Source organism: Streptomyces sp. NPDC085481, from assembly GCF_044541845.1.
In the GTDB taxonomy this organism is placed as follows: domain Bacteria; phylum Actinomycetota; class Actinomycetes; order Streptomycetales; family Streptomycetaceae; genus Streptomyces.
Map to the genome: position 1 here is coordinate 1 of NZ_JBITTJ010000023.1, position 52984 is coordinate 52984.

General features: G+C 70.6%; 56 protein-coding genes, 6 pseudogenes and 1 riboswitch (1 of these 63 cut by a window edge). Of the genes and pseudogenes, 28 read left to right on the forward strand and 34 right to left on the reverse strand.

The genetic code is table 11. The features are described from left to right. Positions 1-130 precede the first annotated feature (130 nt). From ACIGEZ_RS32850 to ACIGEZ_RS32875, 6 genes are all read right to left on the reverse strand, one after another. Positions 131-1147, reverse strand: coding sequence for a ribonucleotide-diphosphate reductase subunit beta (locus ACIGEZ_RS32850; RefSeq protein ID WP_399838638.1), 1017 nt, complete (start codon positions 1145-1147; stop codon positions 131-133). After that, a complete protein-coding gene (locus ACIGEZ_RS32855; RefSeq protein WP_399838641.1) occupies positions 1147-3498 on the reverse strand; it encodes a ribonucleoside-diphosphate reductase subunit alpha in 2352 nt (783 codons plus the stop codon). The genes ACIGEZ_RS32850 and ACIGEZ_RS32855 overlap by 1 nt, the downstream gene beginning before the upstream one ends. Positions 3499-3651: 153 nt before the next feature. Continuing rightward, positions 3652-3739, reverse strand: a riboswitch (cobalamin riboswitch). Positions 3740-3822: 83 nt separating this feature from the next. Further along, positions 3823-4332, reverse strand: a complete 510-nt coding sequence (locus ACIGEZ_RS32860; RefSeq protein WP_399838644.1) for a GNAT family N-acetyltransferase — start codon at positions 4330-4332, stop codon at positions 3823-3825. 78 nt (positions 4333-4410) lie between these two features. Next, on the reverse strand, positions 4411-6036 hold the full coding sequence (gene mctP, locus ACIGEZ_RS32865; RefSeq protein WP_399838647.1) for a monocarboxylate uptake permease MctP: 1626 nt from the start codon (positions 6034-6036) through the stop codon (positions 4411-4413). After that, complete coding sequence (locus ACIGEZ_RS32870) at positions 6033-6287, reverse strand: DUF3311 domain-containing protein (protein ID WP_399838650.1); 255 nt, start codon at positions 6285-6287, stop codon at positions 6033-6035. Before ACIGEZ_RS32870 ends, mctP begins: the two co-directional genes overlap by 4 nt. A gap of 115 nt (positions 6288-6402) precedes the next feature. After that, positions 6403-7167, reverse strand: a complete 765-nt coding sequence (locus ACIGEZ_RS32875; protein ID WP_345492086.1) for a GntR family transcriptional regulator — start codon at positions 7165-7167, stop codon at positions 6403-6405. A gap of 283 nt (positions 7168-7450) precedes the next feature. Here ACIGEZ_RS32875 and ACIGEZ_RS32880 point away from each other — a divergent pair, with 283 nt between their 5' ends. From ACIGEZ_RS32880 to ACIGEZ_RS32895, 4 genes are all read left to right on the forward strand, one after another. Next, positions 7451-8731, forward strand: coding sequence for an extracellular solute-binding protein (locus ACIGEZ_RS32880; protein ID WP_399838653.1), 1281 nt, complete (start codon positions 7451-7453; stop codon positions 8729-8731). 77 nt (positions 8732-8808) lie between these two features. Further along, entirely contained in the window at positions 8809-9801 is a 993-nt protein-coding gene (locus ACIGEZ_RS32885; RefSeq protein WP_399838656.1) for a carbohydrate ABC transporter permease, read from the forward strand. Continuing rightward, on the forward strand, positions 9798-10655 hold the full coding sequence (locus ACIGEZ_RS32890) for a carbohydrate ABC transporter permease (protein WP_399838660.1): 858 nt from the start codon (positions 9798-9800) through the stop codon (positions 10653-10655). The genes ACIGEZ_RS32885 and ACIGEZ_RS32890 overlap by 4 nt, the downstream gene beginning before the upstream one ends. Before the next feature lie 10 nt (positions 10656-10665). Next, positions 10666-12183, forward strand: a complete 1518-nt coding sequence (locus tag ACIGEZ_RS32895) for a glycoside hydrolase family 3 protein (protein WP_399838663.1) — start codon at positions 10666-10668, stop codon at positions 12181-12183. A gap of 73 nt (positions 12184-12256) precedes the next feature. On the opposite strand, the gene nagB is transcribed toward ACIGEZ_RS32895, so the two are convergent. Both nagB and ACIGEZ_RS32905 read right to left on the reverse strand, forming a co-directional pair. Further along, positions 12257-13042, reverse strand: coding sequence for a glucosamine-6-phosphate deaminase (gene nagB, locus ACIGEZ_RS32900; RefSeq protein ID WP_399838666.1), 786 nt, complete (start codon positions 13040-13042; stop codon positions 12257-12259). A 182-nt stretch (positions 13043-13224) separates the two neighbouring features. Further along, on the reverse strand, positions 13225-13977 hold the full coding sequence (locus ACIGEZ_RS32905) for an SDR family oxidoreductase (protein ID WP_399838669.1): 753 nt from the start codon (positions 13975-13977) through the stop codon (positions 13225-13227). Positions 13978-14060: 83 nt separating this feature from the next. On the opposite strand from ACIGEZ_RS32905, the gene ACIGEZ_RS32910 reads away from it, so the two are divergent. Further along, on the forward strand, positions 14061-14660 hold the full coding sequence (locus ACIGEZ_RS32910; protein WP_399838672.1) for a TetR/AcrR family transcriptional regulator: 600 nt from the start codon (positions 14061-14063) through the stop codon (positions 14658-14660). Between the two features lie 356 nt (positions 14661-15016). Then, complete coding sequence (locus ACIGEZ_RS32915) at positions 15017-16483, forward strand: sensor histidine kinase (protein ID WP_399838827.1); 1467 nt, start codon at positions 15017-15019, stop codon at positions 16481-16483. A 173-nt stretch (positions 16484-16656) separates the two neighbouring features. Here the strand turns inward: ACIGEZ_RS32915 and ACIGEZ_RS32920 are convergent, their stop codons facing one another. Both ACIGEZ_RS32920 and ACIGEZ_RS32925 read right to left on the reverse strand, forming a co-directional pair. Next, positions 16657-16914 carry a WhiB family transcriptional regulator gene (locus tag ACIGEZ_RS32920; protein WP_003953983.1) on the reverse strand — a complete coding sequence of 86 codons (258 nt, stop codon included), beginning with the start codon at positions 16912-16914 and terminating at the stop codon, positions 16657-16659. Between the two features lie 317 nt (positions 16915-17231). After that, positions 17232-18200, reverse strand: coding sequence for a diacylglycerol/lipid kinase family protein (locus ACIGEZ_RS32925; RefSeq protein ID WP_399838676.1), 969 nt, complete (start codon positions 18198-18200; stop codon positions 17232-17234). A gap of 87 nt (positions 18201-18287) precedes the next feature. Here ACIGEZ_RS32925 and ACIGEZ_RS32930 point away from each other — a divergent pair, with 87 nt between their 5' ends. Then, positions 18288-18722 carry a hypothetical protein gene (locus tag ACIGEZ_RS32930; protein ID WP_399838679.1) on the forward strand — a complete coding sequence of 145 codons (435 nt, stop codon included), beginning with the start codon at positions 18288-18290 and terminating at the stop codon, positions 18720-18722. A gap of 99 nt (positions 18723-18821) precedes the next feature. Here ACIGEZ_RS32930 and ACIGEZ_RS32935 read toward each other — a convergent pair whose 3' ends face one another. The 3 genes from ACIGEZ_RS32935 to ACIGEZ_RS32945 form a co-directional block, all read right to left on the reverse strand. Then, complete coding sequence (locus ACIGEZ_RS32935) at positions 18822-19883, reverse strand: RNA polymerase sigma factor SigF (protein WP_399838683.1); 1062 nt, start codon at positions 19881-19883, stop codon at positions 18822-18824. Beyond that, positions 19880-20293 (reverse strand): anti-sigma regulatory factor, encoded by a 414-nt coding sequence (locus tag ACIGEZ_RS32940; protein ID WP_015036094.1) that lies wholly within the window; start codon positions 20291-20293, stop codon positions 19880-19882. Before ACIGEZ_RS32940 ends, ACIGEZ_RS32935 begins: the two co-directional genes overlap by 4 nt. A 193-nt stretch (positions 20294-20486) precedes the next feature. Beyond that, a complete protein-coding gene (locus ACIGEZ_RS32945; protein WP_399838686.1) occupies positions 20487-20747 on the reverse strand; it encodes a UBP-type zinc finger domain-containing protein in 261 nt (86 codons plus the stop codon). A gap of 57 nt (positions 20748-20804) precedes the next feature. On the opposite strand from ACIGEZ_RS32945, the gene ACIGEZ_RS32950 reads away from it, so the two are divergent. Then, entirely contained in the window at positions 20805-22400 is a 1596-nt protein-coding gene (locus ACIGEZ_RS32950; RefSeq protein ID WP_399838689.1) for a Na+/H+ antiporter, read from the forward strand. On the opposite strand, the gene ACIGEZ_RS32955 is transcribed toward ACIGEZ_RS32950, so the two are convergent. Continuing rightward, positions 22379-23311 carry a 1-aminocyclopropane-1-carboxylate deaminase/D-cysteine desulfhydrase gene (locus ACIGEZ_RS32955; protein WP_399838692.1) on the reverse strand — a complete coding sequence of 311 codons (933 nt, stop codon included), beginning with the start codon at positions 23309-23311 and terminating at the stop codon, positions 22379-22381. The two genes, ACIGEZ_RS32950 and ACIGEZ_RS32955, sit on opposite strands and share 22 nt — an antisense overlap. 72 nt (positions 23312-23383) lie before the next feature. Next, positions 23384-23974, reverse strand: coding sequence for an N-acetylmuramoyl-L-alanine amidase (locus tag ACIGEZ_RS32960; protein ID WP_399838695.1), 591 nt, complete (start codon positions 23972-23974; stop codon positions 23384-23386). A 255-nt stretch (positions 23975-24229) separates the two neighbouring features. On the opposite strand from ACIGEZ_RS32960, the gene ACIGEZ_RS32965 reads away from it, so the two are divergent. From ACIGEZ_RS32965 to ACIGEZ_RS32985, 5 genes are all read left to right on the forward strand, one after another. Further along, the gene (locus tag ACIGEZ_RS32965; protein ID WP_399838697.1) at positions 24230-25645 is read left to right on the forward strand and encodes a family 2B encapsulin nanocompartment shell protein; all 1416 of its coding nucleotides are present in this window, start codon (positions 24230-24232) and stop codon (positions 25643-25645) included. An 88-nt stretch (positions 25646-25733) separates the two neighbouring features. Continuing rightward, a complete protein-coding gene (locus tag ACIGEZ_RS32970; protein WP_399838700.1) occupies positions 25734-26783 on the forward strand; it encodes a family 2 encapsulin nanocompartment cargo protein polyprenyl transferase in 1050 nt (349 codons plus the stop codon). A 110-nt stretch (positions 26784-26893) separates the two neighbouring features. Then, positions 26894-27475 carry a dihydrofolate reductase family protein gene (locus ACIGEZ_RS32975; protein WP_399838703.1) on the forward strand — a complete coding sequence of 194 codons (582 nt, stop codon included), beginning with the start codon at positions 26894-26896 and terminating at the stop codon, positions 27473-27475. A gap of 26 nt (positions 27476-27501) precedes the next feature. Then, positions 27502-27795: a hypothetical protein gene (locus ACIGEZ_RS32980; protein WP_399838706.1), complete on the forward strand. Its 294-nt coding sequence runs from the start codon at positions 27502-27504 to the stop codon at positions 27793-27795. Positions 27796-27837: 42 nt separating this feature from the next. Beyond that, entirely contained in the window at positions 27838-28257 is a 420-nt protein-coding gene (locus tag ACIGEZ_RS32985; RefSeq protein WP_399838709.1) for a DUF6304 family protein, read from the forward strand. A 107-nt stretch (positions 28258-28364) separates the two neighbouring features. On the opposite strand, the gene ACIGEZ_RS32990 is transcribed toward ACIGEZ_RS32985, so the two are convergent. Next, on the reverse strand, positions 28365-28823 hold the full coding sequence (locus tag ACIGEZ_RS32990) for a group II truncated hemoglobin (protein WP_399838712.1): 459 nt from the start codon (positions 28821-28823) through the stop codon (positions 28365-28367). A 76-nt stretch (positions 28824-28899) separates the two neighbouring features. Continuing rightward, a complete protein-coding gene (snpA, locus tag ACIGEZ_RS32995; RefSeq protein WP_399838715.1) occupies positions 28900-29568 on the reverse strand; it encodes a snapalysin in 669 nt (222 codons plus the stop codon). Between the two features lie 289 nt (positions 29569-29857). On the opposite strand from snpA, the gene ACIGEZ_RS33000 reads away from it, so the two are divergent. The 3 genes from ACIGEZ_RS33000 to ACIGEZ_RS33010 are packed head-to-tail and all read left to right on the forward strand — an operon-like array spanning position 29858 to position 31772. Next, positions 29858-30817 (forward strand): LysR family transcriptional regulator, encoded by a 960-nt coding sequence (locus tag ACIGEZ_RS33000; RefSeq protein ID WP_399838718.1) that lies wholly within the window; start codon positions 29858-29860, stop codon positions 30815-30817. Then, the gene (locus ACIGEZ_RS33005) at positions 30814-31314 is read left to right on the forward strand and encodes a hypothetical protein (protein ID WP_399838721.1); all 501 of its coding nucleotides are present in this window, start codon (positions 30814-30816) and stop codon (positions 31312-31314) included. The genes ACIGEZ_RS33000 and ACIGEZ_RS33005 overlap by 4 nt, the downstream gene beginning before the upstream one ends. Further along, positions 31311-31772 carry a GNAT family N-acetyltransferase gene (locus ACIGEZ_RS33010; RefSeq protein ID WP_399838723.1) on the forward strand — a complete coding sequence of 154 codons (462 nt, stop codon included), beginning with the start codon at positions 31311-31313 and terminating at the stop codon, positions 31770-31772. Before ACIGEZ_RS33005 ends, ACIGEZ_RS33010 begins: the two co-directional genes overlap by 4 nt. A 236-nt stretch (positions 31773-32008) precedes the next feature. On the opposite strand, the pseudogene ACIGEZ_RS33015 reads toward ACIGEZ_RS33010, so the two are convergent. The 4 genes and pseudogenes from ACIGEZ_RS33015 to ACIGEZ_RS33030 form a co-directional block, all read right to left on the reverse strand. Beyond that, a pseudogene (locus tag ACIGEZ_RS33015) lies at positions 32009-32207 on the reverse strand (recombinase family protein); the annotation flags it as partial. A 187-nt stretch (positions 32208-32394) separates the two neighbouring features. Next, a complete protein-coding gene (locus tag ACIGEZ_RS33020; RefSeq protein WP_399838729.1) occupies positions 32395-32838 on the reverse strand; it encodes a DUF2267 domain-containing protein in 444 nt (147 codons plus the stop codon). A gap of 52 nt (positions 32839-32890) precedes the next feature. After that, positions 32891-33286, reverse strand: coding sequence for a DUF2267 domain-containing protein (locus ACIGEZ_RS33025; protein ID WP_399838736.1), 396 nt, complete (start codon positions 33284-33286; stop codon positions 32891-32893). Between the two features lie 100 nt (positions 33287-33386). Next, on the reverse strand, positions 33387-33818 hold the full coding sequence (locus tag ACIGEZ_RS33030; protein WP_059202743.1) for an Hsp20/alpha crystallin family protein: 432 nt from the start codon (positions 33816-33818) through the stop codon (positions 33387-33389). A 128-nt stretch (positions 33819-33946) separates the two neighbouring features. On the opposite strand from ACIGEZ_RS33030, the gene ACIGEZ_RS33035 reads away from it, so the two are divergent. The 4 genes and pseudogenes from ACIGEZ_RS33035 to ACIGEZ_RS33050 all read left to right on the forward strand — a co-directional run bounded on the left by ACIGEZ_RS33035 (position 33947) and on the right by ACIGEZ_RS33050 (position 36742). After that, positions 33947-34576 carry a type III effector protein gene (locus ACIGEZ_RS33035; protein ID WP_399838740.1) on the forward strand — a complete coding sequence of 210 codons (630 nt, stop codon included), beginning with the start codon at positions 33947-33949 and terminating at the stop codon, positions 34574-34576. A gap of 60 nt (positions 34577-34636) precedes the next feature. Beyond that, positions 34637-35005: pseudogene (locus ACIGEZ_RS33040) on the forward strand (SAM-dependent methyltransferase); the annotation flags it as partial. A gap of 141 nt (positions 35006-35146) precedes the next feature. After that, a pseudogene (locus ACIGEZ_RS33045) lies at positions 35147-35371 on the forward strand (site-specific integrase); the annotation flags it as partial. 288 nt (positions 35372-35659) lie between these two features. Continuing rightward, positions 35660-36742 (forward strand): class I SAM-dependent methyltransferase, encoded by a 1083-nt coding sequence (locus ACIGEZ_RS33050; RefSeq protein WP_399838743.1) that lies wholly within the window; start codon positions 35660-35662, stop codon positions 36740-36742. 289 nt (positions 36743-37031) lie between these two features. Here ACIGEZ_RS33050 and ACIGEZ_RS33055 read toward each other — a convergent pair whose 3' ends face one another. The 5 genes and pseudogenes from ACIGEZ_RS33055 to ACIGEZ_RS33075 all read right to left on the reverse strand — a co-directional run. Further along, positions 37032-37562, reverse strand: a complete 531-nt coding sequence (locus ACIGEZ_RS33055; protein ID WP_399838746.1) for an NUDIX domain-containing protein — start codon at positions 37560-37562, stop codon at positions 37032-37034. 146 nt (positions 37563-37708) lie between these two features. Then, complete coding sequence (locus tag ACIGEZ_RS33060) at positions 37709-38176, reverse strand: Scr1 family TA system antitoxin-like transcriptional regulator (protein ID WP_399838749.1); 468 nt, start codon at positions 38174-38176, stop codon at positions 37709-37711. Beyond that, positions 38173-38328 (reverse strand): hypothetical protein, encoded by a 156-nt coding sequence (locus ACIGEZ_RS33065; RefSeq protein WP_399838752.1) that lies wholly within the window; start codon positions 38326-38328, stop codon positions 38173-38175. The genes ACIGEZ_RS33060 and ACIGEZ_RS33065 overlap by 4 nt, the downstream gene beginning before the upstream one ends. Before the next feature lie 102 nt (positions 38329-38430). Next, on the reverse strand, positions 38431-38784 hold the full coding sequence (locus ACIGEZ_RS33070) for an ASCH domain-containing protein (RefSeq protein ID WP_399838755.1): 354 nt from the start codon (positions 38782-38784) through the stop codon (positions 38431-38433). Next, positions 38781-39005, reverse strand: a pseudogene (locus tag ACIGEZ_RS33075) (hypothetical protein); the annotation flags it as partial. The pseudogene ACIGEZ_RS33075 and the gene ACIGEZ_RS33070, both read right to left, overlap by 4 nt. A 49-nt stretch (positions 39006-39054) precedes the next feature. On the opposite strand from ACIGEZ_RS33075, the pseudogene ACIGEZ_RS33080 reads away from it, so the two are divergent. Continuing rightward, a pseudogene (locus ACIGEZ_RS33080) lies at positions 39055-39255 on the forward strand (XRE family transcriptional regulator); the annotation flags it as partial. A gap of 24 nt (positions 39256-39279) precedes the next feature. After that, positions 39280-40433 (forward strand): annotated as a pseudogene (locus ACIGEZ_RS33085) (tyrosine-type recombinase/integrase). 7 nt (positions 40434-40440) lie between these two features. Here the strand turns inward: ACIGEZ_RS33085 and sodN are convergent. Continuing rightward, positions 40441-40836, reverse strand: coding sequence for a superoxide dismutase, Ni (sodN, locus tag ACIGEZ_RS33090; RefSeq protein ID WP_046907284.1), 396 nt, complete (start codon positions 40834-40836; stop codon positions 40441-40443). Positions 40837-40978: 142 nt separating this feature from the next. Here sodN and sodX point away from each other — a divergent pair, with 142 nt between their 5' ends. Beyond that, complete coding sequence (sodX, locus tag ACIGEZ_RS33095) at positions 40979-41425, forward strand: nickel-type superoxide dismutase maturation protease (RefSeq protein ID WP_399838758.1); 447 nt, start codon at positions 40979-40981, stop codon at positions 41423-41425. On the opposite strand, the gene ACIGEZ_RS33100 is transcribed toward sodX, so the two are convergent. After that, complete coding sequence (locus ACIGEZ_RS33100) at positions 41317-41958, reverse strand: CGNR zinc finger domain-containing protein (protein ID WP_399838761.1); 642 nt, start codon at positions 41956-41958, stop codon at positions 41317-41319. The genes sodX and ACIGEZ_RS33100 overlap by 109 nt on opposite strands. Before the next feature lie 95 nt (positions 41959-42053). Between ACIGEZ_RS33100 and ACIGEZ_RS33105 the strand changes: the two genes are divergently transcribed. Further along, complete coding sequence (locus ACIGEZ_RS33105; RefSeq protein ID WP_399838764.1) at positions 42054-42818, forward strand: class I SAM-dependent methyltransferase; 765 nt, start codon at positions 42054-42056, stop codon at positions 42816-42818. A gap of 94 nt (positions 42819-42912) precedes the next feature. Here the strand turns inward: ACIGEZ_RS33105 and ACIGEZ_RS33110 are convergent, their stop codons facing one another. Genes ACIGEZ_RS33110 through ACIGEZ_RS33120 form a run of 3 tightly spaced genes read right to left on the reverse strand, consistent with a single transcriptional unit; the run spans position 42913 to position 45625 of the window. Further along, positions 42913-43680: an amino acid ABC transporter ATP-binding protein gene (locus ACIGEZ_RS33110; RefSeq protein ID WP_399838767.1), complete on the reverse strand. Its 768-nt coding sequence runs from the start codon at positions 43678-43680 to the stop codon at positions 42913-42915. Continuing rightward, positions 43677-44627, reverse strand: a complete 951-nt coding sequence (locus ACIGEZ_RS33115) for an amino acid ABC transporter permease (protein WP_399838770.1) — start codon at positions 44625-44627, stop codon at positions 43677-43679. The genes ACIGEZ_RS33110 and ACIGEZ_RS33115 overlap by 4 nt, the downstream gene beginning before the upstream one ends. Before the next feature lie 29 nt (positions 44628-44656). Continuing rightward, the gene (locus ACIGEZ_RS33120) at positions 44657-45625 is read right to left on the reverse strand and encodes an ABC transporter substrate-binding protein (RefSeq protein WP_399838772.1); all 969 of its coding nucleotides are present in this window, start codon (positions 45623-45625) and stop codon (positions 44657-44659) included. Between the two features lie 537 nt (positions 45626-46162). Here ACIGEZ_RS33120 and ACIGEZ_RS33125 point away from each other — a divergent pair. From ACIGEZ_RS33125 to ACIGEZ_RS33135, 3 genes are all read left to right on the forward strand, one after another. Beyond that, positions 46163-47374, forward strand: a complete 1212-nt coding sequence (locus ACIGEZ_RS33125; protein WP_399838775.1) for an NADP-dependent malic enzyme — start codon at positions 46163-46165, stop codon at positions 47372-47374. 146 nt (positions 47375-47520) lie between these two features. Next, positions 47521-48486: a zinc-binding dehydrogenase gene (locus ACIGEZ_RS33130; protein WP_399838778.1), complete on the forward strand. Its 966-nt coding sequence runs from the start codon at positions 47521-47523 to the stop codon at positions 48484-48486. Positions 48487-48562: 76 nt separating this feature from the next. Continuing rightward, positions 48563-49930, forward strand: coding sequence for a cellulase family glycosylhydrolase (locus ACIGEZ_RS33135; protein ID WP_399838829.1), 1368 nt, complete (start codon positions 48563-48565; stop codon positions 49928-49930). Positions 49931-49965: 35 nt separating this feature from the next. Here the strand turns inward: ACIGEZ_RS33135 and ACIGEZ_RS33140 are convergent, their stop codons facing one another. Next, positions 49966-50865 (reverse strand): PadR family transcriptional regulator, encoded by a 900-nt coding sequence (locus ACIGEZ_RS33140; protein WP_399838781.1) that lies wholly within the window; start codon positions 50863-50865, stop codon positions 49966-49968. A gap of 1 nt (position 50866) precedes the next feature. Then, positions 50867-51742: a DUF4097 family beta strand repeat-containing protein gene (locus ACIGEZ_RS33145; protein WP_399838784.1), complete on the reverse strand. Its 876-nt coding sequence runs from the start codon at positions 51740-51742 to the stop codon at positions 50867-50869. Between the two features lie 187 nt (positions 51743-51929). Between ACIGEZ_RS33145 and ACIGEZ_RS33150 the strand changes: the two genes are divergently transcribed. Further along, entirely contained in the window at positions 51930-52745 is an 816-nt protein-coding gene (locus tag ACIGEZ_RS33150; protein ID WP_399838787.1) for a hypothetical protein, read from the forward strand. A 64-nt stretch (positions 52746-52809) separates the two neighbouring features. On the opposite strand, the gene ACIGEZ_RS33155 is transcribed toward ACIGEZ_RS33150, so the two are convergent. Next, positions 52810-52984, reverse strand: partial view of a DUF6104 family protein gene (locus tag ACIGEZ_RS33155; RefSeq protein WP_018102711.1) — the 3' portion only. Its footprint extends 11 nt past the window's final position; 175 of the gene's 186 nt are visible here — the last part of the coding sequence; its start codon lies off the right edge, out of view; the stop codon is at positions 52810-52812.

Genomic DNA, 52984 nt, shown 5'->3' on the forward strand with positions numbered 1-52984 from the left:
AGCTTTCTGGGCCCTTGAGGGGTCCGGTCCCGCCGGATCTCGAAGTCCATCGCCACCCCTGAACTGGGGTGTTGCGACAACCACTAGAACCCAAGACGTCGGCGGGGGCCCCTTCCTCGTACCGTACGGACTAGAAGTCCTCGTCCAGGTCCACCGAACCCTCGACCGCCACCTGGTAGGCGGACGGGCGGCGCTCGAAGAAGTTGGTCAGCTCCTGGACGCCCTGGAGCTCCATGAACGCGAACGGGTTCTCCGAGCCGTACACCGGGGCGAAGCCCAGGCGGGTCAGGCGCTGGTCGGCGACGCACTGGAGGTACGCGCGCATCGACTCGGTGTTCATGCCCGGCAGGCCCTCGCCGCACAGGTCACGGCCGAACTGGAGCTCCGCCTCGACGGCCTCCTTCAGCATGTCGGTGACCTGCTGCTCGAGCTCGTCGTCGAAGAGCTCGGGCTCCTCCTTGCGGACGGTGTCCACGACCTCGAAGGCGAAGTTCATGTGCATCGTCTCGTCGCGGAACACCCAGTTGGTGCCCGTCGCCAGGCCGTGCAGCAGACCGCGGGACCGGAACCAGTACACGTACGCGAAGGCGCCGTAGAAGAACAGGCCCTCGATGCACGCGGCGAAGCAGATCAGGTTGAGCAGGAAGCGGCGGCGGTCCGCCTTCGTCTCCAGGCGCTCGATCTTCTCCACCGAGTCCATCCACTTGAAGCAGAACTGCGCCTTCTCGCGGATGGACGGGATGTTCTCGACCGCGTCGAACGCGGCGGCGCGGTCGTCCGGGTCGGGCAGGTAGGTGTCGAGCAGCGTCAGATAGAACTGGACGTGCACGGCCTCCTCGAAGAGCTGGCGCGACAGGTACAGGCGCGCCTCCGGGGAGTTGATGTGCTTGTACAGCGTCAGGACCAGGTTGTTCGCCACGATCGAGTCGCCGGTCGCGAAGAACGCGACCAGGCGGCCGATCATGTGCTGCTCACCGGGGGTGAGCTTGGCGAGGTCGGCGACGTCCGAGTGGAGGTCGACCTCCTCCACGGTCCAGGTGTTCTTGATCGCGTCGCGGTAGCGCTCGTAGAAGTCCGGGTAGCGCATCGGACGCAGGGTCAGTTCGAAGCCCGGGTCGAGGAGGTTCTTCTGTTCGGTGGAGCTCATTACTGGCAGGCCTCGCAGGACTCGGGGTTCTCAAGGGAGCAGGCGACGGCGTCGGCGTCGGGCGCCGCCTGCTGGACGGGGATGGTGGTGGCCTGGGCGGCGCGGGCGATCCGGGTCGCCGGGCGCGAGCGCAGGTAGTACGTGGTCTTCAGGCCCTGCTTCCAGGCGTACGCGTACATCGACGACAGCTTGCCGATGGTGGGCGTCTCCATGAAGAGGTTCAGGGACTGCGACTGGTCGAGGAACGGGGTACGGTCCGCCGCCATGTCGATCAGGCCGCGCTGCGGGATCTCCCAGGCCGTCCGGTACAGCTCGCGCACCTCGGCGGGCACCCAGCCGAAGCCCTGCACCGAGCCGTTGGCGTCACGCAGCGCCTCGCGGGTCTGCGCGTCCCACACGCCGAGCCGCTTCAGCTCCTCCACCAGGTAGGAGTTGACCTGGAGGAACTCGCCGGACAGCGTCTCGCGCTTGAACAGGTTGGAGACCTGCGGCTCGATGCACTCGTAGACGCCGGCGATCGAGGCGATCGTCGCGGTCGGGGCGATGGCGAGCAGCAGGCTGTTGCGCATGCCGACAGCGGCGATCCGCTCGCGCAGCGCGGCCCAGCGCTCCGGCCAGTTCAGCTCCACGTCGTAGTGGTCGGGGTGCAGCACGCCACGGGCGGTGCGGGTCTTGTCCCAGGCGGGCAGCGGGCCGCTGCGCTCGGCGAGGTCGGCGGAGGCCTCGTATGCGGCGAGCATGATCCGCTCGGCGATCCGGGTGGACAGCGCGCGGGCCTCGGCCGAGTCGAAGGGCAGCTTCAGCTTGAAGAAGACGTCCTGGAGGCCCATCGCGCCCAGGCCCACCGGGCGCCAGCGGGCGTTGGAGCGGCCGGCCTGCTCGGTCGGGTAGAAGTTGATGTCGACGACCCGGTCGAGGAAGGTCACCGCGGTGCGGACGGTCTCGTCGAGCCGCTCCCAGTCGATGTCCGAACCGGCCACGAAGGCGCCCAGGTTGACCGAACCGAGGTTGCAGACGGCCGTCTCGCCGTCGTTGGTGACCTCGATGATCTCGGTGCAGAGGTTCGAGGAGTGCACGACCGTGCCGGGCTCGGCGGTCTGGTTGGCGGTCCGGTTGGAGGCGTCCTTGAAGGTCATCCAGCCGTTGCCGGTCTGCGCGAGGGTGCGCATCATCCGGCCGTACAGGTCGCGGGCCGGCATGGTCTTCTTCGCCAGACCCCTGGCCTCGGCCGCGCGGTAGGCGGCGTCGAACTCCTCGCCGTACAGGTCGACCAGCTCGGGCACGTCGGCGGGGGAGAACAGCGACCACTCGCCGTCCGCGTTGACCCGGCGCATGAACTCGTCCGGGATCCAGTGCGCCAGGTTGAGGTTGTGCGTACGGCGGGCGTCCTCGCCGGTGTTGTCGCGGAGCTCCAGGAACTCCTCGATGTCCGCGTGCCAGGTCTCCAGGTAGACCGCGGCGGCACCCTTGCGGCGGCCGCCCTGGTTCACGGCGGCGACGGAGGCGTCGAGCGTCTTCAGGAACGGGACGATGCCGTTGGAGTGGCCGTTGGTGCCGCGGATCAGCGAACCGCGGGCGCGGATGCGCGAGTACGACAGGCCGATGCCGCCCGCGTGCTTCGACAGGCGGGCGACCTGGTGGTAGCGGTCGTAGATGGAGTCCAGCTCGTCCTGCGGGGAGTCCAGCAGGTAGCAGGAGGACATCTGCGGGTGGCGGGTGCCGGAGTTGAAGAGCGTGGGGGAGGAGGGCAGGTAGTCGAGCCGGCTCATCAGCCCGTACAGCGCCGCCACCTCGTCCACGGCGCGGGCGCTGTCGTCCTCGGCGAGGCCGGAGGCGACGCGCAGCATGAAGTGCTGCGGGGTCTCGATGACCTTGCGGGTGATCGGGTGGCGCAGCAGGTAGCGCGAGTAGAGGGTGCGCAGGCCGAAGTAGCCGAAGCGGTCGTCGGCGGTCTGGTCGATCAGGCCGTCGAGGCGATCGGCGTGCAGGGCGACGAAGTCGGAGGTGCGGTCGGCGATCAGGCCCTCGCGGTGGCCGACGGCGACGGAGGCGGAGAAGCACACCGCGCCCTGGCCGGCGGCCTCGTCGGCGATGGTGATGGTCAGGAGCCGGGCGGCGAGCCGGGAGTAGGCCGGGTCCTCGGCGATGAGTCCGGCGGCGGCCTCGGTGGCCAGTTCGCGCAGCTCCGCCTCGTCCGAGCCGGCGTGCCGGCCGCGCAGCGCGGCGGCGGCGACCTTGCCGGGGTCGGTGTCCGGGAGGTCGGCGGTGAGGTCGGTCAGGGTCCGCAGAAGCACGGTCCCGGGTCCGTCGTTCTCGATCGCTGCGGCCGGATCGGCGGGCGCGATGGTCACGTGGGGGCTCTCCCTCGCTCGGCTCGGGGCCAGGGCGGGGGGAGGCGGGAAACGGGCAGCCGAAGGCACGACGGCACCGCGTCCACCAGCCCACTCCGCGAGGCCCGGACGTCTGTGACACCCGGAACGGAAGGACCGGGCGCGCTGTCGACAGGTCTTCGGACTCGCCCGTACGCGAGCATGGCGCAAGACATACGAAACACACCGTTGCGGGACAGTTCCGGATTTCCACCGGATTCCCCTGCGACGACAGCGAGGAAGAGCATACATGTGGGGGGCGCCGCTCGCGGCACCCCCCACATGTTGTGTGTGTCGTGTGGCTGTCTACAACTCCAGGGTGTAGCTGAGCAGTAGGAAGTCGGGCTCGTCCGGGATGGGGCGCCAATCCCGGTCCGGGGTGCGCCGGAAGCCGAGGCGCTCGTAGATGCGGTGCGCGGTGTGCATGGTGTCCTGGGTGGACAGGACGATCCGCACGCAGCCCGGGACGGCCCGTGCGCGCTCGATACAGGCCCGGACGAGCGCTTCGCCGACGCCGCGGCCGCGGGCCGCGTGGTCGACGGCCAGCATCCGGACGGCGGCCTCGCCCTCGCGGGCGATGTCGCCCATCGGCCCGGGGGACGGGACGAAGGTCACACCGCCCAGGACGGTGCCGTTCCGGTCCACGGCGGCGAGCACCTCGGCGACCGCGGCCCGCCCGGCCACGTTCCGCAGGTGGCCCAGATACCAGTCGGTGTCGCCGAACGTGAGGAACCCGTCGGCGAGATAGGCGTGCCCGGTGATCTCGCCGAGAGCTTCGTACTCCTCCGGACGTACCGGTCTGATCGTGAAGTCCATGGGCGCAGTCTGCCCCTGGCACGGCTCCGCCCGCCGCCGGGTTTCCCCGGGGCGGGCGGAGCCGGTTTCCGGCCGGACTCAGTGGCCGCCGGTGCCGACCTTCGGCAGTGCGGTGGAGACGCCCGGGTCACCGGCGTCCGCCGTGTAGTCCGCGGGGGAGGTCTCGTCCACGCCGTCGGGCGCCTTGACGGCCTTCAGGACGAAGGTGAGGACGACCGTGACGACGAGGTTGAGGACGAAGGCGGTGAGACCGATGTAGCCGATCTCGCCGATGCCGGGGATCTCGGTGGAGGAGCCGCCGAAGTGCTTCTGGGTGGGGCTCGCGACCCCGTAGGCGGCGGCGGTGCCGTAGACCATGCCGACGGCCCAGCCGGCGAGCAGCGCCCAGCGGTGGAACCAGCGGGTGAACAGGCCGCCGACGAGGGCGGGGAAGGTCTGCAGGATCCAGATGCCGCCGAGGAGCTGGAAGTTGATGGCGACGGTCTTGTCCATGGTGAGGACGAAGACCAGGGCGCCGACCTTCACGAGCAGCGACACCAGCTTGGAGACCTTGGTCTCCTGCGCCGGCGTCGCGTTCGGCTTGATGAAGTCCTTGTAGATGTTGCGGGTGAAGAGGTTGGCCGCGGCGATCGACATGATCGCGGCCGGCACGAGGGCGCCGATGCCGATGGCGGCGAAGGCCACGCCCGCGAACCAGTCGGGGAACATGTTCTCGAAGAGCTGCGGGATGGCGAGCTGGCCGTTGGTGACCTTCACGCCCGCGGCGATCGCCATGAAGCCGAGGAGGGCGAGCAGGCCCAGCATCAGCGAGTACAGCGGCAGGATCGTGGTGTTGCGGCGGATCACCTCGCGGCTCTTGGAGGAGAGCGTCGCGGTGATCGAGTGCGGGTACATGAAGAGCGCCAGCGCCGAGCCGAGCGCCAGCGTCGCGTACGTCCACTGGCCCGCCTCGCCGGGCACGAGCGCGCCCTTGGGCTTGCCGGTGGCCGGGTTGACCGTCGCGTACGCCTCGCCCGCCTTGGCGAAGATCTCGTCGAAGCCGCCCAGCTTGATCGGGATGTAGATGATCGCCACCGCGATGACGATGTAGATCAGGGTGTCCTTGACGAAGGCGATGAGCGCCGGGGCGCGCAGGCCGGAGGAGTACGTGTAGGCCGCGAGGACGCCGAAGGCGATGAGCAGCGGCAGGTCCTTGACGAACCAGTTGGTGTCCTCGCCGCCGCCGACGCCCATCACGTCCAGGACGGCCTGGATGCCGACGAGCTGGAGCGCGATGTACGGCATGGTGGCGAGGATGCCGGTGACGGCGACCGCGAGGGACAGGCCCTTGGAGCCGAAGCGGCCGCGGACGAAGTCGGAGGTGGTGACGTAGCCGTGCTTGTGGGAGACCGACCACAGGCGGGGCAGGAAGGTGAAGATCAGCGGGTAGACCAGGATCGTGTACGGCACGGCGAAGAAGCCGGCCGCGCCCGCCGCGTAGATGGCCGCGGGTACGGCGACGAAGGTGTACGCCGTGTAGAGGTCGCCGCCGAGCAGGAACCAGGTGATCCAGGTGCCGAACGACCGGCCGCCCAGGCCCCATTCGTCGAGGCTGTGCTCGTTCTCGGCCTTGCGCCATTTGGCGGCCAGGAATCCCATGACCGTGACGGCCAGGAAGAAGAAGATGAAGACGCCGAGCGCGACGCCGTTCACGCCGTCCTTCATCGCGCGTCACCGGCCTTCCGGGAGCGCTGGTCGAGCTTCCAGAGCTGGTACGCGACCATGGTCAGTACGGTGGAGATCACGACCCACAGCATCTGGTACCAGTAGAAGAACGGGATACCGATGAAGGTGGGGTCCACCTTCGCGTAGGAGCCCACCCAGATCATCGCGACGAACGGCGCGAAGAGGCAGAGCGCGACCACCACCCGCAAGGGGGTGATGACCGGTTGTTTCCCTGTTGTCGCTTCTGACATGGCGAAACCGTCCCCTCAGTGATCACCTCGTAATGCCGAGGAAATCTAGGGGACGGCTTCGTTTCTAGGAACCCCTGTCCGTATAACGGATCGGCCGACGCCGGTTCAGCTGCCGTCAGCCGTTGGGGCGCTGGAGGCGGGCGACGAACTTGTAGCGGTCGCCGCGGTAGACCGAGCGCACCCATTCGACCGGTTCGCCCTGGGCGTCCAGGGAGTGCCGGGAGAGCATCAGCATCGGCAGGCCCACGTCCGTACCGAGCAGGCCGGCCTCGCGCGGGGTGGCCAGCGAGGTCTCGATGGTCTCCTCGGCCTCGGCGAGGTGGACGTCGTACACCTCGGCGAGGGCGGTGTACAGGGACGTGTACTTCACCAGCGAACGCCGCAGCGCCGGGAAGCGCTTGGCGGACAGGTGCGTGGTCTCGATGGCCATCGGCTCGCCGCTCGCGAGGCGCAGCCGCTCGATCCGCAGCACCCGGCCGCCGGGGGAGATGTCGAGCAGCCCGGCGAGGGTGTCGTCGGCGGTGACATAGCCGATGTCGAGCAGCTGCGAGGTGGGCTCGAGGCCCTGCGCCCGCATGTCCTCGGTGTACGAGGTGAGCTGGAGGGCCTGGGAGACCTTGGGCTTGGCCACGAAGGTGCCCTTGCCCTGGATGCGCTCCAGGCGGCCCTCGACCACCAGTTCCTGCAGGGCCTGGCGCACGGTGGTGCGCGAGGTGTCGAACTCGGCGGCGAGGGTGCGCTCCGGCGGGACCGGCGTGCCGGGCGGCAGGGTCTCCGTCATGTCGAGCAAATGCCGCTTCAGTCGGTAGTACTTGGGCACGCGCGCGGTGCGGGTGGCGGCGCCGCCCTCTGTCTCCGTGCTGCCCGCGTCCGTGGCCATGGCCTGCCTTCCCGACTCCTGTGCTGCTGCCGTCACCGGCTCCTCCGTCTGTCGCGGCTCACATGGTGGCACGGACCGGTCACGGGTCGTCGCCCTCCCTCAGGTGTCGGTCCGATAACGGACCCGACTGCCCTTCTTATACACCCTTGACACCCCTAAAGGTCTAGGCCAAGCTCCGGGTACTGGTCTACACCATTAAAGACCAGGTCCCAGCCCCACGAGCACTACTCGACGTATGTCTTCGCGCGGTGGGGGGGTTGCAGGCATCCCTGAGGAGGGTGGCGTGAAGCGCAAGCTCATCGCGGCGATCGGCGTCGCGGGCATGATGGTCGGCATTGCCGCGTGTGGTGGCTCGGACAAGGGCGGGGACAAGGCCGGCGGCGAGGCCAAGGAGCTGACCGTCTGGCTGACGGTCGACGCCCAGAACAACTGGCCCGAGCTGGTCAAGGCCGCCGACGACGCGGTGACCAAGAAGCACCCCGGCATCAAGATCAAGCACGAGTACTACGGCTGGCCGGACAAGAACACCAAGCTCGACGCGGTGCTCGCGACCGACAAGGCCCCGGACGTTGTCGAGATGGGCAACTCCGAGATGATCAGCTACATGGCCAAGGGCGCCTTCGCCGAGGTCGACCCGTCGAAGTTCGAGAACTCCGACAAGTGGCTCGACGCCCTCAAGGACTCGGTCACCTACAACGGCAAGACCTACGGCGTCCCCTACTACGCCGGTGGCCGCGTGGGCACCTGGCGCAAGGACATCGCCGCCGAGGCGGGCGTCAAGGCCGCCCCGAAGACCTGGGCCGAGCTGACCGCCGCCCTCGACGCCATCCAGAAGAAGAAGGGCGACAAGTTCAGCGCCTGGTACCAGCCTTCGCCGGACTGGTACGCCGCGATGTCCTTCGTCTACGAGGCCGGCGGCTCCATCGCCAAGCAGGACGGCGAGAACTGGAAGGCGAACCTCTCCTCGCCCGAGTCCATCAAGGGCCTCACCGAGTACAAGAACGTCGTCGACAAGTACATGCACGGCGACAAGACGAAGGACGAGTCCGACCGTCCCGTCGTCTTCGGCCAGGGCAAGTCCGCGACGATCTTCGCCGCCGGCTGGGAGGGCGCCACCTCCGCCACCCCGGAGAACGACAAGGTCGGCGGGCTGAAGGACAAGCTCGAGAACTTCGTCATGCCCGGCCCGTCCGGCAAGAACCTCCCGGTCTTCCTCGGCGGTTCGGACCTGGCCGTCCCGGTCAAGTCCAAGGCGCAGGGCGTCGCCGCCGAGTGGATCGCCGCCTTCACCGGCGCCGAGGGCCAGAAGGGCCTCGTCGCCAAGGGCAACCTGCCCAACAACAAGGCGGACCTCGCCCCGCTGAAGAACGACCCGGCCACCGTCGTCCCGGCGACCGCCGCCGAGTCCAGCTGGTTCGTCCCGACCGCCCCCGGCTGGGGCCAGGTCGAGAAGGCCCAGACCCTCAAGACGATGCTCATCGAGATCGCCAACGGCAAGAAGTCGGTCGAGCAGGCGGCCAAGGACGCCGACGCCTCGATCGACAAGGTCATCAACACCAAGTGACCTGAAGCGGCAGGGCCCCGTCATCGCGACGGGGCCCTGCCGCCCGTACCACGAGAGGGATCGCTGAGGAGCACGGGATGAGTGCCGCAGACACAACCACCGCGAAGGTGCCGCCGGCGCGGCAATCGCCACCATCCGGCTCCGGAGCCGGGACCCCCGCCCCGAAGGGCGGGACACGCAAAGGCGGGGCCGGGATCCCATGGCTGCTCCTCGCGCCATGTCTGCTCGTGCTCCTGCTGGTGCTCGGCTATCCGCTCGTGCGACTGGTCGCCCTCTCCTTCCAGAAGTTCGGCCAGCCGCAGCTGTGGGGCTTCCAGGAGCCCGAGTCGGCCGGCCTGGAGAACTTCACCAAGATCCTCGGCGACGGCGAGTTCTGGGCCGTCGTGCTGCGGACCGTGATCTTCGCGGCCGGCGCCGTGATCGTCACCATGGTCCTCGGCATGGCGATCGCGCTGCTCCTCCAGCGCGTCTCCGGCTGGGTCAAGCTGCTGATCAACATCGTGCTCGTGGCGAGCTGGGGCATGCCCATCATCGTCGCCACCGCCATCTTCAAGTGGCTCTTCGACGCCGACTACGGCGTCCTCAACTGGCTGCTCAGCAGGCTGCCCGGGGTCGACATGATCGGCCACAACTGGTTCGCCAGCGGCCCGCAGGGCCTCGCCGTGATCATGCTCCTGGTGGTCTGGGGCGCCGTGCCCTTCGTCGTGATCACCCTGAGCGCCGGCCTCACCCAGGTGCCCAAGGAGCTCGAAGAGGCCGCCCGCCTCGACGGCGCCGGCGCCTGGGGCGTCTTCCGCTACGTCACGCTGCCCATCCTCAAGCCGATCATCGTCATGCTGACGACGCTCTCGGTGATCTGGGACATGGGTGTCTTCCCGCAGGTCTACGTGATGCGCAACGGCCACCCTGAGGCCGAGTTCCAGCTGCTCACCACGTACTCCTTCGACAAGGCGTTCGTCGTCAACGACTACGGCACCGGCTCCGCGATCGCGCTCGTCACGGTCGTGCTGCTGCTCGGTGTCGTCGCGGTGTACATGCGCCAGATGCTCAAGATCGGAGATGTCGAGTGAGCGCCGTCACCTCTCGTGCGCGCAAGCCGCGCAAGCCCGGTAGGTCGAAGGCCGGCTGGAACCTGCTCGGTCTGCTCGTCGTCGTCACGGCCGGCTTCCCGGTCTACTGGATGATCAACACGGCCTTCAAGCCGTCCAAGGACGCGATCGACCCCGATCCGCACTTCTTCCCGTCCACCTTCACGCTCGACAACTTCAAGCGGGCGCTGGACATCGCGGACTTCTGGGGCCCGGTCACCCGCAGCCTGATCGTCTCGACCGTCGTGGTCGTCATCGGCATCGCGGTCGGCCTGCTCGCCGCCCTCGCCATCTCCCGCTTCGCCTTCCGCGGGCGCAAGATCGTCATCGTCGGCATCCTCGCCGTCCAGATGGTCCCGCTCGTCGCGATGATCATCCCGGTCTTCCTGCTCCTCAACGACCTCGGGCAGTACGACAAGCTCAGCGGCCTGATCATCACCTACCTGACCTTCATCCTGCCCTTCACGGTGTGGACGCTGCGCGGCTTCATCGTCAACATCCCCAAGGAGCTGGAGGAGGCCGCCCAGGTCGACGGCTGCACCCCGACCGGAGCCTTCATCCGGGTCGTCTTCCCGCTGCTCGCCCCGGGCATGGTCGCCACCTCGGTCTACGGCTTCATCCAGGCCTGGAACGAGTACCTGTACGCGCTGATGCTGATGAGCCAGCAGAACCAGACGGCCACCGTCTGGCTCGGCAACTTCATCACCAAGAACGGCACCGAGTACGCCCCGATGATGGCCGGCTCGACCATGATGGCCGTTCCCATCGTGATCCTCTTCCTCCTCGTCCAGCGCAAGATGGCCGCGGGTCTGACGGCCGGCGCAGTGAAGGGATGACGTCCGCCCCATGACCACACTCGTACGCGGCTCCGACACCCTGACCCGGGACGCCCTCACCGTCCTCCAGCCGGGCTTCGTCGGCACCACCGCCCCCGACTGGCTGCTCCGCCGCATCGGCGAGGGACTCTCCTCGGTCGGCCTCTTCGGCCGGAACATCGTCGCCCCCGCACAGCTCGCCGCGCTCACCGCGCAGCTGCGCGCCGAACGGGACGACGTCCTGGTCGCCATCGACGAGGAGGGCGGCGACGTCACCCGCCTCGAGGTCAAGGAGGGCTCCTCCTTCCCCGGCAACTACGCGCTGGGCAGCGTCGACGACGTCGAGCTCACCCGGGCCGTCGCCCGCGAGCTCGGCCGCCGGCTCGCCGCGTGCGGGGTGGACCTCAACTGGGCGCCGTCCGCCGACGTCAACTCCAACGCCGACAACCCGGTCATCGGGGTCCGCTCCTTCGGCGCCGACCCCGAGCTGGTCGCCCGGCACACCGTGGCCTACGTCGACGGGCTGCAGGCCGTGGGCGTTGCCGCCTGCACCAAGCACTTCCCGGGGCACGGCGACACCAATGTGGATTCGCACCACGCGCTGCCCCGTATCGATGTGGGCCTCGACACACTGCACGCCCGTGAGCTGGTACCTTTCCGCGCCGCCATCGCCGCGGGTTCCAAAGCCGTGATGAGCGCGCATATCCTGCTCTCCGCGCTCGACCCCGAACGCCCGGCCACCCTGAGCCCGCAGATCCTCACCGGTCTGCTGCGCCGGGAACTGGGCTTCGAGGGGCTCATCGTCACCGACGGCATGGAGATGCAGGCCATCTCGTCGACGTACGGCATCGAGCGCGGATCCGTCCTCGCGATCGCCGCGGGCGCCGACGCCATCTGCGTGGGCGGCGGGCTGGCCGACGAGGACACCGTACTGCGACTGCGCGACGCGCTGGTCACGGCGGTACGGACCGGTGAACTGCCCGAGGAGCGGCTGGCCGACGCCGCGGCGCGCGTGCGCGCCCTGGCGGCCTGGACCCAGGCGCACCGGGCCAGGGGGGTATCGGGGCCGGGCGCGGCACAACAGGAGGGGACCGCGCCCGGCACCGAGGTCGGCCTCGTGGCGGCCCGCAGGGCGCTGAAGGTGACGCCCGGGGAGCAGCCGTACCAGCCGATGACGAGCGCTCCCTACGTGGCCGCCTTCACCCCCGTCGCCAACTTCGCGGTGGGCGACGAGACTCCGTGGGGCATCGCCGCCGAGCTCGGCCGGCTGCTGCCGGGCACCGAGACCGGCTCCTACGGCGCGGACGCGTCGGTGGACGCCGTCCTCGCGGCCGCGGGGGAGCGGCGCGTGGTCGCCGTCGTACGGGACGCCCACCGGCACCCGTGGATGGCCAAGGCCCTGGACGCCCTGCTCGCGGCCCGCCCGGACACCGTGGTGGTGGAGATGGGGCTCAACGAGTCGGAGCCCCGCGGCGCCCTGCACATCGCCACCCACGGCGCCGCCCGCGTCTGCGGCACGGCCGCGGCGGAGCTCATCGCCGGCCGCTAGAGCCTCCCTGGGGCACCGCCAGGACACGAGGGGCCCGGCACCTGGATCAGGTGCCGGGCCTCTGCCTGTGGTGCTAGATGCCCTGCCACGCGGGCTTGTTCGCGAAGGTGTGGCGGAAGTAGTCCGCGAGCTTCAGCTTGGAGGCGGCGGCCTCGTCCACGACGACGGTCGCGTGCGGGTGCAGCTGGAGCGCGGAGGCCGGCACGAGCGCGGCTACCGGGCCCTCGACGGTCTGCGCCACGGCCTCGGCCTTGCCCTCGCCGGTGGCGAGCAGCACCAGGTGGCGGGCCTCCAGGATGGTGCCGATGCCCTGGGTGATGACGTGGTGCGGCACCTGCTCGATGTCGTTGTCGAAGAAGCGCGCGTTGTCGACGCGGGTCTGCTCGGTCAGCGTCTTGATCCGGGTGCGGGAGGCCAGCGAGGAGCAGGGCTCGTTGAAGCCGATGTGCCCGTCGGTGCCGATGCCGAGGATCTGCAGGTCGACGCCGCCGGCCTCGACGAGCGCCCTGTCGTAGGCCTCGCACGCGGCCTGGACGTCCTCGGCCGAGCCGTCGGGGCCCATGAAGGCGTCCTGGGAGAGCCCGAGCGGCTCGACGACCTGGCGCAGCACCGTGGAGCGGTACGACTCGGGGTGCCCGGCCGGCAGGCCCACGTACTCGTCGAGCTGGGCGATCCGGGCCCGGGAGGCGTCGACCGAGCCCGCCTCGACCTGGGCGATCAGGGCGTCGTAGATGGGCAGCGGGGTCGATCCGGTGGCCACGCCGAGCAGCGCGTCCGGCTTGCGGCGCAGAAGGCCGGCGATGCCGTCCGCGATGAGCTCGCCGCCCGCCTTGGCGTCCTTGACGATGACAACTTCCACGCTGAGCCTGCCGATCTGGTGAGGGGCTGAAGAAGAGCCGGTGTGGTATAGACCAATCTAAGCTCAAATCTAGCAGAGCGCAGGCCGTCCGCCCATGCCCTTCCGCCCCGTGGACGGACCCCTCCTCATCGTCGGACGCACCCGTCCCCACAGCCACTCGAACCCCTTGTGCCCCCCGGGTGTCAGGCGAGGGACCCCCCGGTCGCGTCGATCCACTGCCCGGTCACCCAGCGCCCGTCGTGCGAGGCCAGGAAGGCCACCACGTCGGCTATGTCCTCCGGGGCGCCGACCTTGCCCAGGGCCGACATCGCCGCCGCGCCCGCCCAGGCCTCCTCGTTCCCGCGCAGCCAACCCGCGTTGACGTCCGTGTCCACGATGCCCGGCGCCACCGCGTTGACCGTGATCCCGCGCGAGCCCAGCACCTTCGACAGATAGCGGGTGAACACGTCGAGCGCGCTCTTCGACATCGCGTACGCGATCAGGTCCGGCATCAACGCCGCGTGCGAGAGGCCGGTGGAGACGTTCACGATCCGGCCGCCGTCGCGCAGCCGCTCCGCGCCGAGCCGGGCCAGGAAGAACGGCGCCTTGGTGTTGACCGCGAAGATCCGCTCGTACTCCTCCTCGCCGATCGTCCCGAACGGCGCCGAGGCCCCGATCCCGGCGTTGTTCACCAGGATGTCCAGGCCGTCCGCATGGGCGTCGAACGCGGCCCACAGCGCCTCCGCGTCGCCCTTGACCCCCAGCTCCTGTCCGATGGCGAAGGCCTCGCCGCCGGCCGCCGTGATCGCCGCGACCGTCTCCTTCGCCGCCGCCTCGTTGCTCCCGTAGTGCACGGCGACCCGCGCCCCGTCCCGGCCGAGCCGCTCGGCGATCGCCCGCCCGATGCCCCGGCTGCCGCCCGTGACCAGTGCCGTCTTCCCCTTGAGCACGCCCATGGCGACGCCCCCCTCGTTTTGCTAGTGGTCGCTACAGAAAGAAAGCTACCACGTTCCGTAGCGCCCGCTATAGAATTCGGCCCATGACCACCAAGCAGCGCGGCCGCCCCCGCTCCTTCGACCGCCCCACGGCGCTGGAGCAGGCGATGGTGGCCTTCTGGGAGCACGGGTACGAGACGACCTCCGTCTCCGACCTCACCCGCGTCATGGGCATCAGCGCGCCGAGCCTCTACGCGGCCTTCGGGGACAAGAAGACCCTCTTCGAGGAGGTCGTCGAGGCGTACGCGGAGTCGTACGGCGCCTTCGGCGGGCACGCCTTCGCCGAGGAGCCGACCGCGCGCGGCGCCATACGCCGGATGCTGGTGGAGGCGGCGGAGCAGTACACGGACCCGTCCCACCCGCGCGGCTGCCTGGTGATCTCCGCCGCGCTCAACTGCTCGACCCCCGAGGTGCAGGACGCGCTGCGCGACCGGCGGAACGCCAACCTCGGGCGGTTCGAGGCGCGGATCCGCGAGGCGGTCGAGTCCGGCGAGCTTCCCGCCGGCACCGATCCCGTGACCCTCGCCCGCTTCAGCGGCGCCGTCCTCCAGGGCATGTCCCAGCAGGCCCGCGACGGGGCGACGAAGGAGGAGCTTGAGGCCGTGGCGGAGGCGGCGATGCTGGCCTGGCCGGCGGCGGAGTGAGGGGCCGCGGCGGGCCCGGGGGCTCGCACGGCCCCGTACATACCCGCGGGCCGCGGCGCCTGACGGGACCCTCAACCCGTCCGGCACCGCAGCCCGGAGTTGCTCGGCCGGGGGTGTGCGGTCCCTCGGCCGTATGGGAGGTCTCGACGCAGTCAGGGCAGAGAGCGTCGGGTACCTCGTTCCACCCTCCTGTGCGGGGAGAGTGGAGGTCTATGACATGCATTGTGGACTAGACCATTCTCGTCTGTCCATCCATAGGAGTGTGGCCTATCCGGGCCCATCCTCCAACACGGACGCCCGGAGATCCAGGTTCACCGCCCGGTAATTCCACGGGTACGCTCGCACACGTGCCCTCCATGAACGACCTCGTCCGCCAGCACACCGCTCTGAGCGAGTCCGACCTCGACTGGCTCCACCTGCTGGTGTCGGAGTGGCAACTGCTCTCCGACCTCTCCTTCGCCGACCTCGTTCTGTGGGTTCCCACCCTGGACGGCACCCGGTACGTCTCCGTCGCCCAGATGCGGCCCAACACCGGCCCCACCTCCTACCAGGACGACATGGTCGGTCACCTGGTCCCGCGCGGCCGCCGCCCGCTGCTCGACGCCGCCCTCGACGAGGGCCGGATCGTGCGCGAGGGCGACCCCGAGTGGCGCGAGGAGGTCCCGGTCCGGGTCGAGTCCATCCCCGTACGCCGTGAGGGCCGCGTCCTCGGCGTCATCGCCCGCAACACCAACCTGCTCACCGTCCGGACCCCGTCCCGCCTGGAGCTCACCTACCTCCAGTCGGCCTCCGACCTGGCCCAGATGATCGCCGCGGGCTCGTTCCCCTTCCCCGGCGAGCAGGTCGACATGGACTCCTCGCCGCGGGCCGGCGACGGGCTGATCCGGCTCGACGCCGAGGGCGGGGTCCAGTACGCCTCGCCCAACGCCCTTTCCGCGTACCACCGGCTCGGTCTCGCCGCCGACCTCGTCGGCCAGCACCTCGGCCAGATCACCGCCGAACTCGCCCCCTCCCGCGGCCCGGTGGACGAGGCCCTGGTCACGATGGCCTCCGGCTACGCCCCGCGCGAGTTCGAGGTCGAGGGCAACGGCGGCGTGATCCAGCTGCGGGCCATCCCGCTGAAGCCCAAGGGCACCCGGATCGGTTCGCTCGTCCTGCTCCGTGACGTCACCGAACTGCGCCGCCGCGAGCGCGAGTTGATCACCAAGGACGCCACCATCCGGGAGATCCACCACCGGGTGAAGAACAACCTCCAGACCGTGGCGGCCCTGTTGCGCCTCCAGGCCCGACGGATGGACTCCGACCACGGCCGCGAGGCCCTCAACGAGGCCGTACGGCGCGTCGGTTCGATCGCCATCGTCCATGAGACGCTGTCCCAGAACCTGGACGAGCGGGTCGAGTTCGACGAGATCGCCGACCGGGTGATCGCGATGGTCGCCGAGATCTCCCCGGGCAAGGTGACCTGCCGGCGCAACGGCCGCTTCGGCATCCTCGACGCCGAGGTCGCCACCCCGCTGGCCATGGTCCTCACCGAGATCCTGCAGAACGCGCTGGAGCACGCCTTCGCCCCGGGCGACAACGGCACCGTCGAGGTCACCGCCGTCCGCGGCGAACCCCGCGCCGACGCCCGCCTGCTGATCACCGTCAAGGACGACGGCCGCGGCCTGCCCGAGGGCTTCGACCCGCAGCGCGCCGGGAACCTGGGTCTCCAGATCGTCCGGACCCTGGTCGAGGGCGAGCTCGGCGGCAGCTTCGACATGCAGCCGGGCGCCGAGCGCGGCACGCGGGTCGTCCTCGACATCCCCGTACAGCCGCAGAAATAGCGGGAGTTGGGGAAGGCTCTTCAGGAAAGGGCCGCACACAGCAGCGAGCCCCGGACCGAAGTGAATCGGTCCGGGGCTCGAATGCTGTGGGTTACTGCTGCGCGCTGCGGCTCGGGAGCGGTGATTGCGTACGCGGTGTACGCGCCGCGTGCCTCAGGCTGTTCGCAGGTGGCTCAGGCGCTGGCGTTGCGCGCCCGGTTGCGGGCGGCGCGGCGCTTCATCGCGCGACGCTCGTCCTCGCTGAGGCCACCCCAGACGCCGGAGTCCTGGCCGGACTCGAGCGCCCACTGCAGGCACTGCTCCATGACGGGGCAGCGGCGGCAGACGGCCTTGGCTTCCTCGATCTGCAGCAGCGCAGGACCGGTGTTGCCGATGGGGAAGAACAGCTCGGGGTCTTCCTCACGACAAACGGCGTTGTGACGCCAGTCCATGGCTGCTACCTCTCTTGGTATTACGTGCAGGGTGCTTGTGAATGTGAACGCTTTCACGAATCCCCCCGCAAGTGAAGGGCCGACTGCCAGGTGAACTGGTGTGGTCCTGGGATTGAGGAGGGGTTCTGGCTCTCAGTGGAGGCTGGTGTTGCGGGCCGTCCCGATCGCCAAGAAGAGACTCGCAAACCTCGGCAGCGGATACAACCCCTTCTGGAAAGTTTTTTTTGATTCCTCGGTGTCGGCTCCGTCACAGCCGTACTTCTAGGGGGTGGAGGGCAGCCTAAACGTTCGAGTGGAAGGACTTTCGGTCCTTCTGGTCACACAATCACACGCAGTGCACGGCGAACGCCTGTGAACGTCACGCTCGTGCGCAGTCCCAGGTGGTCTCCGTCCATCTGCAGGGGGAGCGGGACCTTCGAATGCAAGGTGAAGTCGGTCAGGTCGTGCAGAGTCAGAGCATGCTTGCCGCGCGGCCCCCGTTCGGGGGTCGAGGTGAGCAGCTGAGTCGCGTACCGGGCCACCGAAGGGGCCGAGAGACGGCTCAGACCGAGCACGTCGAGCGCGGTTTCGAAGGACGCGTCCGGCGACGCGTACACCGGGCGATTCCCCAGGTAGGTCCAGGGAGAGGTGTTGCAGATTATGGACAGGACGAGGTCCTCCACCGGGTCCTGACCCGGCCGCTCCAGCGTGATCGTCCCGCGCCGGCGGTTCTGCTCGCCCAGGAACTGGCGCACCACCTGACGCAGATAGAGCGCGTGCGTCGAACGCTTGCCGCGCTCGCGCTGCTGTTCGACCCGGCCGATCACGCTCGCGTCGAAACCGAATCCGGCGCAGAACGTGAACCAGCGCTCCGGCACCGCCTCGTCCTCCGTGCCCGGCGTCCCGGACGCGAGCCCCAGGCTCACCGTCCTCGCCCGCCGCTCCCGCAGCGCGTCGAGCAGCGCGCCGGTCGCCTCCACGGCGTCGTTCGGCAGCCCGAGCGCCCGCGCGAAGACGTTGGTGGATCCGCCCGGCACCACCGCGAGGCCCGGCAGCCGCTCCGGGTCGGGACCCGCGTGCAGCAGCCCGTTGACGACCTCGTTGACCGTGCCGTCCCCGCCGAGGGCCACCACCAGGTCGATGTCGTCCGAGTCCGCGGCCCGGCGCCCCAGGTCACGGGCGTGCCCCCGGTACTCGGTCGTGACCGCCTCCAGCTTCATCTCGCTGGCGAGCGCGTGGATCAGCACGTCACGTGTGCGGGCACTGGTGGTGGTTGCTGCCGGATTGACCACGAGAAGCGCGCGCATGGTCGCCAGCGTACCTACCCGGCGGTACCGGGGCCCAGTCCAGGCCTGACCGGGCCCGCCCCCGGCCACCCCCGCTACCCTGCCTGCATGAGCAGTGCCGAGATGAGCAGTACGGAGCAGACCCCGCGCCCCGGGCGCCTGACCGCCGCGGCGGCGGTGGCCGGCGTCGAGGCCCTCGCCCTGGTGGCGGGCGGCCTCTACCTCCTGGTGAGGACCCTGACCGACCGCCCCGACGAGCTCACCTCGGCCGTCATGGGCGGGGCGACGCTGATCGCCCTCGGGCTCATCCCGCTGGCCGCCGCCCGGGGCCTGTGGCGGCGCCGCTCCTGGAGTCGCGGCCCCGCGGTCATCACCCAGATCCTGGCGCTGCCGGTCGCGTGGCAGCTGCTCCAGGCGGACAGCGTCCTGATCCCGGCCGGCGTCGCCCTCGCGATCCTCGCCCTGACCGGCCTCGTCCTGCTGCTCAGCCCGTCCACGACCGAGGCGCTCGGCATCAAGCGCCCCGGCCAGGACACCGCGTAACGCCGCGGACACCGCGTACGCCGCGGACTGTGGGAATCCCTCCCCGGACTGCGGGGATCCCTCCGCGGACTGCGGGGATCCCTCCGCGGAAGCCGCCGATCACTCCTCGACGAGCAGCTTCTCCCGCAGCTGCGCCAGCGTGCGCGCGAGCAGCCGGGAGACGTGCATCTGCGAGATGCCGACCTCCTGCGCGATCTGCGACTGGGTCATGTTCCCGAAGAAACGCAGCAGCAGGATCCGCTTCTCGCGCGGCGGCAGGTCCTCCAGGAGCGGCTTGAGCGACTCCCGGTACTCGACCCCCTCCAGGGCCTCGTCCTCGGCACCCAGCGTGTCCGCCACCGCCGGCGACTCGTCGTCCGTGTCCGGCACGTCCAGGGAGAGCGTCGAGTAGGCGTTCGCCGACTCCAGACCCTCCAGGACCTCCTCCTCGGAGATCCCGAGCCGCTCCGCCAGCTCGTGCACCGTCGGCGAGCGGCCGTGCTGCTGCGAGAGCTCCGCCGTCGCCGTCGTCAGGGACAGCCGCAGCTCCTGCAGGCGCCGGGGCACCCGTACCGCCCAGCCCTTGTCACGGAAGTGGCGCTTGATCTCGCCCACCACCGTGGGCGTGGCGTACGTGGAGAACTCCACCCCGCGGTCCGGGTCGAACCGGTCCACCGACTTGATCAGGCCGATCGTCGCCACCTGCGTCAGGTCGTCGAGCGGCTCGCCCCGGTTGCGGAAGCGCCGGGCCAGGTGCTCCACCAGGGGCAGGTGCATCCGCACCAGCCGGTCGCGCAGCGCCGCCTTCTCAGGGGAGCCCTCGGGAAGCTCCCGCAGCTCGATGAAGAGCGCCCGCGCCCCGCTGCGGTCGTGCGGATCGGGGGTCTCCGGGAGTTCCGGGGCTTCCGGGCTTTCGGGGACCCCGGCGGCCTCCGTCGCCTGACCGGCGGCCGCCGGCGCGCGGTCCGTGGCCTCCGGCGCGTGCTCCGACGCCCGATCCGCGGCCTCCGGCGTCCCCGGAACGTGGTTGTGCTGGTCCTGCTCGCTCATCTGGTCCGCCTGCTCCGCGTGATCCGTAGCGACCTCGACTCCAGTCTCGACCGAGACCGCCCCGGCCCCCGCCTCCGGATGCGGCCGTACCTGCTGCTCAGGGATGCCGGCCGTCGCGTCCCCGCTCCTCACGCCGGGCCTGGCCCCGCGCCGCGCTGTTTGTACAGGCTGATGGAGACCGTCCTGTCCTCGGCCACGGACGACTCCACCTTCCCGGCGAGGGCCGAGAGCACCGTCCACGCGAAGGTGTCCCGCTCCGGCGCCCGGCCGTCCGTCGTCGGCGCCGAGACCGTGACGTCGAGCGAGTCGTCGACCAGCCGGAAGACGCAGCTCAGCACCGACCCCGGCACTGCCTGCTGGAGCAGGATCGCGCACGCCTCGTCGACGGCGATCCGCAGGTCCTCGATCTCGTCGAGGGTGAAGTCCAAACGCGCCGCGAGACCGGCCGTGGCCGTACGCAGCACGGACAGGTAGGCACCCGCAGCGGGCAGCCGGACTTCCACGAAGTCCTGGGTCCCGGGCTCGCCTGCGATCTGGGACACCCTCACCTCCAAGGTGGCACAAGCTCATTCGGGGTCCGGGGAAGAACCCCCCGAACCTTGGCGGTACGCAGTCGGTTGCGCAGTCCGCCGAGACGCTATCGCGATCCGTCCCGCCGTGTCGCCGGGGGCCCGTAGGACCGGCCCCCCGCCCGGCGGCCGCGGAGAACCCGCGGAGGGGTGACGTACCCAGCCGTCAGACGATCGAACCGTCCACGAAGCACCAGCGCCAGCGCTCGTTCGGCTCGAAGGTCCGCATCACCGGGTGCCCGGTGGTGGCGAAGTGCGCCGTCGCGTGCCGACCCGCCGAGGAGTCGCAGCAGCCCACGTGCCCACAGCTGAGACAGAGCCGCAGCTGGACGGGGTGGGTACCGTCGGCCAGGCACTCCGGACAGGTGTCGTGCAGCGGCACCGGTTCGGGGCGCGGCATTTCGGCAACGTGCGGGCACTCGCTCATGATGGCCAGGTTACGTTGTGGCACGAGTGACGTGGTGGCGCGAGACGGGGACCGGGCATGGACGCACTGCAGCTGGTGGCGCTGGTCGCGGCGAGCGCCGCGGTGGCGGGCGTCGCCCGCCGGACCCCGGTGCCGGCGCCGCTGCTCCTGGTCGCGGTCGGCCTGGCCGCCGCGTACGTGCCGGGGGTGCCGGACTACACCCTCGACCCGCACATCGTGCTGCCGCTGATCCTGCCCCCGCTGCTCTACACGGCCGCCGTCGAGTCCTCGTACCTCGACCTGCGCGCCAACATCCGGCCCGTCGCCCTGCTCTCCGTCGGCTACGTGCTCTTCGCGACGGTCGCGGTCGGCTGGCTCGCCTACGAGCTCGTGCCCGACCTGCCGCTCACCGCCGCGCTCGTCCTCGGAGCCGTCGTCGCCCCGCCGGACGCGGTCGCCGCCACCGCCATCGCGCGCAAGCTCGGGCTGCCGAACCGGATCACCACCATCCTCCAGGGCGAGTCCCTGGTGAACGACGCCACCGCCATCACCGCGTACAAGGTCGCCCTCGCCGCCGCCGTCGGCGAGGGCATCAGCTGGGCCGGCGGCATCCGCGAGTTCGCGCTCGCCGCGCTCGGCGGCATCGGCGTCGGCCTCGTCCTGATGGTCCCCATCCACTGGCTGCGCCGCCATCTGCGCGAGGCCCTGCTCCAGAACACCCTCTCGCTGCTCATCCCCTTCGTCGCCTACGCCGCCGCCGAGGAGGTCGGCGCCTCCGGCGTGCTGGCCGTCGTCGTGGTCGGCGTCTTCCTCGGCCACAAGAACTGGCAGGTCGACTTCGCCACCCGCCTTCAGGAGGAGGCGGTGTGGAGGATGGTCGCCTTCGTCCTGGAGTCCGCCGTCTTCGCGCTGATCGGCCTCCAGCTGCCGTACGTCGTCCGGAGCCTCGGCACGTACGGCATGGGGGACGCGGCCCTGTACGCGGCCGGGGTCTTCCTGGCCGTGGTCGTCGTCCGCTTCGTCTGGGTCTACCCCGCCACCTTCCTGCCCCGCTGGATCTCCGAGCGCATCAGGGAACGCGAGCCCGAGGTGGACTGGCGGGCGCCCCTGGTCGTCGGCTGGGCCGGCATGCGCGGCGTGGTCTCGCTCGCCATCGCCTTCTCCATCCCCGTCGTCACCGACGACGTGCCCTTCCCCGCCCGCAACCTGGTCCTCTTCCTCACCTTCACCACCGTCATCGGCACGCTCGTCGTCCAGGGCCTCACCCTGCCGCCGCTCATCCGGCTCCTGAAGCTGCCCGGCCGCGACCGCTACCAGGAGACCCTCGCCGAGGCGCAGGCTCAGAGCGAGGCCTCACGCGCCGCCGAGGAACGGCTCGACGAGCTCCTCGCCGACGAGCGCAACGCCCTCCCGCAGCCCCTCGCCGAGCGGCTGCGCACGGTCATGGAACGCCGCCGGAACGCCGTCTGGGAGCGGCTCGGCGCCGTCAACGAGCTCACCGGCGAGACGGCCGACGACACCTACCGGCGGCTCGCCCGCGAGATGATCGACGCCGAGCGCGAGGTCTTCGTACAACTGCGCGACGCCCGCCGCATCGACGACGAGATGATGCGCACCCTGCTGCGCCGGCTCGACCTGGAGGAGGCGGCGGCCTACCGGGAGGAGTCGGGCTGAGGGCCGGTGGCCCGGGGCTCGGGTGCGCCCGTGACGACGGCCGCGATCCGGGTGCCGGGCGGGAAGGCGCCCTCCCCCGCCAGCGACACCAACCCGTAGAGCATTTTGGCGACATACAGTCGCTCGATGGCGAGTCCATGCCGCGCCCCGAAGTCCTCCGCGAAGGCGTCGAGCTCCGGGGTCGTACGGGCGTAGCCGCCGCAATGGAATCGCTCGTCGAGCCGCCAGTCGCCGCGGGGGCCGCCGAACGCGGCCTCCTGGAGGGCGCGAACCTCCGCGCCGAGGAACCCGCCCTTGAGGACCGGGACGCCCAGGGTCCGGCCGGGGAAACCGGCCGCGAGGCCCGCGAGGGTGCCGCCCGTGCCGCAGGCGACGGCGACGACGTCCGGGGGCTCCGGGGCGCCCGCCAGTTCGCGGCCGAGCTCCGCGCAGCCCTCGACGGCGAGCGCGTTGCTGCCGCCCTCGGGGACCACGTACACGTCGTCGGGAGCCTGCTCCAGGAGCCGCGCCAGGACCGCGGGCTCGTGCTTGGCGCGGTAGGTGGGACGGTCGGCGAAGAGCAGCCGCATCCCGTCCTCGGCGCACCGCGCGAGCGAGGGGTTCAGGGGGCGGCCGGCCAGCTCGTCGCCGCGTACGACGCCGATCGTGCCGAAGCCGAGCAGCCGGCCGGCGGCGGCGGTGGCCCGCAGGTGGTTGGAGTACGCGCCGCCGAAGGTGAGCACGGTCCGGCCGGCGGCGGCCCGGAGGTTGAGTGCGAGCTTGCGCCACTTGTTGCCCGGCAGGTCGGGGTGGATCAGGTCGTCGCGCTTGAGCAGCAGCGTCAGGCCGTGCCGGGTGAAGCGCTCGTCCTCGACCGGCTCCAGGGGGGAGGGGAGCCGGGGCCGCAGGCGGGAGGGGGCGAACGCGTTCACACGGACATTGTCGCTGCTGAGGGCCGGTGCGCTGACGGTGTGCGGCTGTCTACGCTGACGGTGTGCGGCTGTCTAGTGGAGCAGGCCGGCGACCCGCTCGCGCATCGACGCCATGGTGAAGCCGCGCGGGTCGACCTTCCCCGGCTGCCACTCCAGGTGGCCGATCACCGAGCGCTGGGTCCAGCCGTGCACCCGGCACACCGCCGCCGCGGCCTTGGCGATGGCCTCCAGCTGGACCTTCGGCCAGGGGTCCTCGCCGTCGCCGAGGTTCTCGCACTCGAAGCCGTAGAAGTGGCGGTTGCCGTCCGTGGTGGCCTCGTTGTCCGGCGGGAGGCCCTGCTCGGCGATGACCGCCCGCAGTACCTCGTCGTCGCCGAGGCCGGCGTGGTTGGCGCGGCCGTAGCCGACCAGGTGGACCGTGCCGTCCTTGGCGATCACGCCGTGGCAGAGCGGCCCGGGGAGGGCCGCGTAGCCGTCCCGGCAGATGCGGACGGTGTTGCTGGTGCCGCGGGTGACCGTGTGGTGGATCATCACGCCGTGTACGGGGCCCCAGGGACCCTTGTGGTTGCGGTTGTGGGTACGCCAGTCGCCGACCTCGACGACCGACAGGCCCTCGTCGCGCAGTGCGCCGACGAAGCGGCTCGCGGACATGGGAGAGGCCATGGCCGACTCCTCTCGGACAGGGGGATTCCGGTGCCTCCGGAGCCCGGTGCCTCCGGAGTACCGGAGGGATCGGCTCCGCTGCCATCCGTTCGGGCCGTGTGCGAGCCGATCCGGACAGGGTGCGCTGTTCGAGTGGAAATCGTGCGCTATGCCCAGCGGATCGTCGTTAACTCCCACTCGTTTGTGTAATGGCGCGGGCACGCTCCGTGCTGAAAGGCTTCCTCTCGCAGGTTTGTCATATCGAGAGGGAGTTCCATGTCCGTTGGTTCGGTTGGCGACGAGGTCCGCGCGGATCAGGCAGCACCGCAGCAGAGTCTCGGCACCGCCGCCGCGCGGAACCTCGCGACCACCACCAAGTCGGCCCCGCAGATGCAGGAGATCACCTCCCGGTGGCTGCTGCGGATGCTGCCGTGGGTGCAGGTGCAGGGTGGTACGTACCGGGTGAACCGGAGGCTCAGCTATTCCGTGGGCGACGGCCGGGTCACCTTCGTGCAGACCGGGGAGCGGGTCGCCGTCATCCCCGCGGAGCTCGGCGAGCTCCCGGCCCTGCGTGGCTACGAGGACGAGGACGCCCTCACCGAGCTGGCGGCTCGCTGCCGCCAGCGGGAGTACGCGGTGGGCGAAGTCATCGCCACCCGTGGCGAGGCCACCGACCGGGTCCACCTCCTCGCCCACGGCAAGGTCGAGCAGATCGGCGAGGGGCCGTACGGGGACGAGGCCGTCCTCGGTGTCCTCGCCGACGGCGCGTACTTCGGCGACGCCTCGCTCGTCAGTGAGGACGCCACCTGGGAGTGGACCGCCCGCGCGGCCACCGCCTGTACGGTCCTGGAGCTCACCCGGGCCGACGTGCTCAACCTCGCCGAGCGGGCCGGCTCCCTGGCCGGGCACCTCGCCTCCGTCGCCGCGCTGCCCCACCAGCGCACCAACAAGTACGGCGAGGCCGAGATCGACCTCTCCGCCGGCCACGTCGGCGAGGCCGTCGTCCCGCACACCTACGTGGACTACGACGCCACCCCGCGCGAGTACGAGCTGAGCGTCGCCCAGACCGTGCTGAAGGTCCACACCCGCGTGGCCGACCTGTACAACCAGCCGATGAACCAGACCGAGCAGCAGTTGCGGCTCACGGTCGAGGCGCTGCGCGAGCGCCAGGAGCACGAGCTGATCAACAACAGGGAGTTCGGTCTCCTCGCCAACTGCGACTACGGACAGCGGCTCCAGCCCCACGACGGCGTGCCCAGCCCGGACGACCTGGACGAGCTGCTCTCCCGCCGCCGCGGTTCCAAGATGTTCCTGGCCCACCCGCGCGCCATCGCCGCCTTCGGCCGCGAGCTGAACAAGCGGGGCCTGGTCCCCGAGACGATCGAGATCAGCGGCAACAGGATCCCGACCTGGCGCGGGGTGCCGATCTACCCGTGCAACAAGATCCCGGTCTCGGACGCCCGCACCACCTCGATCATCTGCATGCGTACGGGCGAGGACGACCAGGGTGTGATCGGCCTGCACCAGACCGGCCTCCCGGACGAGATCGAGCCCAGCCTGTCGGCCCGCTTCATGGGCATCGACGAGCAGGCGATCATCTCCTACCTGGTCACGGCCTACTACTCGGCGGCCATCCTCGTCCCCGACGCCCTGGGCGTCCTGGAGAACGTGGAGGTGAGCCGCTGGCGCTGAGCCGGCGACCGTGGGCCCGGGGGGCCGACGGCCCCCCGCTCCGTCTCCAAGGTGCGCCGCCCAGGCTGCGCGGAAAGCGAACGCGATCATGACCACGACCAGCGCGGACGCCGCGACCGGGGGACAGGGGGCCGTGCTGCTCCTGGACCGGGCCCGCAGCGTCGTCGACCCCCAACTGCGGACCACCGTCGATTCGTTGCCCGGCTCCATACGTCGCATCGCCAAGTACCACTTCGGCTGGGAGAACGCCGACGGAAGCCCGGCCGCGGGGCAGGGCGGCAAGGCCATCCGGCCGGCGCTGGTGCTCGCGGCGACCCGCGCGCTCGGTGCCGACCCCGCCCCGGCGGTGAAGGCCGCCGCCGCGGTGGAGCTGGCGCACAACTTCACTCTGCTCCACGACGACATCGTCGACGAGGACCCCACCCGCCGTCACCGGCCCACCGCCTGGGCGGTGTTCGGCATCCCCGACGCGCTGCTCGCCGGCGACGCGATGTCCGCGCTCGCGCTGCGGCTGCTCACCGAGGACCCCCACCCGGCCGCGGTGGCCGCCTCGGCCCGGCTGACCGCCTGCGTCATCGAGCTGTGCGCGGGCCAGCAGGCGGACTGTGCCTTCGAACAGCGCGGCCCGCACGAGGTCTCGCTCGACGAGGTGGTGGCGATGGCCACCGCAAAGACCGGCGCCCTGCTCGGCTGCGCCTGCGCGATGGGCGCGCTGTACGCCGGCGCGGGGGACGAGGCGGTCACGGCGATGGACGCGTTCGGCCGGGAGGCCGGGCTCGCGTTCCAGCTGATCGACGACCTGATCGGCATCTGGGGTGACCCGGGGCGCACGGGCAAGCCGGCCGGTGCCGACCTGGTCGCCCGTAAGAAGTCGCTGCCCGTGGTGGCCGCGCTCACCTCCGGTACCCCGGCGGGCGAGGAGCTGGCCGAGCTGTACGCCCGGCCGGCCCTTGACGCCGGGGCCGTACGGGCCGCGGCGGACGCGGTCGAACGGGCCGGGGGCCGGGACTGGGCGCAGGCCCAGGCGGCCGAGCGGATGGCCGGGGCGGTGGAGCAGCTCGCCCGGGCGGTTCCGGACTTGTCGGCGGCCGGAGACCTGCTGGCGCTCGCGGAGTTCGTGACGCGGCGCAATCGCTGATTCCCGGGAACGGGGTGCGGAAGGGGCTTGCGTAACCACTACAGGTGGAGCACTATGTGCGGAGTGGTTAACGCCTCCCGCGTTGACGCTCCTACGGAAAGAGATCCGGCTTGCGCAAGCTCACGTACTACGTCGCCTGCTCCATCGACGGCTTCATCGGCGATCCCAAGGGCGATGCCACCTCCATGTTCCAGTTCATGGACGACGAGTACGGCACCTTCATGAAGAACGAGTACCCGGAGACGATTCCGACGCAGGCGCACGCCGCCTTCGGCGTCACCGGCGGCAACCGGCACTTCGACACCGTGGTCCAGGGCCTGGCCTCCTACCGCCTCGCCCTGGACGTCGGCATCACCAGCCCCTACGCCCACCTGCGGGAGCTCGTCGCCACCCGCTCGCTCACCGAGTCGCCCGACGCGAACGTCGAGCTGATCGCCGAGGACCTCGTCGGCCGCATCCGCGAGCTCAAGGCCGAGGACAGCCCGCTGGGCATCTGGCTCTGCGGCGGCTCGACCGTCGCCGGCGCGCTGGTCGAGGAGATCGACGAGCTGATCATCAAGACCTACCCGCAGGTGTACGGCGCCGGAATGCCGATGTTCGGCACCGACTTCGCCGTACACGACTTCACGCTCGGCGACGTGCGGACCTTCGGCAACGGTGTCATCGTGCGGACGTACACCAGGAAGCGGTGACCGGGGCCGCGCCCTACCCTGGAGGCATGGGCACCGACGCGCCGCACACCACGAGGGACCCCCAGGCCAAGCGCGCCTGTCCGGCCTGCGGGGAGCCCCTCCAGGTGACGGCCAAGCGGCACAAGGTCCTCGGGGCCTGGGTGCCGGAGTGGGAAGTACAGCCGTGCCGGAACCCGGAGTGCGAGCGGTACGAGCCGACGGGCGCGGAGACGCCGGAGCCCGGCGGGGAGCAGCCGGCTTCCGGCGAGGGTGCGGAAGCCGCTAGCACGCACGTGACCGGCAAGAACGGCGAGACCGGGAGAAGTCCGGCCCCGGGGTGACCGGCCGCGCGCCGGAGCCGGTCATACCGCTACAGTCCGCGCATGTCATCGGAGTCGACAGAAGTCTGGACCGGTTGGTACCGGGACCGCGGCGGCGCGGAAGCGATCGTCATCACGGCCGACGGAAGCCATGTGGCCACCCGTATCAGGGGAATCGAGTACACGGGCGCGAGCTTCGCCGCGCTGCGTGCCGCGGACGAGGGCGGGCAGGTCCTCACCGGGTGCGTACTGGAGTGGGACCTGCCGCTCCCCGTCGTCGCGGACGGCGTTACCCAGCAGGCCACCCTCAGCTGTCTGCTGACGCTCGGCGAGCGCACGGACCTCAGCCTCACTCTGCACTACGGGGGCGCGGCCTTCGAATCCGGTATCGCCGGCGGCGACTTCGAGGAGGCCCTGGCGAGGGTCAGGCGGCAGCTGCCGCCCGGAACGGAGTTCGGCCGGAGGCTGCTCCAGGCCGCCTGACCGGGACGCACGCAAGGGCTCGGACTCAGGACTTCGGACCCGGACCCCGGACCCGGGACCCGGACCCCGGACCCCGGACCCAAGATTCAGGACTCAGGACTCAGGACTCAGGCGAGACCGTCCCAGCCCCACCGCGGGGTCGGTCCGGGCTCGCCCAGATCCGTACCGGGGGCCGAGGCCGAGACGTCCTCGGCGATACGGGTTCCCCAGTCGAAGTACTCCATCACCCGGCGGCGCAGCAGTGCGTCGTCCGGGAGCTCCTTCTCCACCGCCGCGTTCATCAGCTCCATCCAGCGCAGCCGCTGCTCCTCGGTGATTCCGAGTCCGAGGTGCGCGGTGAGCAGCGCGTGATGACCGCCGTGGCGGGCCGTGAAGTCCGCCGGACCGGAGAACACCTCGGCCAGCCAGACGGCGACGTGCTCGACGTGGGCGGCGGTGAAACGGGCGAAGACGGGGGCGAGGAGCGGGTCCGCGAGGACCTCCTCGTAGAAGGTGCCGGAGAGCCTGCGCAGCGCCTCGGCGCCGCCCACGGCCTCGTACAGGGTGGTGCTCTGCTCTTCGGGCATGCGCGCCACGCTACCCAAGCGCCCCGGCCCCCGCCTGCTGTTTCAGAGGGACTTCCAGCGGACTCTCAGCGGTCGTTCAGGGGGTCTTGAAGGCCGAGGCGAGGCCGTAGCGCCACAGCTGGTCGACGCGGGCCCGCTCCTGCGAGTTCGGGTTGGCGTTCTGGCAGGACGTGCCGGGACCGCCACCGGACATGAGCTCGCTGCACGGGCCGCTGTAGTGGTCGGGGAGGCCGAGGACGTGCCCGGTCTCGTGGGCGGTGACGCGGGTGGAGTTGTACTGCTGGTTCTGCCGGTAGTCGAGGAAGATGTAGCCGCTGCCGTGGCCGTCGGTGCTCGCGTACGAGCCGCGCGAGTCGTTGCCCTCGTAGTAGGCGAAGTCGGCGTTCGAGCCCTCCACCAGGCGGACGTTGACGACCGAGCTGTTCCATATCTGGGCGGAGCGGGATATCTGGGAGCGGAAGCTGGGTGCGTTGGCGGCGCTGTAGACCACGGTGACGGCGGCGGCTCCAGGCGCGGCGGCCCGCTTCTTCGCCACGGACTTCACGACGGCGTCGAAGAACGCCTGGTTGGCCTTGGCCTCCTCGGCCGAACCGGCGTACGCGGCATACGAGGCGTACGCGGTGCTCGTCGCGTGCGTCACGGCGGACGGCTCGGCGGCGGACGCCGGGGCGGCGCCCAGGGAGAGGGTGAGGCCGGCACCGAGGGTGGCGGTCAGTAAGGACGTGAGGATCTTCGGGTGTCGCATGGGGGGGCTCCTCCTGTGGGGTTGAGGAGAGTGTCGGGGGAGCCGGGGCGCCTGGGGAATGATGTCAACAGGCGATAACACGACGGCATCACCGACTCCCGCACCGCACCGCCCACCCCCCGCACCGCCCCCCCGCACCGCACTGCCGGCTCCCCGCACCGCACCGCACTGCCGGCTCCCCACGGCTCCACCCACTCACCGCGACGCCCCAACTACCCAATGCCACCTGCTTGTTGAGCGCCGGAGATGGTCTGGTGCGGAGGGATCCCCCGCCCCTAACCTCGGCTCCATGGAGCTGGAGGTGAGGCATCTGCGGGCGCTCTGCGCCATCGCGGACACCGGAAGTCTGCACAAGGCCGCTCGCCAACTGGGCGTGAGCCAGCCCGCGTTGACGACCCAGCTGCGCCGCATCGAGAACGCCCTGGGCGCCGAGCTGTTCTCCCGCGGCCGTACGGGCTGTCACCCGACCCCGCTCGGACGCTCGGTCCTCAGCAGGGCCCGCCCGCTGGTCGACGGCATGACCGCGCTGATCACCGAGACCCGGGCCGCCGCCCGTACCGCCCGCGCGGGCGGCCCCGCCCTGCGCGTCGGCTCCACGGCGAGCCGCGCCCTGCCCGGCTGGCTGCGCCGGCTCCGTCAGGGCCTGCCGGGCACCGACCTCGAGCTGCGCGTGGACGTGTCCGCCCACACCCTGCTGCGTACGGTCGCCGCGGGGCAGCTGGACCTGGCCTTCGTACACGAGGTGGAGGGCTGTCCGCTGCGGGTCCCCGAGGGGCTGCACGGCCGCGTGCTCGTCGAGCGGGAGCCCCAGTTCATCTCGATGGCCCGCGATCACCCGGCGGCCGGACGCGAGGTCGTGGAGCTGACCGACCTGGCCCACGACCGGTGGACGGTCGACCCGGCCGTCGACGGCGAATGGGACGGCCTGCGCAGAGTGCTGCGCGCGGCGGGCCTCGACCCGCCGGTGCTGCACGCCGACTACCACACCGCCGCGTCGCTGATCGTCCTCGGCGAGGCCGTCGCCCCCTGCCAGCCCACGTCGGGCCCGCGCGAGGACATGGCCATCCGCCCCCTGCGCGGCGACCCGCTGGCCGTACGGCTGCTGCTGTACGCGGCCCCCGGCGTGCCCATCGACCGGCCGTACGCGGAACTGGCCGCCTCCTACCGCGAGGCGGCCCTGCGCGCCGGTCCGTACCGGCGGTGGCTGCGCGCCGGGGGGACGGCGGGACCGTGCATGATGGCGGTATGAAGGATCACGGGGACTGGGGCGCCGTCATGGCGCTGGCGGCGGAACACCACGCCCGCACGGTAAGGCCGTTGGGCGCGCACGAGACGGCGGGCCACCTGCTGAAGGTCTACGCCCTGCAGGCCCCCGGCCGCACGGTCGGCGAGCCGGAGACGACCCAGGCCCTGCGCCTGGCCACCGATCAGCTCACCGTCTCCCGCCACCGCGGCTCACTGGGCCTCGCGGTGCTGATCGTGCACGCGGGCGGGGACGGCGACTACCTCCTCGTCCACAGCTGGATCGAGGGCCACATGTCCGACCTGGCCGTCTGGACCGGCCCGGCCGGCCGCCCCGAGGACCTGCGCCCGGGCCGCACCGGGCTCGCGCCCTGCGTATGGGAGGCCGCGATCCTCGCCCACGAACGGGAGGCATTCGTCCGCCGCGTCCTGGACGGCACCGGCCCGGCGGAGGACCGCCTGGCGGCCTGGGCAGCCGACACCCTGGAGGGCGAGGTCCGATGACCCTCGCATCCGTCCGCCACGCCCGCCCCGAGGACCTGGACCGCGTCGCCGAACTGGCCGCCGAACACGCCGCGTACGAGAAGGCCGCACCCCCGCCCCCCGACCTGGCGCCCCGCCTCCACCGCCTCCTCTTCACGCCCGCGACCCCGCGCCTGCGCTGCCTGGTCGCCGAACTCCCCGACACCACCCTCGCGGGCTACGCCACCTGCGCCCCCGAAGTGTCCACCTGGGACGCCACCGAGTACCTCCACATGGACTGCCTCTACCTCACCGCCACCGCCCGAGGCCACGGCCTGGGCCCCCTCCTCGTCGCCGCCGTCCGACAGGAGGCCCGCACCCTGGGCCTCACCGAAATCCAATGGCAGACCCCCACCTGGAACGAGGGCGCCATCCGCTTCTACGACCGCCTGGGCGCCACCTCGAAGGAGAAACGGCGCTACTCGCTGCCGGCCGGATGATCCTTCCGCAGCCCGTCCTGGAGATCCGCGCCTTCGACCGCTTCGGCCTCTGGCCGGTCGCCGCCGCCGAGCCGTACGGCTTCCTGCCACTCAGCGGTGCGCACACGCCGAGCGACGTCGGTACGGCGCCGCTTCCGCCAGAGGTTCCCGGTCGCCGCGTCGGAGCGCCGCCCAGTCGTTGTAGGCGTCGGTCTTATCCACCAGCGGCCTGGGCTGCTGCGGCCGGGCCAGAGCACCATCTCGTACACGGTGAAGATGACCCGGCAGTGCGGGGCGTGCGCCTTGGTCTCCCGCGCCGTACGCAGCGCCGCCTCGAAGTGCGGGCGGACCCGCACCCGGGGGCGCCGGCGGCGGGGTGCCCGGCCGCCACGGCCGGCCCGGGCCACGGTCGGCCGGGGTCGGCACCCGCAGTGCATTCCTCAGCCGGGGCACCATGGTGAAGCGGCTGGTGTGGTAGGCGGAGGCGACCGCGCCGCCGCGCTACCGGCACGTCGGCGTGCGACCGGTCGGTCGGAGAGGGCTGCATGCACAGCGAAGGCGGAAGTCCCCGATCGCGCGGATCGGGGACTTCGCCAACGGCCGCCGGAGGGATCCTGTTGCGGCCCCGGGGTGCCGGTGCCGTTTATGCGGCGGAGGTGAGTTCGGCGCGGCCGAACAACAGCGCGTGGCCGGTGGGGAGCTGGTGGAGGATGCGGGTGATGAGGTCAGGGCAGGCGTGGGCGGCGACGGCCGCGAAGACGGAGCCGGTGTCCCAGCGGGTGGTGGCCAGGGAGGCGCCGGAGCGGGCGGCGAGGTCCTTGACGAAGGCCCAGCCGGTCAGCGGCTGGGCGTCGGGGATCTGTGCGGTCAGGACACGTGCGGCTTCCAGGGGCAGGCAGGCGGCGAGGTCGACGCGTTCGTCGCCGGTCAGCTGGCGTCCCAGCCCCGCGAGAACCAGGCGGACGGCTTCCTCGGCTCTCTCGCGGGTGGGGTAGGCGCCTTCGTAGCGGACCTTCTCCAGCATCTGCTCATACGCCGTCGAGTACGGCTGCTGGTGTTCAGCCGGTACGCGCACGTCGGTGATCACTGCAGTGCATGCCTTTCGTAGAGCGGTGCGGGTGTGTGGCACCGAGGTGGGGTCAGGTGGGCTGGGGGCGGCCGAAGAGGAGGTCGTAGCCGGTGGGGAGCTGGAGCAGGATCTGCCCCAGCAGGTCCTCGCCGGCCGTGTCGGCGGCCGTGGACAGCACGGCGCTGACGTCCCAGGTCGCGGTCTGCTCGGTGGCGCCCTCGATCCAGGCCGCGGTCGCCCGCACGAACCGCTCCGGGGGCAACGGTTCGGCGCTCTGCAGCGGGTTGAGCAGGATCAGGGCGAATTCCTCCGGGAGACGTGCCGCGAGCTGGGCGCGAACCTCGCCGACCAGATGCGCGCCGAGCAGGGCGAGCACCACACGGGCCGCGCGCTCGGCTTCCTCCACAGTGCCGTACTCGCCGCGCTCCTTCACGTGGTCGAGGAACGCTTCGCGTCGCAGGGTCATCTCGCCGCCACCCCTTCTTGTTCTTCGGCCTGTCACGGGGTGCGGAGGACGGGGTGAGGGGGAGATCAGGTGCCCGTCCTCCACACCTGTCCGGCCGGTGTCAGCCGGAGATCTCCTTGTGGCCGGTCCCGACGCCGATGGAGATCTTGCGGGGCTTGGCACGCTCGGCGATCGGGATGCGTAGGGTCAGCACGCCCGCGTCGTAGTCGGCCTTGATGTGCTCGGTGTCGAGGGTGTCGGCGAGCACGATCTGGCGGGAGAAGACGCCCAGCGGCCGCTCGGACAGCTCCATCTGCACGTCGTCGGCCTTCGCCACCGGCCGGCGCTCCGCCTTGACCGTCAGCATGTTCCGCTCGACGTCGATGTCGATCGCGTCCGCGCTGACGCCGGGAAGGTCGAAGGCCACCACGTACTCGTCACCCTCGCGGTAGGCGTCCATCGGCATCGCCGACGGCTTCGACCAGGTGCCCGGGCCCATCAGCTGCTGCGCCAGCCGGTCCAGCTCACGGAAGGGGTCAGTGCGCATCAACATCGTGAAAACACCTCCAGCAGGTTCAGGCAGTTACTGCCAATGCGCCTCACTGACACCGTTGTAACATGTCATCCAATGGATGACAAACACGATGTCGTCTACATGATGACAACCCGAGGGAGGTGCCCGTGACAGCACCCGACCAGCCGGTCTCCACCGAGGCCGACGCCCACAGCCCGGCGTCGTTCCTCGCCGCCGCGGCGGCCCTGAAAGCCATAGACGACGCCCTGCGCGACGCCCAGCACGAGACCCCCGACACGCTCGGCGTCGGGCCGGCCCCGGAGCAGGCCCTCGCCTCGCTGATGCTGCTGCGGCAGGTACGTGAGCGGCTCGCCGGATGGGAGACCGGCCTGATCGAAACGGCCCGGGACGCAGGCGCCAGCTGGGCCGACCTCGCCTCTCCCCTGGGTGTCGCCAGCCGCCAGGCCGCCGAGCGCCGTTACCTGCGCGGCCGCCCCGGCCCGGCCGGGACCACCGGCGAACAGCGCGTGACGGCCACCCGTCAGGCCCGGGCCGCCGACCGCAACACTGCCACCTGGGCCCGCCGCAATGCGGCCGACCTGCGCCGCCTCGCCGGCCAGATCACCGCCCTCACCGACCTTCCCCCCGCCGCCCGCCGCCCGCTCGATGAGCTCCACGCGGCCCTCGCCCACAACGACCCCGCGGACCTCATCGTCCCCCTGACCGCCACCCGCCCCCACCTGGCCGCCGCCCACCCCGACCTCGCCGCCCGGCTCGACACCCTCACTCCCCCCTGACCCCGCCCGGTGCCCCGCAACAGCCACAGCCGTGCGCCCCGCCGGAGCGGCAAGGATCTGACCAACAGCGACCGCGACAAGGCTGAACTCGACGACCTGTGGCAGCGGGCCGCCGGCGACGTCCTCGGCATCGACCGGGGCCCGGCTCGTATCTCACTCAGTGCTCGCTTCTCCCTGGAGAAGGCGCCGGCTTTCCTCGGCGAGGGGTTCAGCCGCGTGGAGGTCGTTGAACTGCCGGGAACGATCACTGTCCACGACCCCGAGCCTGTGGTTGCCCGCATGGCTTCGTACCTTGCCTGGGCGGACCAGAACGATGTGCCCTTCGACGCGACCGTCGACCGCGCCCGCATGTTGGTGGCCGACCACATCGTCCGGCACGGGGCGTACGAGATCACCTGCCTTGGCGGCATCCTCGTCTGCCGCCGGTGAGATCACCTCTGTGGCGGCCAGGGTCCGGTGAGCAGGCGTCGTGTCTCCTCGACGGTCGAGTCCGCCGGGGATTCCCGATCGCCATCATTCAGCCCGACCCGCACCTCGGTCTACAGCCCGAGCACCTGACCGAGGTCACGACCGCTCAACTACCGGCGGTGGAAGACCGAGTGGAACGGGGCTCGCAAGGCGCTCCAGGCAACCGAGAACGGGGCCGCCGAGCGGGAGGGCCGTAAGGCCGTCGAGCTGCCGCACGTGGTGACCCGCGACCTGCGGCAGTTCTATGCCTCCGCCCTCATCGACGGCGGAGCGAGGTGCGGACAGGAAGACCAAGCGATCAAGGAAACCGCAGGTCAGAAAGCATGACGCGAGGTCAGGCCTTCTTCGTCTCCCAGTAATGGGCTGGGTCGGTGACCTGCGGGGATGATGGCCGCAGGTCGCTGACCTGGCCTTTTGCTGTTGGCTGGCGATGGGGTGCGACGGTCGTGATCGGGTGTCCTGCGGACTGTGTGTGGACTGGGTGTTGCCGTTCCGGTCGGCTCTGCCCAACAGGATCCCGGCTGTCGGAACTCGTGCTGGGTCGATGTCGTAATCCGGACGTATCGTGAGAGTGGGTCTTGTCGGTCCGCCTACCGTTTGGCGGAAGGAATGGCCATGTCCACTTCCGAAACACCGCAGCGTCCTGTGGATGCCGCCAGGCAGGAGGCGTTCGCGGGCGAAGTCCTCGACGTCCTGAACAAGAGCGCACTCGCCCTGCTGACAAGCACCGGTCACCAATGCGGCCTGTTCGACAAGCTGGCCACCCTCCCGGCGTCGACCAGTGCTGAGATCGCCGAGGCGGCGGGCTTGAACGAGAGGTACGTGCGCGAGTGGCTGGGCGGCATGGTCGTCGGCGGATTCCTGGAGTACGACCCCGAGCGGGGGACCTACGTCCTACCACCGGAACATGCCGCCTGCCTGACGACCGCGGCCGGCCCCGACAACCTTGCGGGGATCATGCAGTACATCGGACTGATGGGCGAGGTCGAGCAACAGGTGGTGCGCTGCTTCCGTGAAGGCGGTGGCGTGCCGTACTCGGCCTATCCGCGCTTCCAGAGGCTCCAGGCCGAGGAGAGCGCCCGGGTGTACGACCTGGCGCTCGTGGACACGATCGTGCCGCTGGTGCCGGGCCTCACCGAGCGACTGAGGGAAGGCATCGACGTCCTGGACGTGGGCACCGGGCAGGGGCACGCTCCCCTCGTCCTGGCCCGAGCGTTTGCCGCCAGCCGTTTCAACGGCCTGGACCAGTCGGAATCCGCCATCGAGACCGCGCGCGCCGAGGCGGCGCGCTCCGGGCTCGACAACCTCCAGTACACGCTCGCCGATTCGACGCGGATCATCGGGGAGTACGACGTCGTCACCGCGTTCGATGTGATCCACGACCTGGCGCGGCCGGCCGAGACCCTGTCCGCGATCGCGAAGGCCCTGCGCCCGGGCGGCACCTTCCTTATGGGCGATATCGCCGCCTCCAGCAGGCTGGAGGAGAACATCGGGCACCCCTTCGGTCCGGCGCTCTACACGTTCTCCGTCTTCTACTGCATGACGACCTCGCTCAGCACTGGCGGTGCGGGCCTGGGCACGGCCTGGGGCCAGGAGACGGCGGAGCGGATGCTCCGGGACGCCGGCTTCGAGAGTATCGACGTCAAGACCGTGGAGGGCGACCCGTTCAACGTCTATTACGTCGCGACCAAGCCCTGAGCCGGCGCACGAGTTGCCTCAGCTCAACTACCGCGCATGGCGTGTACGCCGATCACGAACCATGTGAGGTGGCCCTCGGGCAGCCAGTCGCGCAGGTCAGGGGGGCTGCAGGGGTGCAGCAGCGGTTGGGCTCGATCGCGTGTGAGGATGTTCGGTGGCATGCCCCGATGGTCCCAAAACGGCCTGGACAGAAAAGTTTGTGCGACAGCCTCCTTGAGAATCAGCTACCAGAGTTGTCGACGAACCCCACGAAGCATCCCCGAGGGCTTGCTGATCCGGAAGAAGCGGCCTAGCTCCACCCGTTCAGGGAGACCTGTGGTCCGCCTCCGAGGTAGCGGTCGAGGGCGATGGCGGTGGTCTCCACAAATTCCGTGGGGATGGCGTCGGTGTCGACCCAGCGGACCTGGGAGTGCTTGCGGGGTTCGCGGTTTTCGGGTTCGCCGGTCCATTCGTGGGCGGCGAATACGACCGTGAGGAAGCCGTTGGGAGCTTCGACGCCCCAGGCGCCGTGGATGATGTGGGCGACCTTGAGGGACTCGGGCTTCACCGTGAGGCCGGTCTCCTCGTAGAGCTCGCGGACCGCGGTCTCGGTGATGGGCTCGCCCGGCTCGCTCTTGCCGACGGGGAGGTCCCACATGCCTTGAGCGAACTTGGCGTTGTCGCTGCGCTGGAGGAGGACGACGCGGTTGGTGGCCTTGTCGTGGACGACGACGGCGGCGACCAGCAGGGTCATCGATTCGAGCGCCGGCTTGAGGGCCTTCGGCTGGTCGTCGGCCTGCTCGGTCACTGGGTTCCCTTCGGCGGTCGGGTTGTCGGGCATGTGAGGGCGATGGCCTCGTCGGCACTGGCTTGGGTGGCGAGGGCTGCCGCCGAGGCTCTGATTGATGGCGATGGGGCACGCGCCGGTCGTGATCGGGTGCGCTTCGGACTCCAGCGGCGGCGTTCGCCGCTGGAGCGGCGAGGGGCCTACTGCCGGAGCGGGGTGTTGGTCCAGAAGGAGTGGGCCTTCTTCAGCAGCTCCTCCGCGGCGTCGCCGTATGATGCCGCACTGCTCAGCGCGGCGAAGGCTTTCTTGTAGAGGCCGAGTTCGCTCTGTTCCGTGATGTCCACGGAGGAGGAGACGAGTTCGACATGGGCCCGGTCGCCATCGCCGTAGATGTCGAACGCGTGGACGGGGAACAGGTCCACCCGTGCGGTGGAGGGAAGGACCCCGAGTGTGAGAGAGGTCAGGTCGATCTCTCGCAGGAGGCGCTCGATCTGTTCTCGCATGACTTCGGGTCCACCGATGTTCGTGTAGAGAGCCTGCTCCCCGAGGACGACGTCGTAGTGGTGCTCGCCGTCGTACAGCACTTGCTGTCGCTGCATGCGCTTGGCGACGCCCGCCGGCACGTCGTTCGGGATGCCGAGGAAGTCGACGACCTGGCCGAGGATCACGGTGGCGTACGCTCGGTCTGGAGCGTGCCCCAGATCATCGTGGGCACGTACGCCTTGCCTTCGCGCGTGCTCTGGTACCAGCGCACCACGTCGTCCTGAGTCGCTTCTGTACCGGTGGACAGACGATCCGTCCAGGGAACTGAGCTGGTCACCGCATCCCCTCCTGGGTGGTGCCGCCGGGGCGGCTTCGATGGGCGTTGCCGTTCCGGTCGAGGATGGCTCCGAGTGTCCGATCTTGTAAGAGCGGGGATCGGTCAGGCCATGCGCTTCATCTCGATGGCGAGGGCGCCGAGGGCTTCCTTCTCGGGGCCGTAGATCGTGCGGATGTTGGCGAGTTGCTGGTCGCGGGTGGCGGTCGGGTTGACGTTGGACGGGCCCTCGCCGTCGAGGAGGGCCTCGAAGTCGGGGTACTCGGTGACCCGGAGGACCTCGACGTCGCAGGTCTCGTCGGTGCCCTTGATACGGAAGCGGATGGTGTCGCCGGCGGCCAGATCGCCGAGGCGCGGGTACTTGACCCGCACCTCGATGGTCTTGGTGCCCGCGGCGACGAGTTCGAAGTATTGGCGGTAGAGGTTGAGCTCGCGGACGCGGGCGGTGCGGTCGGTCATCGGGAAGGAACGCTCCTGGGGGACGGTGCGGTGATCAGGCGGCCGATCTCGGCAGCCGAGTACGAGCGGAAGAAGTGGCGGGGGTCGGAGAGCAGGGTCTCAGCCATGGCAAGCAGCTGGTCGGTGTACTCGGTGTACTCGGTGACGGTGCCGGGCCACTGCCGGGTGTCGAGCATCCAAGGGGCGGCGCCCTCGGGCAAGGGGGCACGGCCTTCTCGTAGGGGTCCGGTGTTGCGGTCGAATGCGGCCCAGACGCACTTCCCAGGGCCTGTCCAAGAGGCCGTCGAGGCGTTCTACGAGGCCCGAGACGCGCGCGACCGCCTGCACCACGCTGTAGTCGCCATCGTCGACCACATCAAGGCCCACCCCGACAGCTCGCGGGCGATCCACGAGCAGTGCCTCCGCCTCATGGGCGACGAGCGCGACTCTCGCACGCTCAGCAGCGACATCGAGGACGGTGGCCACTACTGACAACCGACATGAAGGAGAGGCCACTTGGCCAACATCCAGAAGCGCCCCAACGGCAAATGGCGGGCCCGCTACCGCGACCTCGACGGCAAGGAGCATGCCCGCCACTTCGAGCGGAAGCTCGACGCCCAGCGCTGGCTCGACGAGATTACGGCCAGCATGGTCACCGGCCAGTACGTCGATCCCCGCGCCGGCCGCGTCACCTTCGAGAAGTACGCCGAGAAGTGGGAGGGTTCGCTCATCGCCAGTGAGGCGGGCGAGCGCATCACCGAGAACGCGCTCCGGCTGCACCCCGTACCGGCGCTGGGTGCTCGCTCCATGGCGGCGATACGCCGCAACGACATCCAGGTGCTCTTCAAGCACCTCTCCGACCAACTCGGCCCCGGCAGTGTGCGGAACGTCTACGACGTCCTTGTACGCGTCATGACCGCGGCCGTGGACGACAAGGTCATCGCATCCAGTCCGTGCCGCAGGAGCACCCTCCCGGCCATGCCGGACGAGGAGGTCACCCCGCCCACGGTCGAGCAGGTCGAGGCGATGGCGCGGGTGATGCCGCCGTACATCCGCGCGGCGATCGTCACCCTCGCCGGATCAGGGCTGCGCATTGGTGAGCTGCTCCGTCTGAAGGTGGCGGATGCCGACTTCAAGGCCAGCACCATCCGCGTCGAGCGGCAGCGGCTCCAGTCCGGGAAGATCGGCCCGCCGAAGACCGCCAAGTCCCGGCGTACGGTCCCGGTCGGCGAGGTCGTCACCGACGCGCTCCTCGCGCATCTCGCCGCACGGCCCTCCAAGGAGTGGCTGTTCACCGTGGAGGAGGGCGAGCCGCTCAACTACCGGCGGTGGAAGACCGAGTGGAACGGGGCCCGCAAGGCGCTCCAGGCGGCTGAAACGGGGCCGCCGAGCGGGAAGACCGTAAGGCCGTCGAGCTGCCGCACATGGTCACCCACGACCTGCGGCACTTCTACGCCTCCGCGCTCATCGCCGGCGGCGCGAGCGTCAAGCAGGTTCAGCTGGTCCTCGGGCACTCGTCAGCCGTCATCACCTTGCGGATCTACGCGCACCTGTGGCCGGGGGAAGAAGACCGCACCCGGGCCGTCATGGACGCCGTGCTCGGCGGCCTGCGGACCGGGTGCGGACAGGTAGGCGACATGGCCCGCGAAACTGCAGGTCAGAACGCCTAACCAGAGATCAAGCCTTCTTCGTCTCCCAGAAAATGCGGTCGATCTCGGCGATGAGCTCCAGCGCCTTCTCGCCCGTCTTCGGGTCCGTCGAGGCCTTGGCCGCCGACAGGGCCTTCAGGGTGTCGTTGATGAGCGTGTGCAGCTCGGGGTACTTCTCGAAGTGCGGGGGCTTGAAGTAGTCGCTCCACAGCACCGAGACGTGGTGCTTGGCGAGCTCCGCGCGCTGCTCCTTGATGACCGTGGCGCGGGCCCGGAAGTGCGGGTCCTCGTTGGCCTGGTACTTCTCCTGGACGGCCTTGACCGACTCGGCCTCGATGCGGGCCTGGGCCGGGTCGTACACGCCGCAGGGGAGGTCGCAGTGGGCGCTGACCTTCACCTTGGGGGCAAACAGGCGGGAGAGCATGCAGCTGTCCTTCCTCGTGATCGTCTTCTCAGGTGGGACATTACTCCGTGGGAAGCCTGATTTCGCGAGCGCCCCCATGGGCTTAGGACAAAAGTCCAGGGTCACCATGGGACTCGTGGACGATCGGACCGGGAGGTGCCGGATGGTGGAATCGGGGCGTGAGCCGGAGCGGGAGCCCGGGGCCCCGTTCGGGATCGCCGAGGTGACGGGGGTGTCGATGGTGCCGACGCTGCTGCACGGCGATCAGCTGATCGTGCATTACGGGGCGCGGCTGAGGCCGGGGAACGTGGCGGTGCTGCGGCATCCGCTGCAGCAGGATCTGCTCATCGTCAAGCGGCTCGTGGAGCGGCGGGACGGGGGGTGGTGGGTGCTGGGGGACAACCCCGCTGCCGAGGGGGACAGCCGGGTGTTCGGGGTGGTGCCCGCACAGCTCGTGCTCGGGCGGGTGCGGGCCAGGTACCGGCCCGTCACCCCGGGGCGTCAGCGGTCGGTCGGCGTGCTGGTCTCCTGGCTGCTGTCGGCGCTCAGGCCGGTCGGCTCGGCCGCGCCCTCGGCCCGTTCGGCCTCCAGGCGCTTGCGGGCCCGGTAGGCGGCCACGTTGGCACGGGTGGCGCAGCGGTCGGAGCAGTAGCGGCGGGAGCGGTTGGTCGAAGTGTCCAGGTACGCGTTGCGGCAGGGCGCGGCCTGGCACAGGCCCAGCCGGTCGGCGCCGAACTCCGTCAGGTGGAACGCGAGGCCCATGGCCGCGATGGCGGCGTAGCCCGCGGTCGCGTTCGACGGGTGGTCGGCGAGGTGCATGTGCCAGCGCGGCCGACCCTCCTCGTCGAGGTAGTCGTGGCCCGAGATCTGCGGGCTGACGGGGAACTCCAGGAGGAGGGAGTTCAGCAGGTCCACGGCCCGGGTGTGCTCGCCCTCGTCCGCCGCGGCGAACACCCCGCGCAGCCGGGCGCGCACCGAGCGGAAGCGGGTCACGTCGGAGTCCGTCACCCGACGGGCCATCTGGGAGGCCGCGCCGAAGAGCTCCCGGACCGCGTCCACCGAGGTGAGCACGTCCTTGTTGCGGGCCGGCTCCTCGGTGTTGACCAGACGCACGGCGTAATCCGAGTAATAGGCCAGTTCCACTTGTAGTCCTTACTCCGGCGGGCTAGGGTCGGGGCGGGGAAGGGTAAGCGACGCTTTCCCTTCGAGGGTATTACGAAGACGGTGGAGGCAGAGCCATGACGGACGCGGCGACGACCGGAACCGACTGGGCGGCCTGGCAGCAGAGCTGGGACCGCCAGCAGGAGTGGTACATGCCGGACCGCGAGGAGCGGTTCCGCGTGATGCTCGACATGGTCGAGGCGCTCGTGGGACCCGAGCCCCGCGTCCTCGACCTCGCCTGCGGTACGGGGAGTATTACGAGTCGGCTGCTCCAGCGGTTCCCCGGCGCCACCAGCACCGGCGTCGACCTCGACCCCGCCCTGCTGGCCATCGCCCGGGGGTCCTTCGACGGGGACGAGCGCGTCACCCTCGTGACCGCCGACCTCAAGGACCCGGCGTGGACGGCGGCGCTGCCCCACGACTCGTACGACGCCGTGCTGACCGCCACCGCCCTGCACTGGCTGCACAGCGAACCCCTCGCCGCGCTCTACGGGCAGTTGGCCGGAATCGTCCGGGACGGCGGCGTCTTCATGAACGCCGACCACATGATCGACCCCGCCACCCCGCGCATCAACGCCGCCGAGCGCGCCCAGCGGCACGCCCGGATGGACCGCGAGAGGGCCGCCGGCGTCCTCGACTGGGCCGACTGGTGGGCCCTCGCCGCCAAGGACCCGGTCCTCGCCGAGCCCACCGCCCGCCGCTTCGATATCTACGGCGAGCACGCGGACGGCGACGCGCCCGGGCCCGGCTGGCACGCCGACGCCCTCCGTACGGCCGGCTTCGGCGAGGCCCGCACGGTCTGGGCCTCGCCCTCCGACAGCATGGTCCTCGCCGTGAGGTAGGGCGTCGGACGCCTCGCCGTGAGGTAGGCCTCCGGCGGAGAACACGGAAGGAGGGGCGGTACGGGACTCCCGTACCGCCCCTCCTTGCCGCTTGTCACAGCACCTTGGACAGGAACGCCTTCGTGCGGTCGTGCTGGGGGTTGCCGAGGACGTCGCGCGGGTTGCCGGACTCGACCACCACGCCGCCGTCCATGAAGACCAGCGAGTCGCCGACCTCGCGGGCGAAGCCCATCTCGTGCGTGACGACGATCATCGTCATGCCCGACTCGGCCAGGTCCCGCATGACGTCGAGGACGTCGCCCACCAGCTCCGGGTCGAGCGCCGAGGTCGGCTCGTCGAAGAGCATCAGCTTCGGCTCCATCGCCAGCGCACGGGCGATGGCGACGCGCTGCTGCTGGCCGCCGGAGAGCTGTGAGGGGTAGTTGCCCAGCTTGTCGCCCAGGCCGACCCGGTCGAGCAGCTGCTGGGCCCGCTCGCGGGCCACGGCCTTGGACTCGCCCTTCACCTGGATCGGCGCCTCCATGACATTGGCCAGGGCCGTCATGTGCGGGAACAGGTTGAAGCGCTGGAAGACCATGCCGATGTCACGGCGCTGGACCGCGACCTCGCTGTCCTTCAGCTCGTACAGCTTGCCGCTCTTCTCGCGGTAGCCGACCAGCTGGCCGTCGACCGACAGACGGCCGCCGTCGACGCGCTCCAGGTGGTTGATGCAGCGCAGGAAGGTCGACTTGCCGGAGCCGGACGGGCCGACCAGGCAGAAGACCTCACCGTTCTGGACCTCCAGGTCGATACCCCGGAGGATGTGCGCCGCGCCGTAGGACTTGTGGACGCCTTCGGCCTTGACCATGGGCTGGCCGGTCATCGCGACCCCTCCGGAGAACGCTTGAACATGATCAGGTTTGCCTTGATCCGCTGGAGCGGAGTGGGCGGCAGGCTGCGCGTCGAACCGCGGGCGAAACGGCGCTCCAGGTAGTACTGGCCGATGCTGAACACGCTGGTCAGCGCCAGGTACCAGATCGACGCGACGAAGAGCATCTCCATCACGGCGCCGGCCGTGCTGCCGATGTTCGACGAGGCCCGCAGAAGTTCGGTGTACTGCACGGCCGAGACGAGCGACGACGTCTTCAGCATGTTGATGAACTCGTTGCCCGTCGGCGGCACGATGACCCGCATGGCCTGCGGAAGGACGATCCGCCCCATGGTCTTCGTCTGGGACATGCCGAGCGCGTGCGCGGCCTCCGTCTGACCCTCGTCGACCGACTGGATGCCCGCGCGGACGATCTCCGCCATGTAGGCGCCCTCGTTGAGGCCGAGGCCGAGCAGCGCGACCATGAACGGCGTCATGACGTCGACGGTCTCGTTCTTGTAGATCGGCCCGAGGTTGATGTACTCGAAGATCAGCGACAGGTTGAACCAGACCAGCAGCTGCACGTACACCGGGGTGCCGCGGAAGAACCAGATGTAGAGCCAGGCGACGGCGCCGGTCACGGGGTTCTTGGACAGCCGCATCACGGCGAAGACGATGCCGAGGACGAGGCCGAGGGCCATCGAGGTGACGCTGATGATCACGGTGTTCGCCAGGCCGTCGAGGACCGACGGGTCGAACAGCTTGTCCCACACCGTGTCCCAGATGATGTTGCCCTGGGAGAAGGCGTAGAGGAGCCAGCCGAGGAGCGCGACCACCACGACCGCGCTCACCCAGCGGCCGTAGTGCCGTACGGGGATGGCCTTGATGGCCTCGTACGGCGTGCCCGAGGGGCCGGACCCGGCCGGAGCGGCGGCCGGGTCCTTGGAGATCTTGTCAGTCATGACGACTGCCCTTCAGTGGAGCGGGGAGGTCAGTTGCCGGCGTTGACGGTGGCCGACTTGACGGCGCTTCCCTCGACGTTCCACTTCTTCAAGGCATCGGCGTAGGAGCCGTCCTTGATGATCGCGTCGAGCGCCTCCTTGACGGCGTCGCGCAGCTGGGTGTCCTCCTTGGAGACGCCGATGCCGAAGAGGCCGACGTCGCTCTGGCTGCCGACGACCTCGAAGTCGTTGCCGCCACCCGAGGTCTTCGCGATGTACGCGGCCACCGGGTAGTCGTTCAGGTCGGCCACGGCGCCGCCGGCCTTGACGCGGGTCTGGGCCTCGGCGTCGGTGTCGAAGGCCTGGATGGTCAGCTTCTTGTCACCGCACTTGGCGGCCTGCGCCTTGAAGGTGTCCTCGTAGATCGTGCCGCGCTGGACGGCGACGGTCTTGCCGCACAGGTCGTCGAGGGAGTTGACGCCCTGCGGGTTGCCCTTCTTGACGAGCAGGGACACGCCGGAGCTGAAGTAGTCGACGAAGTCGATGCCCTTGCCGATCTTCTTGCCGGAGTCGTCCAGGCCCTCCTGACGCTTCTTGTTGTCCGTCATCGAGGACATGATCAGGTCCTGGCGGCCGGTGTAGATCGAGGTGATCAGGCCGTCGAAGGTGCCCGAGGTGAACTGGAACTCCACACCGAGCTGCTTGCCGAGCGCGGCGGCGATGTCGGGGTCGACGCCCACGATCTTGCCGCCCTCGGTGAACTCCATCGGCGCGTACGAGGCGTCCGTGCCGACCTTGATGACGCCGGCCTTCTGGATGTCGGCCGGGAGCTTCGAGAAGAGCGGGGCCTTGCCGGCGGCGCTGGTGGCGGAGCCGCTCTCCTTCGTCGAGCCGCCCTCGGTCTGGTCGCCGCAGGCGGTCAGCAGCATCGAGCCGGCGACCGCGATGGCGGCGACCGCGGCAAGACGGGACGTGCGGGTCTTGGCGGCGGTCGTACAGCGCGTGGAGCGTGCGGTCATGGTCGGGTTCCTCCGGCGTGTGAGGGAGTTGCCTTAGGCCGCGCACGCAGCTTCGAGTGCCGCGACCTCGTGTGATTACGGGCATCTTGCCATTCGGACCGCCTCAATCCGACGGCCTCGGATGTCAAAATCGGGTAACGGGTCGTGGCCGAATCGCCGTGCCCAGACGTCCCTAGGCAGAACCTTCTCCGGAAAGTGTTTCCTGCTACCGAAAATTATCCCGCCGATCTCGTCATTCGGACGAAGCGAACTCCGCTATTCGGGTCGGGAAAGTATCTTTCCGGACATCGAGTGACGTGTCGTTCTCCGTCCGTACCCGGTAGCACTCGGTATGAGTCGCGTCACCGAGGATGTATCGACTCGTCTCCGGAGCCGTCTGTCCGGTAAGAAGGATCCTCACACCCCTCATCCGGGGCTCAGGGCGCGTTGTGCGGCGCGCCCGCGCGGCTGCCAGACAAGGCGGCCGCGGGACCCACCCACCCCTCCTCAACCGGGAGTGGCCACCCTCAAATGAAGAAGACTTAAGGGGTCAACCCAATGGCAGCGGAGATCGTCAATCCTCGCAGCGACAGTGGTACGGAAGGGGCTCCCGGCGAGCCCTTCGATCCGGCCTTCGCGCTGCACCGCGGCGGCAAGATGGCCATTACGGCCACCGTGCCGCTGCGTGACAAGGACGACCTGTCCCTCGCGTACACGCCCGGCGTCGCCAAGGTGTGCACGGCAATCGCGGAGCAGCCCGAGCTGGTCAACGACTACACCTGGAAGTCCCAGGTCGTCGCGGTCGTGACCGACGGCACGGCGGTGCTCGGCCTCGGCGACATCGGCCCGGAGGCGTCGCTTCCGGTCATGGAGGGGAAGGCCATCCTCTTCAAGCAGTTCGGCGGCGTGGACGCGGTGCCGATCGCGCTCGCCACCACCGACACCGACGAGATCGTCGAGACCGTCGTCCGGCTCGCCCCGTCCTTCGGCGGCGTGAACCTGGAGGACATCTCGGCGCCGCGGTGCTTCGAGATCGAGCGCAAGCTCCAGGAGCGCCTGGACATCCCGGTCTTCCACGACGACCAGCACGGCACCGCGATCGTCACCCTCGCCGCCCTCCGCAACGCGGCGAAGCTGACCGGCCGGACCCTCGGCGAGCTGCGCGCGGTCATCTCCGGCGCGGGCGCGGCCGGCGTCGCGATCGCCAAGTTCCTCCTCGAGGCCGGACTCGGCGACGTCTGCGTGGCCGACCGCAAGGGCGTCGTGAGCACCGACCGCGACGACCTCACCGAGGTCAAGCGCGAGATCGCCGAGCTCACCAACAAGGCGGGCCTCACCGGCTCCCTGGAGGACGCGCTGGCCGGCGCCGACGTCTTCATCGGCGTCTCCGGCGGTACGGTCCCCGAGGCCGCGGTCGCGTCGATGGCGCCGAACGCCTTCGTGTTCGCCATGGCCAACCCGAACCCCGAGGTGCACCCCGACGTCGCGCACAAGTACGCGGCGGTCGTGGCCACCGGCCGTTCGGACTACCCCAACCAGATCAACAACGTCCTCGCGTTCCCCGGCATCTTCGCCGGCGCGCTCCAGGTCCGGGCCTCCCGGATCACCGAGGGCATGAAGATCGCCGCGGCCAACGCGATCGCGGACGTGGTCGGCGACCAGCTCTCCGCCGACTGCGTGATCCCGTCGCCGTTCGACGAGCGGGTCGCCCCGGCCGTCGCGGCCGCCGTCGCCGCCGCCGCCCGCGCGGAGGGCGTCGCCCGCCGCTGAGGCGGGATCTGTGCGGGAAGGCCCCGTCCGGTTCGTTCCACGAACCGGGCGGGGCCTTTTCGTGTGCGCCGACGGCGGGGGCGAGGGACATGCGTCACACCGGCGCGCGGTTTCGCACGCTCCCCTTCGGCCCTAATGTCAGGCCCATGTTCGCTGCCTACGCTGCCCGAATCGACCGCGACCAGCCCCTGAACGGCCTCGAACTGGGCGAACGCCCCGAGCCCGAGGCGCGGCCCGGCTGGACCACCGTCACCGTCAAGGCCGCCTCGCTCAACCACCACGACCTGTGGTCGCTGCGCGGGGTCGGGCTGCCCGAGGAGAAGCTGCCGATGATCCTCGGCTGCGACGCCGCCGGCATCGACGAGCACGGCAACGAGGTCGTCCTGCACTCCGTCATCGGCCAGACCGGCCACGGAGTCGGCCCGGACGAGCCGCGCTCCATCCTGACCGAGCGCTACCAGGGCACCTTCGCCGAGCGCGTCACCGTGCCCAGCTGGAACGTGCTGCCCAAGCCCAAGGAGCTCTCCTTCGAGGAGGCCGCCTGCCTGCCGACCGCCTGGCTCACCGCGTACCGGATGCTGTTCACCAACGCCGGTGTACGGCCCGGCGACTCGGTCCTCGTCCAGGGCGCGGGCGGCGGTGTCGCCACCGCCGCGATCGCCCTCGGCAAGGCGGCCGGCCTGCGGGTGTACGCCACCAGCCGCGACGAGGCCAAGCGGAAGCGTGCCGTCGAGCTCGGTGCCGTCGAGGCGTACGAGCCGGGCGCGCGCCTGCCGCAGCGGGTGGACGCGGTCATCGAGACCGTCGGCGCCGCCACCTGGTCGCACTCGGTCAAGTCGCTGCGGCCCGGCGGCACGCTCGTCATCTCCGGTGCCACCAGCGGCGACCGGCCCGCGCACGCCGAACTGACCCGGATCTTCTTCCTGGAGCTGAAGGTGGTCGGCTCGACCATGGGCTCCAAGGACGAACTGGAGGACCTGCTCTCCTTCTGCGCCGCCACGGGCCTGCGGCCGGTGATCGACGAGGTGCTGCCGCTCGACCGGGCGCGCGAGGGCTTCGAGAAGATGGCGTCCGGCGAGCTCTTCGGAAAGATCGTCCTGACGACGTCTTGATGACTCGTCAGTCATGCTGATGGGATCTCCGGCACCGCGAACCTCGACCCCACCGTCGTGCCGGAGGCCCCCCTTGCTGCGAACCACCCTTGTGCCGACCGCCGTTGTCGCCTCGCTCCTCGCCCCCACGGCCGCGCACGCCGACACCGGCGAGGACGCGATACCGCGGCTCACCGACTCCCGCGGCCGCGCCCTCACGCTGCGCGGCTGGAACGTCGAGGACAAGGCCCACCGGGGCGAGCAGGCCCTGAGCGCGATCACCGAGAAACACTTCCGCGACATGCGGGCCAAGGGCTTCGACTTCGCCCGGCTGCTCGTCTTCTGGGACGACCTGGAGCCCCGGCAGGGGCAGTACAGCCAGGCGTATCTGCGCAAGATCGGGCGCGTCCTGGGCTGGGCCGAGAAGTACGACGTCAAGGTGCTCATCGACGCCCACCAGGACGTCTTCGGGCCCGCCTTCGGCCACCGTGGCATCCCGGAGTGGGCGACCAGGACCGACGGCCTGCCCTTCACCCCGCACCCGGACGACTGGTTCGCCGAGTACTTCGAGCCCGCCGTGCAGCGCGCCTTCACCCATCTCTACGAGGACGCGGACCTGCGCCGCGCCCAGGCCCGGATGTGGCGGGTGCTCGCCGACCGCTTCCGCGACCACCCGGCCGTCCTCGGCTACGACCTGATCAACGAGCCCATGGGCGAGCTGAGGGAGGGCGAGGACCTGCCGACCGCCGCCCGCCGGATCGAGCGGGAGCAGCTGACCCCGATGTACAACCGCCTCGCGGACGCGGTCCGTTCGGCCGACCGCGACGGCTGGGTCTTCGTCGAGCCGACCCCGATCGTCGGCGAGGGCGTGCCGACCGGGCTCGGCCGGATCGACGACCCGAAGGTGGTGTACGCGCCGCACTTCTACAACAGCGGCATGGAGGCGGGCGCGGACTACGACCCCGCCGCCGGGTGGATCGAGAGCTACGAGCAGGCGGTGACCCGGTACCCCAAGGAGTACAAGGTCCCCGTGGTGGTGGGCGAGTGGGGCCCGCTCAACAACTCCCTGCCGAACATGAACCGCTTCTACCGGGAGGCCATGGCCTCCCTCGGCCGCTACAGCTCCGGCTGGGCGGGCTACGTCTGGTGCTACGGCGGCGGCTACTGCGCGGTGGACGGCGCCGGGACCTTCCGTACGAACAAGGAGCTGACCGCCGAGCCGTACGCGGAGGCCGTCGCGGGCACCGTCCGCTCCACGTCGTACGACCCGGCCACGGGCGTCTACCGGCTGGTCTACGACTCCGCGGGCCGGCACCGCTCCCGGCTCACCGAGCTCTCCCTGCCCCCGGGCGCGTGGCAGGTCGCGGCCCGGGGGAGGGCGATCGTGCTGCGCCGCACCGAGGGCCGGGCCTGGGTCCTCGCCGCCCCGGGCGCACGGGTGACGGTGACGGCGACCCGCCGCTGACGGGCGCGCGCTGCCTCGTGGGCCGGGGGTGGACGTCACACGTCCTTCCGGTCGCTCCGTTCCGGGCTCAGCAGGGCGGTGATCCGGTCCGCCGCCGTCGCCAGGTGCTGGCGGGCCTCGGCCAGTTGGTCGCGGCTCACGCCGTGGTCCCGGGCCGCGTCGCGGACGTCGTCACGGAACCGGTCCAGGAGGCGGTCCAGCTCACGGGCCGGCTCGGCCGCGGTCTCGACGTCCTTGGCCCAGTCGGAGACGGCCTGCTCGGGGGAGGGGGCGTGGCCCGGCGCCTTGGGGTGCGCCGTGCCCGTCACCAGGCTGCCGAGCTGGGCGGTGATGTCGGAGATGCCCTCCCAGACGCCCTTCGGCCACTCGCCGTGGGTCATCCGGTCCTGTACCTGCTCCTGGACCTGCCGGGCGATCCGCTGGAACTCCTTGGCCTGACGTCTGGCCGACTGGGCCTCGGCGCGGGCCTGGCGGGCCTGCTCCTTCCACTCCTGCCTGGCCCGGCGCAGCTCCTCCTTGGCGTCGGCGAAGGACGTGGCCTCGGCGGAGCGGGAGGCGGTGGCCGCCGCCCGCATCTCGCTGCGCAGCTTGCCGGCGGCCCCGCGCACGTCGTCGCGGATCTCGGCGGCCAGCTCGGAGACGGACTCGCGGATCTCCACCTCCAGGTCGGCCAGTTCGCCGCCGCGGCCCGCCAGTTCGGCGCGGCCCGCGTCGGTGATCGAGTAGACCTTGCGGCCGCCCTCGGTGGCGTGGGTGACCAGACCCTCGGCCTCCAGCTTGGCGAGCCGAGGGTAGACCGTGCCCGCCGAGGGCGCGTACAGACCCTGGAAGCGCTCCTCCAGGAGCCTGATCACCTCGTACCCGTGGCGGGGGGCCTCGTCGAGCAGCTTCAGGAGATAGAGGCGAAGTCGGCCGTGGGCGAAGACGGGCGGCATGTCAGAGGACCTTTCCGGACGCAGGGGAGGTGGCGGTCCAGCCGTCGCCTTCGGGCTCCGGCTCGGGGCGGCGCAGCAGGGCGATCGAGCCGGAGACGGTGGTCGCCCGGACCGTGCCCCGGCCGGCGCCGAGGGTGCCGGTGATGGACTTGGCGCCCCACTGGCCTCCGACCCGCAGGTCCTCGAAGGCGTTGGAGACCGACCCGCTGGTCGTGCTGGCCTCGACCTTGGCGTCCCCCGGGTGGGCGAGCCGGATGGCGACCTCGCCGGAGACGCTGGTGAGCCGGATGTCGGCGGGGGGCCCGTCGAGCCCCGCGGCCGGGTCGAGGTCGACGACCATGTCCCCGCTGACCGTCTCGGCCCTCACGGAGCTGCATGCCCCGTCGATCACGGTGACGTCCCCGGTCACCGAGTTGAACCGGAGCGCACCCGTGACGGACTGGGCCTCCAGGCTGCCGGAGACGGTCTCGGCGCGGACCGGTCCCGAGAGCCCGACGAGGGTGGTGTCGCCGGTGACCCCGCGGACGTCCGTGCGCCCCTTGATGCCGGAGATCACGGCCTCGGCGCCGACCACCCCGACCTCGACGTCGGTGCCGGCGGGCACGGCGACGGAGACGACGGCCGTGCGCCGGTGGCCCTTGGGGTCGAGCCACTTGAGGAAGCCCTTCCAGTGCAGGTCCTCATAGGTGACGGTCAGCGTGGAGCCGTCCTGCGTGACGATCAGCGGCGGGCCCTCGATCCGGGAGACCTCCAGGCGGGCGGAACTCTCGTCGGTGCCCACGACGTTCACCGTGCCGTTGACGACGCGGATCTGGAGCCGGGTCACGGGCTCGGCCAGCGCGAGCTTCCGCGGCTCGGTGACGGACCACTCTGTCATGGTGCTGACCTCCCGTGTCTGGCGAGCAGCGACGCAACATATCGCGTCTCTCGATAGACACGATATATCTCGGTCCGGCCAAGTCAACCCCGACTCTTCCCTGGCAGGGGTGACAGGGGTGACCGGGGGTGGTCGAAGGTGCGACATTCTCCGCCGTACATGGGCAAATTGCCCTAGCGTAGGGGCCATGAACGCGACATCGGGACCCCGCCCCGCCGGGGCGCTGCTGCTCTGCCGCGCCGATCCCCGGGCGGTCCGCCCGCCGGCCCAGCTGCTGCGCGAACAGCTCCTCCTCGCCCCCGCGGGACCCGACTGGAGCGTCCTCGTGCCCGAGGGCAAGCCCTGGCTAGACGGCGGCGAACCCGTCGAACGGGTCGTCACCGGCTGGGCCACCGCCCTCGCCGTCTCCGCCGCCGGCTGGCCCGTCCTCGCCCTGTGGTGGGACGCGGACCGCGCCGGGTACACCCTCGCCGCCGGCTTCCGCCGCACCGTCGGCTACACCTGGCTCGCCGACGGAACGCCCGTCGGCGAGGACGAGGCCATGCACACCTTCGCCGCCCGGCTCGCCCTCGACCCGGTCCTCGACGTCCAGGCACTCGAACCGCTCACCGAGCCCGACCGCGACGCCGACGCCCACAGCCGGCTCGTCGGCGTCACCGCCGTCCTCGCCCGCACCGGACTCGACCTGCCCGCGGGCCTCGCGCCCGGCGAGAGCGCCGAGCGGCTCCGCTCCGCCGCCCGCGCCCAGGGCGCCGAGCACCTCGAATGGCCGGGCTGGCGCGATGCCGTGCGCGCCGAGCTCGACGTCGTGGAGGGCGGCCCCCTCGGCCCGTACCTGCGCGGCCCGAAGGCCCGGCTGCTCGGCGCCGCCCAGCTCGCGGCCGGAGTGCCGCTGCTCGCCTGGGGGATCGCCCGCCGCAGCGGCGGCTGGGCGACGGCCGGCGCGCTTCTGGTCGCCCACGGCGCGTTCGGGCTCGTCTACGACCGCGTGCGCGGGGCATAGGGCCCCCGCCCCGCCCCCACACCCTGCTCGGCTCTACCGGGTTCTGCTCGGCCCCTACTCCGCCCTACTCGTCTTCGTCCTCGTCGTCGTCGAGGCGGGCCAGCCAGGTCGCGAGGCGCTCGACAGGCACCTCGAAGTCGGGGTTGAGATCGACGAACGTCCGCAGCTGCTCGGCGAGCCACTCGAAGGTGACCTCCTCCTCGCCTCGCCGCTTCTCCAGTTCCTCGATGCCACGGTCG

Coding starts and splice junctions, on each gene's coding strand:
- ACIGEZ_RS32850 (WP_399838638.1), bottom strand. CDS start 1,147: ATGAGCTCCACCGAACAGAAGAACCTCCTCGACCCGGGCTTCGAACTG.
- ACIGEZ_RS32860 (WP_399838644.1), bottom strand. CDS start 4,332: ATGGACTTCACGATCAGACCGGTACGTCCGGAGGAGTACGAAGCTCTC.
- mctP (WP_399838647.1), bottom strand. CDS start 6,036: ATGAAGGACGGCGTGAACGGCGTCGCGCTCGGCGTCTTCATCTTCTTC.
- ACIGEZ_RS32870 (WP_399838650.1), bottom strand. CDS start 6,287: ATGTCAGAAGCGACAACAGGGAAACAACCGGTCATCACCCCCTTGCGG.
- ACIGEZ_RS32875 (WP_345492086.1), bottom strand. CDS start 7,167: ATGGCCACGGACGCGGGCAGCACGGAGACAGAGGGCGGCGCCGCCACC.
- ACIGEZ_RS32885 (WP_399838656.1), top strand. CDS start 8,809: ATGAGTGCCGCAGACACAACCACCGCGAAGGTGCCGCCGGCGCGGCAA.
- ACIGEZ_RS32895 (WP_399838663.1), top strand. CDS start 10,666: ATGACCACACTCGTACGCGGCTCCGACACCCTGACCCGGGACGCCCTC.
- ACIGEZ_RS32905 (WP_399838669.1), bottom strand. CDS start 13,977: ATGGGCGTGCTCAAGGGGAAGACGGCACTGGTCACGGGCGGCAGCCGG.
- ACIGEZ_RS32910 (WP_399838672.1), top strand. CDS start 14,061: ATGACCACCAAGCAGCGCGGCCGCCCCCGCTCCTTCGACCGCCCCACG.
- ACIGEZ_RS32915 (WP_399838827.1), top strand. CDS start 15,017: ATGAACGACCTCGTCCGCCAGCACACCGCTCTGAGCGAGTCCGACCTC.
- ACIGEZ_RS32920 (WP_003953983.1), bottom strand. CDS start 16,914: ATGGACTGGCGTCACAACGCCGTTTGTCGTGAGGAAGACCCCGAGCTG.
- ACIGEZ_RS32925 (WP_399838676.1), bottom strand. CDS start 18,200: ATGCGCGCGCTTCTCGTGGTCAATCCGGCAGCAACCACCACCAGTGCC.
- ACIGEZ_RS32930 (WP_399838679.1), top strand. CDS start 18,288: ATGAGCAGTGCCGAGATGAGCAGTACGGAGCAGACCCCGCGCCCCGGG.
- ACIGEZ_RS32945 (WP_399838686.1), bottom strand. CDS start 20,747: ATGAGCGAGTGCCCGCACGTTGCCGAAATGCCGCGCCCCGAACCGGTG.
- ACIGEZ_RS32950 (WP_399838689.1), top strand. CDS start 20,805: ATGGACGCACTGCAGCTGGTGGCGCTGGTCGCGGCGAGCGCCGCGGTG.
- ACIGEZ_RS32960 (WP_399838695.1), bottom strand. CDS start 23,974: ATGGCCTCTCCCATGTCCGCGAGCCGCTTCGTCGGCGCACTGCGCGAC.
- ACIGEZ_RS32965 (WP_399838697.1), top strand. CDS start 24,230: ATGTCCGTTGGTTCGGTTGGCGACGAGGTCCGCGCGGATCAGGCAGCA.
- ACIGEZ_RS32970 (WP_399838700.1), top strand. CDS start 25,734: ATGACCACGACCAGCGCGGACGCCGCGACCGGGGGACAGGGGGCCGTG.
- ACIGEZ_RS32980 (WP_399838706.1), top strand. CDS start 27,502: ATGGGCACCGACGCGCCGCACACCACGAGGGACCCCCAGGCCAAGCGC.
- ACIGEZ_RS32985 (WP_399838709.1), top strand. CDS start 27,838: ATGTCATCGGAGTCGACAGAAGTCTGGACCGGTTGGTACCGGGACCGC.
- ACIGEZ_RS32990 (WP_399838712.1), bottom strand. CDS start 28,823: ATGCCCGAAGAGCAGAGCACCACCCTGTACGAGGCCGTGGGCGGCGCC.
- snpA (WP_399838715.1), bottom strand. CDS start 29,568: ATGCGACACCCGAAGATCCTCACGTCCTTACTGACCGCCACCCTCGGT.
- ACIGEZ_RS33000 (WP_399838718.1), top strand. CDS start 29,858: ATGGAGCTGGAGGTGAGGCATCTGCGGGCGCTCTGCGCCATCGCGGAC.
- ACIGEZ_RS33005 (WP_399838721.1), top strand. CDS start 30,814: ATGAAGGATCACGGGGACTGGGGCGCCGTCATGGCGCTGGCGGCGGAA.
- ACIGEZ_RS33010 (WP_399838723.1), top strand. CDS start 31,311: ATGACCCTCGCATCCGTCCGCCACGCCCGCCCCGAGGACCTGGACCGC.
- ACIGEZ_RS33025 (WP_399838736.1), bottom strand. CDS start 33,286: ATGACCCTGCGACGCGAAGCGTTCCTCGACCACGTGAAGGAGCGCGGC.
- ACIGEZ_RS33030 (WP_059202743.1), bottom strand. CDS start 33,818: ATGTTGATGCGCACTGACCCCTTCCGTGAGCTGGACCGGCTGGCGCAG.
- ACIGEZ_RS33050 (WP_399838743.1), top strand. CDS start 35,660: ATGTCCACTTCCGAAACACCGCAGCGTCCTGTGGATGCCGCCAGGCAG.
- ACIGEZ_RS33055 (WP_399838746.1), bottom strand. CDS start 37,562: ATGCCCGACAACCCGACCGCCGAAGGGAACCCAGTGACCGAGCAGGCC.
- ACIGEZ_RS33070 (WP_399838755.1), bottom strand. CDS start 38,784: ATGACCGACCGCACCGCCCGCGTCCGCGAGCTCAACCTCTACCGCCAA.
- sodN (WP_046907284.1), bottom strand. CDS start 40,836: ATGCTCTCCCGCCTGTTTGCCCCCAAGGTGAAGGTCAGCGCCCACTGC.
- sodX (WP_399838758.1), top strand. CDS start 40,979: ATGGTGGAATCGGGGCGTGAGCCGGAGCGGGAGCCCGGGGCCCCGTTC.
- ACIGEZ_RS33105 (WP_399838764.1), top strand. CDS start 42,054: ATGACGGACGCGGCGACGACCGGAACCGACTGGGCGGCCTGGCAGCAG.
- ACIGEZ_RS33110 (WP_399838767.1), bottom strand. CDS start 43,680: ATGACCGGCCAGCCCATGGTCAAGGCCGAAGGCGTCCACAAGTCCTAC.
- ACIGEZ_RS33115 (WP_399838770.1), bottom strand. CDS start 44,627: ATGACTGACAAGATCTCCAAGGACCCGGCCGCCGCTCCGGCCGGGTCC.
- ACIGEZ_RS33120 (WP_399838772.1), bottom strand. CDS start 45,625: ATGACCGCACGCTCCACGCGCTGTACGACCGCCGCCAAGACCCGCACG.
- ACIGEZ_RS33125 (WP_399838775.1), top strand. CDS start 46,163: ATGGCAGCGGAGATCGTCAATCCTCGCAGCGACAGTGGTACGGAAGGG.
- ACIGEZ_RS33130 (WP_399838778.1), top strand. CDS start 47,521: ATGTTCGCTGCCTACGCTGCCCGAATCGACCGCGACCAGCCCCTGAAC.
- ACIGEZ_RS33140 (WP_399838781.1), bottom strand. CDS start 50,865: ATGCCGCCCGTCTTCGCCCACGGCCGACTTCGCCTCTATCTCCTGAAG.
- ACIGEZ_RS33145 (WP_399838784.1), bottom strand. CDS start 51,742: ATGACAGAGTGGTCCGTCACCGAGCCGCGGAAGCTCGCGCTGGCCGAG.
- ACIGEZ_RS33150 (WP_399838787.1), top strand. CDS start 51,930: ATGAACGCGACATCGGGACCCCGCCCCGCCGGGGCGCTGCTGCTCTGC.